32 protein-coding genes and 1 pseudogene (1 of these 33 cut by a window edge) are annotated in these 57,671 nt (G+C 61.6%); 25 read left to right on the top strand and 8 right to left on the bottom strand.

What is annotated here, in order from left to right:
* Positions 1-171: 171 nt before the first annotated feature.
* The 3 genes from H0274_RS15655 to H0274_RS15660 all read left to right on the top strand — a co-directional run bounded on the left by H0274_RS15655 (position 172) and on the right by H0274_RS15660 (position 15,571).
* Complete coding sequence (locus H0274_RS15655) at positions 172-951, top strand: helix-turn-helix transcriptional regulator (RefSeq protein ID WP_226795647.1); 780 nt, start codon at positions 172-174, stop codon at positions 949-951.
* Positions 952-1,294: 343 nt separating this feature from the next.
* Positions 1,295-10,273: an RHS repeat domain-containing protein gene (locus H0274_RS11885; RefSeq protein WP_226795648.1), complete on the top strand. Its 8,979-nt coding sequence runs from the start codon at positions 1,295-1,297 to the stop codon at positions 10,271-10,273.
* A gap of 282 nt (positions 10,274-10,555) precedes the next feature.
* Complete coding sequence (locus H0274_RS15660) at positions 10,556-15,571, top strand: LysM peptidoglycan-binding domain-containing protein (protein ID WP_226795649.1); 5,016 nt, start codon at positions 10,556-10,558, stop codon at positions 15,569-15,571.
* An 18-nt stretch (positions 15,572-15,589) separates the two neighbouring features.
* On the opposite strand, the pseudogene H0274_RS11895 reads toward H0274_RS15660, so the two are convergent.
* From H0274_RS11895 to H0274_RS11905, 3 genes and pseudogenes are all read right to left on the bottom strand, one after another.
* Positions 15,590-15,821: pseudogene (locus H0274_RS11895) on the bottom strand (IS5/IS1182 family transposase); the annotation flags it as partial.
* A gap of 345 nt (positions 15,822-16,166) precedes the next feature.
* On the bottom strand, positions 16,167-18,668 hold the full coding sequence (locus tag H0274_RS11900) for a G8 domain-containing protein (RefSeq protein WP_226795650.1): 2,502 nt from the start codon (positions 18,666-18,668) through the stop codon (positions 16,167-16,169).
* Positions 18,669-18,959: 291 nt separating this feature from the next.
* Positions 18,960-20,204: a neutral/alkaline non-lysosomal ceramidase N-terminal domain-containing protein gene (locus H0274_RS11905; protein WP_226795651.1), complete on the bottom strand. Its 1,245-nt coding sequence runs from the start codon at positions 20,202-20,204 to the stop codon at positions 18,960-18,962.
* 297 nt (positions 20,205-20,501) lie between these two features.
* Here H0274_RS11905 and H0274_RS11910 point away from each other — a divergent pair, with 297 nt between their 5' ends.
* From H0274_RS11910 to H0274_RS11935, 6 genes are all read left to right on the top strand, one after another.
* Positions 20,502-22,631: a TonB-dependent receptor gene (locus tag H0274_RS11910; protein ID WP_226795652.1), complete on the top strand. Its 2,130-nt coding sequence runs from the start codon at positions 20,502-20,504 to the stop codon at positions 22,629-22,631.
* A 709-nt stretch (positions 22,632-23,340) separates the two neighbouring features.
* A complete protein-coding gene (locus H0274_RS11915) occupies positions 23,341-23,814 on the top strand; it encodes a TonB-dependent receptor plug domain-containing protein (protein ID WP_226795653.1) in 474 nt (157 codons plus the stop codon).
* The gene (locus H0274_RS11920) at positions 23,732-26,200 is read left to right on the top strand and encodes a TonB-dependent receptor (protein ID WP_226795654.1); all 2,469 of its coding nucleotides are present in this window, start codon (positions 23,732-23,734) and stop codon (positions 26,198-26,200) included. The genes H0274_RS11915 and H0274_RS11920 overlap by 83 nt, the downstream gene beginning before the upstream one ends.
* Before the next feature lie 77 nt (positions 26,201-26,277).
* Positions 26,278-27,183, top strand: coding sequence for a VOC family protein (locus H0274_RS11925; RefSeq protein WP_226795655.1), 906 nt, complete (start codon positions 26,278-26,280; stop codon positions 27,181-27,183).
* 21 nt (positions 27,184-27,204) lie between these two features.
* Positions 27,205-28,323, top strand: a complete 1,119-nt coding sequence (locus H0274_RS11930) for an FAD-dependent oxidoreductase (protein WP_226795656.1) — start codon at positions 27,205-27,207, stop codon at positions 28,321-28,323.
* A 10-nt stretch (positions 28,324-28,333) separates the two neighbouring features.
* Entirely contained in the window at positions 28,334-29,296 is a 963-nt protein-coding gene (locus H0274_RS11935) for a fumarylacetoacetate hydrolase family protein (RefSeq protein ID WP_226795657.1), read from the top strand.
* A 137-nt stretch (positions 29,297-29,433) separates the two neighbouring features.
* Here the strand turns inward: H0274_RS11935 and H0274_RS11940 are convergent, their stop codons facing one another.
* The gene (locus H0274_RS11940; protein WP_226795658.1) at positions 29,434-30,084 is read right to left on the bottom strand and encodes a TetR/AcrR family transcriptional regulator; all 651 of its coding nucleotides are present in this window, start codon (positions 30,082-30,084) and stop codon (positions 29,434-29,436) included.
* A 111-nt stretch (positions 30,085-30,195) separates the two neighbouring features.
* Here H0274_RS11940 and H0274_RS11945 point away from each other — a divergent pair, with 111 nt between their 5' ends.
* The 5 genes from H0274_RS11945 to H0274_RS11965 all read left to right on the top strand — a co-directional run bounded on the left by H0274_RS11945 (position 30,196) and on the right by H0274_RS11965 (position 36,042).
* Positions 30,196-31,179 (top strand): MBL fold metallo-hydrolase, encoded by a 984-nt coding sequence (locus H0274_RS11945; RefSeq protein WP_226795659.1) that lies wholly within the window; start codon positions 30,196-30,198, stop codon positions 31,177-31,179.
* Entirely contained in the window at positions 31,169-32,470 is a 1,302-nt protein-coding gene (locus H0274_RS11950) for a fumarylacetoacetate hydrolase family protein (RefSeq protein ID WP_226795660.1), read from the top strand. The genes H0274_RS11945 and H0274_RS11950 overlap by 11 nt, the downstream gene beginning before the upstream one ends.
* Positions 32,467-33,516, top strand: a complete 1,050-nt coding sequence (locus H0274_RS11955; protein ID WP_226795661.1) for an amidohydrolase family protein — start codon at positions 32,467-32,469, stop codon at positions 33,514-33,516. The genes H0274_RS11950 and H0274_RS11955 overlap by 4 nt, the downstream gene beginning before the upstream one ends.
* A gap of 781 nt (positions 33,517-34,297) precedes the next feature.
* On the top strand, positions 34,298-35,590 hold the full coding sequence (locus H0274_RS11960) for a flavin-dependent oxidoreductase (RefSeq protein ID WP_226795662.1): 1,293 nt from the start codon (positions 34,298-34,300) through the stop codon (positions 35,588-35,590).
* Entirely contained in the window at positions 35,587-36,042 is a 456-nt protein-coding gene (locus tag H0274_RS11965; RefSeq protein WP_226795663.1) for a DUF3237 domain-containing protein, read from the top strand. The genes H0274_RS11960 and H0274_RS11965 overlap by 4 nt, the downstream gene beginning before the upstream one ends.
* Before the next feature lie 21 nt (positions 36,043-36,063).
* Here H0274_RS11965 and H0274_RS11970 read toward each other — a convergent pair whose 3' ends face one another.
* Positions 36,064-36,960 (bottom strand): TauD/TfdA dioxygenase family protein, encoded by an 897-nt coding sequence (locus H0274_RS11970; RefSeq protein ID WP_226795664.1) that lies wholly within the window; start codon positions 36,958-36,960, stop codon positions 36,064-36,066.
* A 285-nt stretch (positions 36,961-37,245) separates the two neighbouring features.
* On the opposite strand from H0274_RS11970, the gene H0274_RS11975 reads away from it, so the two are divergent.
* The 3 genes from H0274_RS11975 to H0274_RS11985 all read left to right on the top strand — a co-directional run bounded on the left by H0274_RS11975 (position 37,246) and on the right by H0274_RS11985 (position 42,685).
* Entirely contained in the window at positions 37,246-40,251 is a 3,006-nt protein-coding gene (locus tag H0274_RS11975) for a TonB-dependent receptor plug domain-containing protein (protein WP_226795665.1), read from the top strand.
* Between the two features lie 87 nt (positions 40,252-40,338).
* A complete protein-coding gene (locus H0274_RS11980) occupies positions 40,339-41,757 on the top strand; it encodes an MFS transporter (RefSeq protein WP_226795666.1) in 1,419 nt (472 codons plus the stop codon).
* A 121-nt stretch (positions 41,758-41,878) separates the two neighbouring features.
* A complete protein-coding gene (locus H0274_RS11985) occupies positions 41,879-42,685 on the top strand; it encodes a CmcJ/NvfI family oxidoreductase (RefSeq protein ID WP_226795667.1) in 807 nt (268 codons plus the stop codon).
* 44 nt (positions 42,686-42,729) lie between these two features.
* Here the strand turns inward: H0274_RS11985 and H0274_RS11990 are convergent, their stop codons facing one another.
* On the bottom strand, positions 42,730-43,047 hold the full coding sequence (locus tag H0274_RS11990) for a YciI family protein (RefSeq protein ID WP_226795668.1): 318 nt from the start codon (positions 43,045-43,047) through the stop codon (positions 42,730-42,732).
* Positions 43,048-43,128: 81 nt separating this feature from the next.
* On the opposite strand from H0274_RS11990, the gene H0274_RS11995 reads away from it, so the two are divergent.
* The 3 genes from H0274_RS11995 (at position 43,129) to H0274_RS12005 (ending at position 46,660) form a co-directional block, all read left to right on the top strand.
* The gene (locus tag H0274_RS11995; RefSeq protein ID WP_226795669.1) at positions 43,129-44,328 is read left to right on the top strand and encodes an LLM class flavin-dependent oxidoreductase; all 1,200 of its coding nucleotides are present in this window, start codon (positions 43,129-43,131) and stop codon (positions 44,326-44,328) included.
* A gap of 157 nt (positions 44,329-44,485) precedes the next feature.
* The gene (locus H0274_RS12000; RefSeq protein WP_226795670.1) at positions 44,486-45,205 is read left to right on the top strand and encodes an alpha/beta hydrolase; all 720 of its coding nucleotides are present in this window, start codon (positions 44,486-44,488) and stop codon (positions 45,203-45,205) included.
* A gap of 66 nt (positions 45,206-45,271) precedes the next feature.
* On the top strand, positions 45,272-46,660 hold the full coding sequence (locus tag H0274_RS12005; protein ID WP_226795671.1) for a spinster family MFS transporter: 1,389 nt from the start codon (positions 45,272-45,274) through the stop codon (positions 46,658-46,660).
* A gap of 167 nt (positions 46,661-46,827) precedes the next feature.
* Here H0274_RS12005 and H0274_RS12010 read toward each other — a convergent pair whose 3' ends face one another.
* Complete coding sequence (locus H0274_RS12010; protein WP_226795672.1) at positions 46,828-48,249, bottom strand: FadR/GntR family transcriptional regulator; 1,422 nt, start codon at positions 48,247-48,249, stop codon at positions 46,828-46,830.
* A 298-nt stretch (positions 48,250-48,547) separates the two neighbouring features.
* A complete protein-coding gene (locus H0274_RS15665; RefSeq protein ID WP_226795673.1) occupies positions 48,548-49,573 on the bottom strand; it encodes a nuclear transport factor 2 family protein in 1,026 nt (341 codons plus the stop codon).
* Positions 49,574-49,809: 236 nt separating this feature from the next.
* On the opposite strand from H0274_RS15665, the gene H0274_RS12020 reads away from it, so the two are divergent.
* From H0274_RS12020 to H0274_RS12040, 5 genes are all read left to right on the top strand, one after another.
* Entirely contained in the window at positions 49,810-50,826 is a 1,017-nt protein-coding gene (locus H0274_RS12020; protein ID WP_226795674.1) for an alpha/beta hydrolase, read from the top strand.
* A complete protein-coding gene (locus tag H0274_RS12025) occupies positions 50,813-51,889 on the top strand; it encodes an alpha/beta hydrolase (RefSeq protein WP_226795675.1) in 1,077 nt (358 codons plus the stop codon). Before H0274_RS12020 ends, H0274_RS12025 begins: the two co-directional genes overlap by 14 nt.
* 244 nt (positions 51,890-52,133) lie before the next feature.
* On the top strand, positions 52,134-54,371 hold the full coding sequence (locus tag H0274_RS12030; RefSeq protein WP_226795676.1) for a TonB-dependent receptor: 2,238 nt from the start codon (positions 52,134-52,136) through the stop codon (positions 54,369-54,371).
* Between the two features lie 4 nt (positions 54,372-54,375).
* Positions 54,376-56,130, top strand: a complete 1,755-nt coding sequence (locus H0274_RS12035; protein WP_226795677.1) for a tannase/feruloyl esterase family alpha/beta hydrolase — start codon at positions 54,376-54,378, stop codon at positions 56,128-56,130.
* Between the two features lie 280 nt (positions 56,131-56,410).
* A protein-coding gene (locus H0274_RS12040) for an MFS transporter (RefSeq protein WP_226795678.1) crosses the window boundary here: on the top strand, positions 56,411-57,671 show its 5' portion. Its footprint extends 26 nt past the window's final position; the window shows 1,261 of its 1,287 coding nt (coding positions 1-1,261); it begins with the start codon at positions 56,411-56,413; its stop codon lies beyond the right edge, outside the window.

The following is a 57,671-nucleotide window of genomic DNA, read 5'->3' on the forward strand; positions in this document are numbered from 1 at the left end:
CTGAACATAGGATCGGGGTCTGTCCTCTCGGACTGCTACAAGGGCGAGGGTGATCGCTTCTGTCCTCTCTCAAGATGACAGAAGCGGCGACAGCACATGCGAGAATAGCTATCGTGAGCCTATCCGGGCGGCGTCAGATCGCCCGGCAATAACAGAGCAAGGGAACTGGATGTGGCCGAGATAAGGACCATCACCGATTGGCGGATGCCGCCCCCGTTGCAGGGCGCCTATGACAGGCTGCTCAATGCGCTTGGAACAGAGGAATTCGGCTCCACTGTGCGCGATTGCATTCTGTTCACGACAGCCGGGGCCCGCCGGCTTTATTTGTTCGAGGCGCAGGGGCGCGATCAGAGCAGCTTGCAATATCATTTCTGCGAGCCCGGTCTCACCCGGCTGTTACCCGCCTATACCGACCGTTACCTGCGCCTTGATCCGGTATGCGATGCCTATGGCGCCGCGCCGTCGAATGGAGACATGGTGTTATTGCGCGTCCGCCCCCGGGATATTCCTTCGGCCAGCTTTCGCAGGCAGTTTTACGATGAGCCGGGGATCGTCGAACGGGTATCGGTGATTCAGCGCGGCGGCGGGGAATGGCGGGTGATCAATGTGGCGCGCCATTCGCAGAACGGCTGCTTTTCGGATGACGAATTGTCGATGCTGGTCGGCATCGCCTCGCTCGCTTTGCCGATGCTGCCCTTAAACAGGCAGCGCCAGGCATCTGGCTCGCAACTGACAGTTTCGCAGCTGGAAGATCGCTTCGCAGCCCGGTTCGATGATCTCACCTTGCGCGAACGCCAGGTCTGCGCGCGCGCCGCGATCGGAATGAGCGTGGAGGCCACGGCGATCGACCTCGCCATCGCCAAGACCTCGGTGCTGACCTACCGTCGCCGTGCGTACCACCGCCTGCAGGTTACCAGTCCGTTCGAACTGTGCTCTCTCGTGACCCATTAGGGGACCGGCTCGCGCGAACCTCTTGAAATGCGCCCCGTTATTGCCACGCCCTGCACGATCCCATAATTCCCTGGTGAGAGAATTTCTGGGGGGTGTGAAATCGATGCCGACAGCATCGGCGCGCTCGCTGACCTGACCGGCAGCTATCGCTTGCCATTGCTGCTATGCGCGGCCGGACTGACGCTGCCCATCCCGCGGCCTCGTTCGCAATGCTGGCGTCGACCGCCCCGCTCAAATTTGTCCATCGCCCCTAAACTTCCTCCCGCTTCGCCGGATCAGTCTTTCAAGCGGGGTGAGAAATGCGCCTCGCGCTTGGACAGGCTGCTTGCCGGCGAGGGGTGCGATGGTTGCGATTTTTACTGGGCTTGGTGCGGGTTTCACGCGGGGTTCGGGCAATCTTCTGGGGGGAGCGGGGCAACTGGGCTCCGCGCTGCTCGGGCGAAGTGGCGACAGCGTCTCCGTCAACGCGGCGAGTGGCAATCTGCTGATAAGCCATCAGGACGAATTCCTGATCGGTCGGGGGCCTGACGCCACGATCTCCCGGACCTATAATAGTCTGCAGGATGCCGCCGACGGCGACAATGGCGATCACTGGCAACAAAGCACCACGCGCAGGGTCTTCGGCCTGACAGGCACATTGAATGCCGCCGGCAGCACGATCAGCCGACTGACGGCAGACGGTTCGGTGATCGTTTATGGCTGGGATGCGGGCCGGAACGCCTATGTGACCAAGGACGGTGCCGGCGCCTTCGATGTGCTGATCAAATCAGGGGGCGAATGGGTCTGGACCGACGGGGATAGCCAGGCGAAGGAATATTACGAGGGGGCTCAGGCCTCCGGCGAATATCGTATCCGTTCGGCGGCGGATACAGATGGCAATGCGCTGACCTTCACCTATGTCGCGGGCTCTGACAAGCTCGACAAGGTCACCACTGCTGACGGAAGCTGGACCCAATATGGCTGGAGCGGCAATGCGGTCACCGTCGTGGCCACCGGTTATACCGATCTTGCCACGCAGACCGACAAGACGCTCACCCGCGTGCGTTACGGCTATGACGGGCAGGGGCGGCTCGAGAGTGTCACCACCGATCTCACTCCGGGCGACAATTCGGTGGTCGACGCCAATGGCTATGTCACCACCTACACTTACGAGGGTACGACCAATCGTATCGCTTCGATCAGTCAGACGGACGGGGCGCTGCTGGCAGTAACCTATGACGGTGCGGGCCGCGTTCTGACGCTGACGCAGACGGTGGGTTCGGGCGTCACACGGCTTACCACGCTCGCTTATGGGGCCACCTATACGGAAGTCACCGGGCCCGATGGGCAGGTCGCCCGGCTGGATTATGATGGCCAGAACCGCCTCACGCAGCTCACCGCCCCGCCCGCAACGGCTGGCGCCTCCGGGCAGGCCGTGCAGTTCACCTATGATGCCGATGGCAATCTCGACACAGTGACCGACGGCAACGGCAAGGTCACGCGGTATGATTATGATGCGAATGGCAACACCAGGCTGCTCACTGATCCGACCGGCCGCACTGTCACGCGCATCTATGACGAGAACAATCGCCTGATCACCGAGAAGAGCGTCGGTTCGGACGAGAGCGGGGCGAATGTCACCCATTATGCCCAATATGCCTATGATGCCGAAGGACATCTGCGTTTCACGGTCGATGCGGCGGGGCGGGTCACGGAATATCGCTACAGCGCTGCTGGCCAGCTTGTGCGTACGATCTCCTATGCCGAACATTCCCATGCCACCGGGGCGGCCGGGATCAGCAGCGTAGAAATGGAGGCCTGGGTCGCTTCGCTGGCCGATTGCAGCTCGGTGCGAATTGCCGAGAACACCTATGATGCACGCGGCAATCTGGTCCTCAGCCAGGCTTTTGGAATTGCCGATAGTTTGGGCAATCCGCTCACCGGCGAGGGCGTGACTACTGCCCATTATGTTTACGATCAGGCAGGCAATCTGCTGGAAAGCTGGCGTGAGGGCGAGGCGCACGAGACCTTCCTCTATGACGGGATGGGCAGGCTCTATTCCTCGACCGACAGGAATGGAGGGACGACGACCATCACCTTCATCGGCGGCGGCACCACCACGACGGTAACCACTGCGGCGGGGCTGACCACGACATCGGTCTATAACAAGGCGGGCGAATTGATCAGCCTGACCGAGAGCGGGGCAGGCACCACGGCGGGCACTGCAACTTATGAGTATGATGCCGCCGGGCGCCTGCGTGTGATCGCCAATGCCAGCGGACGCTCGAACTACATCTATTACGACAAGGCCGGCCGCAAGGTTGCGACGGCGAACGGGCGGGGTGAAATAACCGAATATCGCTATGACGCAGCCGGTCGTCTCGCCGCGACGATCGCCTATGCCACCGCGCTGGCGGGCGCGAACAAGGCTGCCTTCGAAAACCCGGCCTCGACAGCGGATTTCGCGAGCCTGCGCCCCGCGTCCGGTCTCGCCGATGTGTGGACGTGGACCGTCTATGACGATGCCGGCCGGGTGATCCAGGCGATCGATAATAACGGTGGCGCCCTTACCAACGAATATGACAGTTCCGGGCGGCTGGTGAAGTCCATCGCGTGGTACAACACGCTTTCCGGGGCCCAGCTCAACACGCTCAGGACAGCCTTGCCCGCCGCGCCGGTCTTGCCTGCTGCCCACGCCAGGGATGTGGTCGCGCGCAGCTTCTACAATGCGGCTGGCCAGCAGGTCGGCATGCTTGATGGCGAAGGCCACCTCACCGAGACGATCTACGATTCCGCCGGTCTGGCGGTCGAGACAATCGCCTATGCTACTCCCGCCAAACCCGCCGACCGTGCCAACGGAACCTTCGAAACTCTGCGGGCTTACGTTGCCGGGAGCTCGACGGTCGATCGGGTCAGCTACTCGGTTTACGATGGTCAGGGGCTGGTGCGTTTTGCCATCAATGCGCAAGGCGGGGTCGTCGGGTACAGCTACGATGCCGCCGGACGGCTGGTGAGCGCCACTGCCTATGCTGCCGAACTGGATCTCGGCGCACTTCCCGATCGCAGCTTCGATGCGGTGAAGGCCGCTGTGACGGCCAATGCCGCAGACCGGACAAGCAGGACGGTTTACGATGCTGCCGGGCGCGAAGCCTATATGGTGGATGCCGAAGGCGGGGTGACGGCCTTCTCTTATGATGTGGCAGGGCGCGTCACCAAGGTAGTGGCGTTCGACAATCTCTACAGTTCGGGCGTCACGCTTTCGGCGCTGGACAGTTGGGCGGCGAATTCCGCCCAGGCCAATGATACGGCCAATCGCGTCACCCGCAACTGGTACGATGCGCGCGGTGAAGTGATCTACAGCCTTGATGCCGAGAATTTCGTCACCGGTTACACCTACGATCAGGACGGCCGCGTGCTGTCGACCACGCGCTATGGCGGCCCCAGGGTTACGGTCAGCGATTCAACCACCCTCGGGCAACTCGTGCCGCTGCTCGCTGGAACGCCGACTGCCACTGCCATTACCGTCAGCCAGACGTATGATGACGCGGGCCGCGTGCTCACCACTACGGATGGCGAGGGCTATGTTACCCGCAATACCTATAACGCGCTTGGCCAGCTGACCGATGTCTATGTGGCGGATGGGACGGCGGATCAGGTCCGCACCCATTACGAATATGACGGCGCCGGAAGGGTCAAACGGCAGTTCTTCGCCTATGGCGAGGCCGAGGCAATCTCGGTTCAGTTTACCTATGACGGGCTGGGCAACCAGACCAGCGTAACCGACGCAAACGGCAATACCACCAGCTTCACTTACGACAAGCTGGGCCGGGTGCTGACCTCCACTAACGCCCTGAACGGCGTCACCACTTACGTCTATGACACCTTCGGCAAGGCGGTGAAGGCAACCGATCCGCTCGGCAAGGCAACCTATAGCTATTACGACAATCTCGGGCGGCTCGTCGCCACGCGCGATGCGAACGGCTATGTTACGGTCACGCGCTACAACCGTTTCGACGAGGCGCTGGAAACGGCACGCTTCAGCGTGGCGCTAACCGGCACCGGTGAGACTGGGGTCGCCATCCTCAATCCTGCGGACATGGCTGCTCCCTCGGGCGACCTGCTCGCTCTGTACAATCAGTTGCAGGCGGCAGCCAATGTGCTCGACGCTCCGGCGACCGCAGCGGAAGCGGCGGCCGCACAGGCGCAGGCTGCGGCCGCTGCTGCGCTCGCCTATGCGCAGAACCTTCCCACCGCAGCCGATGTCCAGGCGGCCTATGACGCCGCTGCACAGGCACAGGCCGCGGCCGATGCTGCACAAGCAGCCGCCGACCAGGCCGCAGCCGCTGCCACCGTCGCCACTGCGGCAGTCTCTCCGTTCCAGAACGCCGCGAACGCCTCGCAGGCCAATGCCGACGCACTTCAGGCCGCCGCGGATCAGGCTGCCGCCGTTGCGGCACAGGCGCAGATGGACGCCGATGCGGCCCAGGCTGCTGCGGATGCCGCTCTGGATCATCTCCAGGCGCTTCAGGGGCCCGATCCGGCGGAAGTCCAGGCGGCCTATGACGCCGCCGCCGCGCTGCAGACTGCGGCTGAAAGCCTGCAGGCGTCGGCCGATCAGGAAGCGGCCAGCGCAGCCTCAGCCCAGGCCGCCGCGGTTTCCGCTCAGAATGCAGCAGCGGCCGCGGCGACCACGGCGGCTCAGAAGCAGACGGCTTACGACAATGCCGTTACCGCCGCCGCCAGCGCGCTGGCCGCATATAATACCGCCTCGCAGCAGGCCGCAGATGCCCTGGCCGCAGCCAACGCTGCGACCACGGCCTACAATAATGCGGCTGCGGCCGTCACCAGTCAGCAAACCACCGTCAATAATCTCGCAAACCAGCTTTCGGCCAATGCGGTCAAGCAGGCCTATACCAACCCGATCCCGCCGCTGCAGGCATATTCCAGTTCCCTCCAGGCGACGGTCAATGATCTCCAGGCACAGATCACTGTGGCAACCGCCTCAATGTCATCCCTGCCTCCTGAAGGTCAATATTACTATTATCTTCAGTATATTCAGCCTTTGCTCGACCAGCAGCAGGCCTACAGTTCCGCGAAAAGTGCCGTCGACAACGAGATTGCAAGTTTGCAGACAGGCAATCCTCTGAGTGCCTCTGGCAAATCCTATATAAATACCTACCGCGGTTTCACCGCGCAGCAGATCAGCGACTATCAGACACTTCAGGCAAATTACGATGCCGCCGTAGCGACCTTGGCCACCCGCCAGTCGCAAAAGGCAAGTGCTCAGACTGCGATGAATAATGCGGTGACGCTTTCCAACCAGAAGGCAGCCGCGAAAACCACCGCGCTCAACGCCAAGAATGCCGCTGATGCCGCGGTGGTAACCGCCAACACCGCGTTGCAGACCGCCAACACCGCCGCAACTCAGGCCCAGAACGCCGCCAACGCAGCGCAATCCACGGCCAATGATGCCGCCGCGACTGCCGCTTCCGCACAAGCGGCTGCCGATACGGCGCAGGCCGATGCCGATCAGGCGCTAGCTAATGCGGATCTGCTGGCATCGGGTGGCAATCCTGAAGTCCAGGCCGCCTATGACGTGGCTACGCAGGCCCAGCAGAATGCCACTGCGCTTGATGCTCAGGCCGATGCTGCCGAGACAGTTCGGTCCCAGAAGCAGGCCGACGCCAATTCCGCCGCGGCCGCGGCTGCGGCCGCCGATGCACTGGTCAATGATCTCCAGGGTCAGGTGGCGAATTATAGCGGCGGCGGCGCGGTCAGTTTCGAGGCAGAACGTACGGCGGCCCTTGCAGGGGTGAGCAGCTGGATCAATGCGCGCGGTAATTGGCTCAATAACGCGGATGACATAACAGGAATTCTGGACAACGGGACCAGCGGCCTCCTGTTGTCAGAACTCCGAAATTACGGTTCGGTCTATTCGACAGAAGAAAACTATGTCGACGATCTCAATGGTACATATCGTGCCGCTTATATTAATGAATATTACGCCAATCTGACCTGGCGGGCGAACAATCTTGGTGCTGACCGTTCGGCGGCACTGGCCGACAGGCTTACCTGGCTCGCCGCACGTGAACAGGATCTCAAGAACTGGATAGATGGCTATGCCGGTATTTCAGGTTTGGGTGCCAATCCGACGCAAACGACCAACAAGCTGAAACTGCTGTGGGTGCAGGTGCGTGCTGCCATTTACGACATCACCCACAACACCTACTCGACCGGCTGGCCGACCAACACATCCGCAATCAACAGCTTCTACTCGAGCGGCAGGAACAACACGTCCTTTGTTCCTTCCGGAATATCCGGAACCACTACGCAGACTTCGACCTATCGTGCGGGCATAGTCATCAATGCCTATTTTGATGTCGCAGCAGCAGTTGGTGAACCACTTGGCGGCAGTGATCCGGCTTACGATGCGTTGCTGGCTGATCTTGCCCAGGCCCAGACCGCCGCAATCGCTGCGCATAACGCAAATACCGCCGCACAGGCCGCGCTCACCGCGGCGATTGCCGCGGCTAGCCAGTTGCGCGCCGATGCCGATCAGGCCCAGCTAGATGCTGACGCGGCGCTTGCCTATGCCGATCAGCTGGCGGCGGAATTTGAAACCAGCCCGCAGGAACTGCAAGCCGCACAGGACGCCTATGACGCGGCTCGGGCAGCTGCCGATGCGGTGCAGGCGACGGCGGACCAGGCCGCTGCCGACGCAGTTGCGGCGCAGGGTCTTGCCGATGCGGCCCAGGCCGACGCCGATGCCGATCTGGCCGAGGTCATGGCCGCGCAGGCCACGGCAGATCAGGCGGCTTCCGATGCTGTTGAGGCACAGGAAGATGCCGATGCCGCGCAAGTCGTCGCCGATGCCGCGCTGGCCAGCGCCCAGCAGCTCGACGCTTCGATCGCCGACCCGGCGGCTATAGAGATCGCTTACGCCGCCGCAGCGGAGGCGCGGGCCGATGCCGACGCAGCGCAGGAAGTTGCGGACCAGCTGCGTCACGATGCGAATGTGGCGCAGACGAAGGCCGATGCCGCCTATGCGGCGGCGCAGGCCGGGTCGGCTGACGGAATCCTCGATAATTTCGAGCTTTTCGATCTGTCTCAATTGGGTGCCAAGTCGGCGACCTACAATTCCTATGACAAGCTTGGCCGCGTGACGCAGCGGATCGATGCGGAAGGCTATGTCGAGACTTCGGCTTATGACGCGTTCGGGCAACGGGTCACGTTCAGCCGTTATGAGCTGAGCATTTACGGTTCCTATGGTGGCCAGACCGGCGAGATCCAGGAAGCCTCCGCAAATGTTGCTTCGCTCCAGAAGGCTGCCGATGACCTTGCGGCTCTAGCTGGCACTCGCGCCGCGCAAGCCGCGACCGACCATGCGACCTATCTTTCTCTTGCTAACATCGCCCAATCGCTTCGTGCCACTGCGAATACGAAGCTGAGTACGGCGAACACCCTGCAGCAAGAGGCAAATACAAAGGCGGCCAATCTTGCTCCGCAGATCAATGCGGCTTTCCAGGACTATTTCGTTCAGCTCGCGGCCCTGCTGCCAAACCTGCATCAGAATGCGCTCAACGCTCAGCAGGAAATGGAAACCTGGTATAACAGCCTTACACCGGAGCAATTGGCCAACCCCAATATCGGGCCAGTTGCGCAAGCTTATCAATCCCAGGTCGATCAGGCGTGGGCCGACTACAACGCTGCCAATGCCGTTCTGAACAATCAGGCCAATTACTCGCCTGGGGATTATCTGCCGTCGTTCGGAACTTCTATCACGGCGACTTACGACAGCCTCAACCAGCAGGTTTCTGCTGCTCAAACGGCTGCCAGCAATGCCATGGTGGCCTATGTCACCGCTGACGGGCTTGCCGACAATGCAGAGGCTTCTGCCAGCGCCGCACTGGCCGCTGCCAACCAGTCGCAGGCAGCAGCGAACAGCGCCCAGGCTCAGGCAAATACCGCGCAGAATACTGCCAATGCGGCACTGGCCAACCTGCAGCAATTGCAGGCCGCCCAGTTCAACGGAACGACGCCGCTGCCGTCATTCGCATTGGGCCAGCTCGGTGATGCGGCAACGACCAGTCTTGAATACGACAATCGCGGCAAGCTGACCAGGTCGACCGATGCCGAGGGCTTTTCAGAGCTGCATACCTACGATGCGTTCGGCCGGCAGGTGGCCTCGATCGCCAAGTCCAACACGGCGAACAAGGCCAGCGCAGGTGGCACGACCGGCTACACCTATGACAAGCGCGGGCTTTTGCTGAGCGAAACTCGTCCCGCAAGCTCGGGCAGGACTGAATATGAATATGACGGGCTCGGCAACGTCAGGCGCAAGATAGAAGCGGCGGGTTTCGCCGAGGCGCGCACGACCGATTACGTTTACAACAAGCTCAGCCGGTTGACCCAGACTATCGGCGATGCGCGCACGGTGCTCGATCAGAACGGGCATGTCGCGCTCAACGGGAATTTCTCGCCGACGGAATATGTCGCCTACGATGCCAACGGCAATGTGACGAGAACGGTGGACGCTGCCGGCAATCGCACGGTGTTTTTCTACGATAAACTCAATCGCAAGACTCACGAGATCAACGCGGTTGGTGCCCACACTGTCTATACATATGACTCTAATGGCAATGTGAAGACCATTTCCGTCTATGAAGGGAACGGTACGCAGCCTGCGGATGGCGGGGCTGACACGCTGGCACCTGGACCCGTCGGGAGCGTCCGCCAGACCGGCTTCGAGTATGACAGCTTGGGGCAGATGACCAGCAGCAAGGTCCTGCTGCCGAGCGGTTACAAGACCGGCGTCTGGAACGGCTCCTCATGGAGCAACGCGACCACTACCGAGCTCGTTACCAAGCATGAGTACGATTATCTCGGCAATGTGGTGAAGCTGACCGATCCGGAGAATAACAGCACTTTCAGCTATTATGACGGGTTGGGGCGCAAGATCGCGCAAGTCGACGGAGAAGGTTATCTCACCAGCTGGTCCTACGATGCGGATGGTAATGTGGCGAGCGAGCGGCGTTTCGCAACACGCTTTACCGGGACGCCGGTCAAAACCAGTCCTCCAGTCCTTCTTCCCAATGCTGAAGATCGGGTGACGCTTTACACCTATGACGAGAATGGAAATCGACTGACTGAAAAGCGGCTGGGTGTGGCCGTTTTCAATGGCGTCGATGGCGTTCTGACGGTCGATGCAATGATCCATTATGAATATAACGGGCTCGGCCAGGTCATCAAGAAGACAGAGGCAACCGGCGATGCAACCGGTTACTATTATGATGCTGCCGGTCGGCTGTGGAAAGAACGGCGCCAGCAATTCACCGACTTCTAGGGCAACCAGGTCTCGCCGGAAATTCTCTACGGCTATAATGCGCTGGGGGATCTGGTACAGACGACGCAGGCAGGCCTAGGTGATACCGCTGCACGGGTTACCCAATACACCTATGGAGCGGGCGGCCTGCTCGATACGGTCACCGATGCCGAGGGGAATGTTCACCACTATTTCTATGACGATCGCGGCAATGTAATCCGCGATCAGTATTTCCGCGCCGGATCGGGGGGCGGACAGGGCACGCTTGAAGCGGTACTCAGAAAATATGACGAACTTGGCCGGGTGGTCGAACAGAAGGTCGCGGCATGGATCAATAATGCCTGGCAGCCGGGCGACGTCAGCAGGACCGAATATAACGCCTTCGGTGACCTTGTGCGCAGCGGCATTAACGGAGCGTGGCAGCAGGAAAACAAATATGACGCGGCCGGTCGGATGTGGGCATCCAATTCCGGTGACGGGATCTGGAAATATTTCGGCTATGACAAGAACGGCAACCAGACCATCGCGATTATCAGCGCCGGCGCCGATCTGGGCGGCAAGACCTTCAACCAGGCGAGGGCGCTGATCGGCGATGCCAATGTCAATGCGACCTATACCGTTTATGATGGTCGTAATCTGGCGGTCCGTATCATCGAGGAAGGGCGCGAATATGTGGAGAGCGATACCGGTAATTCGGTTATAGCTGCGCTCACCACCTATCGGACATATAATGCCTTCGGCGATGTCGCGAGCGAGACTAACACCGCTGACGCCAAAATCACCTATATCTACAACACGATGGGGCGGATGATCCGTTCGGAAGGTCCGGCGGTCAAGATCACGCTCGAGAGTGGCGCCACCAAATGGGTAAAGCCTGCCGAGGATTTCTATTACGATGTGGCGGGGCGCCTCGTCGCCAAGCGTGATGCCAATGGCAGCTACGCGGCTGGCGGCGCAAATGCAGCCTCCGCCGTTTCCAAGCTCGCCGACAAAGGCAATCTCACGCGCCTGACCCTGCTCGCAGGAACCGGTTATGGCGGAAGCCAGGCGCTCGTCACTGAAGAAATTCGTGCTGATGGCGGCAGAACGCGTACCGGATATGATATCCATGGCGATGCGCGCGTAGTGAATGTGCTGTTCGACGGGAACGGTTCAAGCTCCGGCGATATCTGGCTTGAGACCGATCAGACTTTCGACAAACTCGGACGCCTCATTGAACGCAGGGAGTTGCGCCAGAAATATTCCGCCGGAACCCAGGCGCTTTATACGACCGACGACTTCTTCGACAGCTATGCATATGATTTGCTGGGGCAGCAGATCAGGCACGGCAATAGCCACTATAGCACCTATGACACGGGAACCGGTCGCTATCTGAACGGCAACATAGAAACGACCGATTACGATCTGCAGGGTCGGGTTGTTTCGACACGGGCCTTCGGCGGCGACGTCACGACCTACGCTTACAGCTGGGATATAGCCATTGCTGCGGGCGGGATCGGTTACACGGCACCGGGCGGCTGGAGCAAGGTCACCACCTATGCCAACTCAAAGACGCTCACTGAAAAGACCGATATCTTTGGCCGGGCTACCTACAAGAAGGATCTGGGCGACCACGAAACCAGCTACACCTATGATCTGGCGGGGCGCCTGACCAAGTCGCAGATCGGATCGACCAGCTACAATTACGAATATTACAACACCGGGCAGGTCCACAAGGCATTCACCACCGCCCCGAACTGGACCTATTACACCAGCGCGAGCGGCAGCGGCAGTACCGCGACGAAACAGGATTTCTCGAGCACAGCCACCCAAAGCGCCGTCTACACCTATGACGAGGCCGGCAATCGGCTGACCGAATATGGCGAGCTCAAGAGTGGCGGCACGACGGTGGTGTGGAAGGATCACACCGCAACCTATGATGCGCTTGGCCGCCTGACTTCCGACACAATGCGACCGACCAGCGTCCAGCCGAAGGCCAGCGTCGTATTCGGCTATGACGCTAACGGCAATGTGATGATGAAGAGCTCCACCTATCGCTACATGAACGCGGAGGGAGGCTTCAATACTGGCGATGTCACACGGACGGCTTGGTATCGCTATGATTCCATGAACCGGGTGGTGATCAATAATGGCGATCTCAGCGGTGGGCAGATCATCCTGGGCACACCGGTGAGCAAGGATTTCGTTGGAGATCCCTCGCAGGCTATAACTTATAACAAGGCAGGCCAGAGAACTTCCGTTTCAAATAATCTATATTATGAACATTATCTCCAGCCCGCTTCCGTGCAGCCTTATGGTGATTTCGGAGGTGGGCTGGTTACTTATACGGCGGCCGAAACAGAGCGATATGAATATGATGGCGCTGGCCGCCTGAGCAAGATCAATGTCGCAGGGCACGCTCTCAGCGAATATGCCTATATGGTGGCCGGCATTGATGCCGCGACACGCAATGAGCCCACGCCCCCGGCTCAGGACTTCGTCGTCTCTACGGGGGAAGTACGCCGTGCGGCTTTCTCATACGATGCGCTCGGTCGGCAAACCGGACAAAACACCTATGGAAGCGATGGGACGACTGTCGTTCACAACGCCAGCACCAATTATAATTCCGAGAACGGCCGGATTGAGGCGACCTTTATTTCGACGAAGAAAGACGATGGTAAAACCTACACTCAGTCGGTCACTAACTATTATGGTTCTGGCTCCAGCTATGCGCTCGGTGCGGTTACCTCTTCCACCGGCAGCAACAGCGTAAACGGTCAGTCTGCAACAAGCTCAACCACTACGAACACGTTCGAATGGTGGGATGGCGCGGTGCAGAAAACCATCCAATATGTTGAAGATAGCAAGAACTGGACGACTACTTTCAATTACAATGGTCTTGGCCAGCTGATCAACGCACACATTGCCGATGGCCAGCCGCGCGACGTCTATTTCACGCTTGATGAGGTCGGCCAGATCATCCGGCGTGACGAGACCAGGTCGAGCAGTGCGCCGGCCGCGCAGACCGGCAGTCCACACGAGCTGTGGTATCGCCTGGGCGACCGGGAGATCGGCTATGTTGGCAATAATGGAGGGACAAACCCGACCCTGCTGACGTCGCTTGCCCAGCAGCAGGCGGCGGGCGGGCCCGGCACGTTCCGCGGCGGATCGACCAACCCCCAGTCAAGCATCGGCTTTGCCCAGGCGCTGGACCCCATCAATCTGCACGAACAAGGCAGCGTTGCAGGAAGCTGGACCGTCAAGGCTGGCGACACACTGCAGTCGATCGCGCAGAAGCTCTATGGCGATGCCTCGCTGTGGTACAAGATCGCCGAGGTCAACGGGCTGTCGAGCGGCAGCAGCCTTATCGCTGGGCAGCAACTCACTCTCCCATCCGGGGTTCTGCGCAACACCTACACGGCGGACAGCTTCCGTCCCTACGATCCAGCGCAGGCGATCGGCGATCTTTCGCCCAGCACACCTAAGCCGCCGAAGAAGAACAATTGCGGGATGTTCGGGCAGATCCTGCTCGCTGCCATTGCGATTGGGATATCGGTTTGGTTGGGGCCGGAGATGATCGGCTTCTTCCAGGGGGCCTTTGCCAGCAGCGTGGTAGGGGGCGTGGTTGGCGGAGTCCTTACGGGTGCGGCAGGTTCTATCGTCAGCCAGACCGTTGGTGTCATCAGTGGAATTCAGGACAGTTTTAGTTGGAAGTCCGTTGGCCTCGCGGCCATCGCGGGCGGCATTGGCGGTGGATTGCAAGGTACGGGCTTGTTCGGAGAAACGGTCGGCAAGAGCTTTACGCCCGGCAAGATCGGCATCCAAAGCGGGCTTGTGGATGCCGCGGTCCGCGGTGCCGCGCAAAACGCGATCACTCAGGGCATCGCTGTGGCGACACGCCTGCAGAGCAACTTCGATTGGGCCGGGGTCGCGGCTGGCGGAGTCGGTGCCGGGGTTGGCCACTGGGTGGGTGGAGGGCTCCCGTCTCTCCGGGACAACGCCAGTCTCAGCAATATCGGGCGCCAATTTGGAACAAGCGCTGCAACCCAATTGGCGAGCGCTGCTACACGCTCAGCCATTAAGGGAGAAAGCTTCGCCGACAATTTCGTAGCCGCGCTGCCCGATGTGATCGGTGGCACTCTTGGGAGTCTCGTTGCTAGCGAGATCGCTGGACGTGGCCATGCGGATATTGTCGAATCGATTGATCCACCGACCGTGCAGCCCCCAGCCAATATCAATGGCGGGCAGGTTAGCAAAAATGGCTACATAGTAGTTACGCCAAGGCGTTCCAGTATCTTTGATTATGTCGATTATTTTCCTCAGATCACAGCCATATTGATTTCGTTTGATATACAACGGGGCGGGATAGAATACGCAGCAAATCGACAGCATCAGCGGATCGTCCGGAATCTTGCAGATCAGTATAAGGCAACAATTTCCTCTGGGTTGCTTCCGCAGGGACCATTGACCGCCGATGGCCTAACCCCGCAACCGGTGGGCAGCATGGAAGTCGCTGCATCACTGATTGAACTGAGGGGGTGGCGTGCGCGAGCTTATGAGATCTACAAAGGCGGATACGTGGAGAATGGCATCCATACGTCCTATAGTGAGAGCTATTACAAAGACATTGTAAGGGGCTACGATCTGAACGAAGCTCTCATTCACCGGTGGAATTCCATCGCCGATGATGAGGTAAACAAGCTGTTGTTCGTAGCCGTTGGTGCTCCCGCCCTGGTAGCGGGAAGCGCTGTTGCGGCTCCAGCTGCAGGGGCATATGCGGTGTCCTTGGGCGGCGGAGGCATGGCCTATTATGGTACGAGCTTTGCCGTTGGTAGCTTGACGAGCGGTGGGTTCGAATACGCCAAGAACGAGGTATTCGGGCTTGAGCATACAACGGGCGGCTATGTCGGCTCCATGCTGAGCGGTGGAATCGGCGGGACTGGATTGAAGGTCTTGGGTGCTGGTGGGACTCCAGCTTTAGTGAATGACACTCTTACAGGCGGTGTATTATCTGGCGGTGGAGAGGCATTTGGTCAATACATTAATCTGAAGCTAGGTAATATATCAAATATAGATGAAGAGAGTATCGTTATCTCATCATTTATTGGTGCCGCGAGCTCTGGAGGCGTGGGTGACGTGCGGATCAATGGATTGAATGCTGGCAGAAACAGCAGCCTCTCAATTTACAAGGGCCTGCAAACTCGGATGAGCAACGGCAGCATCAGCCAGTTCGGGATGCGTTACGGCATTATGGGCGGCATTGCTGAGGGAATTAAGGGGGTGGGCCAAGGCGCAGCTGATTCGATTTATTCTGGCATCTATGAGGACGCTAACAGATGAGTTGGCCGCCTCGTGCCGCTGGAACTCGGTTACTTCGTCCGATAGCGAGTAGAGCGCCGAAGCATCAGGATCTTGAGCATAAGAACCGGGGCGAACGGTGCCTGGCCGCCCTTGCCGCGAACACTACGACGAAGCGCCTGCGCCCACGGTCCGTGGAAAGACTTAGAGGTCCACAACCCCCGGTAATGGCGCCAGCGGATCACCCGCACTCAGAGCCCGAAAGATCAAAGAAGCCGGGCTGTCCTGCCATCACTGCCTCCGCTCATCGCGAATGCCGGTGAATCACGCCAAGCGGCCGTCAGACGGCAGCTTTTCCAAGTGTCCGGCTGTCGCAACACTGGGTGCCGATGGCGATCGGATCACCGCGGAGATGGAGTCCCTCCTCCTCCTTACGCTGCGCGCGATTATGACATTCATCTGGGCAAGAAGACCAGACGTTCCAGTACGCCGATCGTCCGTTTTTCTTTCCCCGCATCGGCAGATCCGGCCTCCCCTTGTCTTGCTCCGTAAGAGTTCTGGAAAGGACAACCCAGCCGGAAAAACGGGCGCCGGAGAGAATGCCGGCGCCGTTTGTAAATGGCATTGCGGAACCGATTTACCTGCTCACGTCTAGGCGGGCTCCCGCTGCGAAAGCGCCACCGGGGCCGGGGCCCACCGTGCTGACACCGGCACCTGGCGTGCCGACAGTCACGCTCTTACCGGCAGCGTTGTCGACGACGAGCTTGGCCCACAGCGTGCCGTTCTCGCTGAAATAGGCCGTTTCACCAGCCTCGCGCAGCGCAGCGAGGCTGGATTTTTGCACACCTCCGGTGGCAGTGCCGAAGCCGGGAAGTTCGAAAATGACCCAGGAGCCATCATCCATTTCCGCAAGGGACAGGGAGAGGTCCTTCTTGCCAGTCTCAACTCTGACTTCGGCTCCGCTGCGGATCGTGGTCTGGCCGGTATATTCCCACCGCCTGCCGTTGCGGCTAAGCATGACCGGTTCGGCAATCGGGCCACTGCCGAAGCCGAAATTGCCGCCCACGCTGAAGTGACCGAAGTCGCCCCGACATACGGCAGCGCCCCAGGCCGGCCTGATCTGGCAGGCTTCTTCGTCCGACGCGATCCCGTTGTCGAGGACGATGTAGGAATTCGGGATGCCGCCGACCGAGCCGTCCTTGTCATGGATCGCAGCGCCCCTCCAGGCATTGGCGCGTCCAAAATCGGAGGACCATTTGCGCACGACTGGTGGGAAATCGACCGGCCTGGAATTGATGAATTTCGCGCCCTCGATGGAGTTCTCGGAGCTCATCCCGAAGCTGGTATACATCAGGTAGGAGAGCGCGCCTGCACTGCGCGTGTCGTTGGGCTCGAAGTTCACGAAGGTGGTATTTTCCACATCGTGGCGGAGATCGTAATATTCATAGCCGCGGATCGGATAATCCGGGATGTCGTTCGGCATGCTGCGCCCATAAGCGATTTCCTCGGGAGTACGCGGGTTGCCGATATTGTCGGTTTCACCCACGAACAGTGAATCGACGACCTTTGACGTGTAGGGGGCGCGGCCAACTGCGGAAGCCGCATGGGTGAAGCCGATCGCATTGTCGGCCACCTTCAAATTCTTGAAAAGGTGCAGTTCACCACGGCCCCACACGGCGCCATGGCGGTTCTTGTAGCCTGTGAAATTCTCGAAAACCGAGCCTTTGGGCGGGCTCTTCGGGTCATTCGGATCGGTGAAGGCAAAATGGTAGTTGCTGCCGCCCACGCTGAACGTGCCATCGGGTTTCGGGCCGCGATCGAACATGAAGCCATCGAAGTTCGAGTGGGCGGTATTGCCGGAAAACTCCCGCATGGCCGTTCGCCGAGGCCAGATCTTTTCCGCGCCCTCCTTGCCCTCGTGTGCGCCCGTCGGATGCTCCGGCAGGGCGAACCAGAAGCCCGTCTGTTCGGACCCTGCAGCCACATTGTCGCGGTAGATATTGTCAGGATTCGTGATCCAGAAGGTGGAGGCTGTATTGTCCGACGGGATCAGCACATCCTTGGAGCGCTGGCCGGCCGTTCCAGAGGTCGTTCCGCCCGGTCCCAGATTGGTAGGAATACAGGGCTGGGTGGGATGACACTTGGTCATGATTCCCAGATTGTGAACGAACTGATTGCCCGTCTCCACTGCGTCTTCAAGGAAGAAGCAATGGCCCACGGTGTTGAAGGTCACATTGTTTTCGATCTGCAGGTTGTTGGTGCCATGCACCGTCACGCAGCGGCTGTAAGTGTCGTGGATTGAAGAGTTGCGGACATACTGTCCCTGGCCTTCACCGATGATGTGCCAGTGGATCGGATAGCGGGCCAGATGCAGATGCTGCCCCATGCGATTGAGCTCAACCCCTGAGACATACATCTTTGATCCGGCCATCGCCATGATGTGGCCGCCGAAATAGGAGCTGGCTGCATCATCCGAGGCCTGAATGCGGATGTTGCGCGTCAGCAGGCCGACTTCGCCCCGCTCGTCGACGCCGAAGGTGATCTCGCCGAAATGCATGTAATCCAGCGGCTTATCGAGCGTGATGGCATTGCCCTTGATGGCGGTAATGGTGCGCCGCTCTGCCTGTTTGGAATCGAAATCGGTTGAGGCGAGAACAATCTCGTCGCCTTTGCGCCATCCATTCGCATCCAGCACCTCGATCGTGGCGCTGCCGGCCTTCGCCGTCTTCGCCAGCTTGGTCCAGGTGTGCTTACGATCGCCATGCAGGTTCAGGGTGCCGGCCATCATCATGATGCCCCGGTCCCCCATGGTGTTGATGTCTTCGTTGGGGATATTGTCGGTCAGCGTAATCGTGGCCTTGCGGGTGAAGGGCCTGGCCTCGGTGCCGACTTCCAGTTCGCCGCCCGCCAGCAGGATCCACTCGCTCTTCAGCTCAAGGTCGTCATTCGCGAAGCTGAGCTTGCCGTCGATCGTCAGGCTGCGTAGTGCGGGAGGGCTGACATCGAGAATAATCTCCCGGTCCCGGCCGATCCGCACGGCATCGCCTTCGCCCGGCACCTTTCCATCGGGCCACGACGCGGGATCGGACCAACGCGATTGCTTGACTGTGGAAGCCGGTGCCTGCGCAGGCATATCCATATGTGCATGAGCTTCCTGAGCGCTGACCTGTGCCCCCATGCCGAGCAAAAGGGAAACGGGAAGGCAAAAGGCAGGAAGAAGCAAGCGAAGCCGCGCGCGCATGATTGGTATCCCCTCAATCGGGACTATCTGCCCCGCTTTTGTATTTGGCATGATTTTGCAAAGAATAGACCGCTTTGCCAAGCCAACATACGGGCGAGACGGGATTCATTTGTAATTTATTGTAACAGCTTGCCTCTTCGGAGCCTCGCCGCCCCTGTGGCGAGGGTCAGATAACACAAGGATAGGCGATCACCGGCCGCCCGTTTCGTCAACAAGATCAAGCAAGCCTTCCACGATCGCGGTTTCAGCACATCCCGGCTTAAGCCGCGACGAAACGACTTCGAACGTATTGTAGCCGAAGGCTGCATCGTTGGGGATGTAGCCACTTCCTGCCATTCCGTTGGTCAGAGTGGTCATCATGGTGTGCTTGTAGGGGGACTCGTGCTTGAAACGTTGGGCGATCGTGGTGAACACCTCGGCATTGACCCCGCCAATCACCGTGTCACCGATCCTCAGGATGCTCAGTCCGATATTTACCGGATCGGCATCTTCGTAAGTGCCGGGATACCCCGCGCGCCCCTGATCCAGCCGTTTGCGTCCGGGGCAGGTGACCGTCTTGTTGGCGCCGGCGATACGGGCCTCAGTCACAGGCCGCTCCAGCCCCGCGCGTGACACGTGGAGGACTTCTTCACCCAGCATCTGCCCCATGGAGAGAATTATCCGCTTCTGCTGCTCCATCAGAAGAGCCACGCGGGGATTGTTGCGGTCCAGGCCCTGCCCGCCGGGCGGCATGGCATTGCTGATGTCTTCTCCCCGCCTGGCGTAGTCCTTGATCCGGATATCCCGCAGTTCATAAGTCTGGTTGAAATAGATCGGGTTCTGGTCGCCCGCTGCGCCGTTCGAATAAACGGCAACGGCGCCATTCCCGAGCGATTCCTCGATATAGGTCGAAGCAGCTCCGGGTATGTCCGCACTGACGAGATCGAGAGTGCCGGTAATCACGGCATGAACGGCGTAATTGTAATAGATCGCAATGGGTTCGCCGGTCAGGGTTTCGAAACGGACCACGGCAACGGTTTTGTCTGAAGCCCCGTCATAATTGGGACCTTCCCACCAGCGGTGGGTTTCGGGGTCGATCATGTTGCGGTTGACGTTGATGTAGGAAACGCCCGTGCCATAGGCCATTCGCGCGGGCTTCAGGGATTTTGCGGCGTCACGGATCGCGGCAAGGATCTTATCCTCATAACCGGCTGCAGGAACCCAGGGCACGCTGTGGGTGTGGGTCGCGGTAAGCAGGAGCTGGGCCTGGGGGATCTTCAGTTCGCGCTCTGCACGGGCGCTGACATTTTTCCAGAGTTCGGTTGGGATAGCGCCCGCATCTATCGTGACCATCGCTGCCCGGGTGGTGCCGTCATCCACCACGATTGCACGTGCGTAAACACGATCGAGAACACCGCGGAAATTGGCTGGCAGTTCGCTTTGCGAAGGCGTCACGTCGACCTTCGCCGCTCCCGCGCGAAGAGATGCCGCCTGTGCTTGGCCGGCCAGTGGGGCTGCCAGAAGGGCAGCGAGAACCAATAATATCCGCCGGAGCGCGCCAGTCCTGCCCATATTCTCATCTCCCGTTTATGATGCAATCGATTGCTTGATTTCCTATATTGCCGATCTCCCCGGCGCAACTCTGCACAATCGATTGCGGGCTAGGAAATACGCCATTCGTGAATTCTCTTGGCAGCCGTTGAATGACAATCTATGCAATCGATTGAAAAAAGGTGTAAGGGGAGAGAAATCATGACGCGTTTGCGGCATTCAGCAGCATTTGTAGCTTTGGCCACCGGCCTCCTGACGGGGACTGCCCATGCGCAGGATTCGGCCGGAGAGGCTTCGGCCACCCCATCGAAAGCCGGGGAAGAAGATGCCTCTGTAGAGGATGCAATCCTTGTTACGGCTCAGAAGGGTGGTGCCCAGGCACTGCAAGCGGTGCCCATGGCGATTCAGGCTTTCAGCGGTGAAGAGCTGAAAGAACGGAATATCACTACTATTGGCGATCTGGTTTCCAGTGTCCCTGGCGCATTCGAAGGCTTTCGCCAGTCGAACGGTTCGCGTTTCTACAACCTGCGCGGTTCCGTTACCCAGAATGGCGATTCGCCGATCGGCTATTATCTCGATGATACGCCATTCATCGTGACCAATTTCGGTATTGCCCCGCCAGTTCGCTTTCTGGACATGGAGCGGGTTGAAGTGCTGCGCGGTCCGCAAGGCACGCTTTACGGGCAAGGTTCGTCGGGCGGTGTCTTCATTTTCCATACCCGCGATCCCAATCTCAATGAGGTCGAATATGCTTTCGAGGCCGAGTCCTCGAAGACGGTCGGTGCCGACAGCCTGAACTACGGCGCGGCCGGTGCCGTCTCCGTGCCTCTCATCAAAGACCGCCTGGCCGTTCGTGTAAGCGGTGGATCGTCGCGAGATGCAGGATGGGCCGATGCCTATTTTGGCCCCTATGACGGCACTCCGGATCAGAAGGGGGTCAACTCCGCCAAGAATGATGACATTCGCGTCGTGGCGCTTTTCCGGCCGTGGGATAATGTCAGCATTCGCGCGCAGTACTGGAACTTCCAGCCGCGCCAGAACTTCACCGGCTTCACGGCTTCGGTCAAACCGCCATATTTTCAGAATACCGCCGGTCAGGATGGCTATTCCAACGGCGATTTCACCCTTTGGAGCCTTACGGCAACGGCGGACTTCGACGGGTTCTCCGTAACCAGCGCGACAAGCCATCTCGAAGGGGTTTTCGGGATCAACATCCCGCTTTCGCCCTCCGGTTCTTTCTCAAGCCAGTTTCTGCCCAAAATGTTCGCGCAGGAAGTTCGCGTAAACTCGACCACCGATGGTCCCTTGCACTGGGTTGTGGGCGGTTCCTATCAGGACGGGCAGGGGCCGCAGGTGAATGCCCTGGTTCTGCCGGGTGTGCTGATCAACGCCGACAACAATACGATCACCAAGAACTACGCGTTCTTCGGAGAGGTCAGCTACGATCTGTTCGATGGCAAGCTGGTTCCGCTCGTGGGCCTGCGCACTTATCATGATGATCGTTCTTTTGCGGACGATAACGGTTCTGTGCCGACCAAGGAAAATGTCGAAACCTGGCGTCTGAACCTGTCCTATCTGCCGAATGATGACCTGACGATGTTCATCTCGGCCGCCACTGGCTTCCGTCCCGGGATCGTCCAGTCACGCGTACAGGTCGAGTCTCTGGAACTGGCCGGTGTTCCTGCGGTAGTGGCGCTCAGCCCGGAATCTTCGAGGAACTATGAGTTCGGCCTCAAGTGGCGCAGCCCAAGCCGGGCGCTGACCCTTGGCTTGAACCTTTACCAGCTTGAATACACCAATCTGCAGACCTCGGTGACGGGCGGGATCGATGGGGTGAATGGCTTTGCCAACTTTGGCGATGCAACCACGCGGGGCATCGATCTGGAAGTACATTGGCGTACGCCTGTCGAGGGGCTGAATCTGGGTTTTGTCGGCAATATCAACGATAGCAAGTACGACACGGTCAACCAGGTAATCGCGGAAACGCAGCCTCTGCTGCGCCCGGGTGCGCGACTGCTCAACACGCTCGCGAATAATTATCGCGTGGACGTGAATTATAACCGGGAGATCGCGAGAGGATTCGATGGATTTGGCAACCTGTCGCTCAGCCATAGTGGCGATCGCCTGCAGGCCAGTGGCATCACAGCGGAGCCGTATAACATTCTTAGCCTCACGATGGGTGTTCGTCACAAGGGCTGGGAGCTTGCCTTCGTTGCAAATAACCTGACCGACGAGCGCGGCCCGACCTTTGTCGGTACCACCGGCCCATTGTCGGGTTCCGGGCCGACCCCTCGGACCCTGGGCCTGCGCCTCCGCGTAACCTCCTGGTAAGCCGGGCAGGTGGATCAGGCGACCGCCCTGCGCCTTCCCGGCGCCGGGCGGTCGGGCGGGGCGTGGAACCGCGATGATGGGAAGGCAGGGGCCAAGCGTGAGCGCCCTTGGCGGGGCGGCATCGCCGAGAACGGCCATGCTCGCCGGTCTGTCGCAGGCTTAAGCCCTTGTTACGCGTAACGGTAACGCGAAGTTACTGCAATTAACCTTCCCCACCCCGAAATAGACCCTAGGCATCCAGCCCTCCGGTTCGCTTGTGTCGTAGGCCGGTGCTTCTGCATGGGGCCAAAGAGGAATGGTGCACGGGTCTCTCGTGCAGATGCCGTGCTGCTTTCATCGCCGGGCGAGGAGCGGCCTTTGCTTCATATCGGAATGGAGGCCCGCGTCAGCGGGTCGATCACAGACGGCCTTTGGGGAGCAGTCATGGGGAATGAGGAACCGGACCGGATGGTCCGGCTGCCGGCTGCAAATGCCTTCACTGGGATACCAGCGTCGCATTTACGGGATTTGGCCTGAGCCAGATTCAGACTTTCAGGCCAACCCGCTGAAAATAGAAAACAACCCGAGGCCCTGCGTCGGATGCCCATAAGCACGAGGGATCAAGACCAATAATTGTAAACTGCTCCTCGGAACATCTTTCAGTGCACTTGCTTTCGTTCACGCCGTTCCGGCGCTCGCTCAAGAGGTTGATGAGGACAGGAATATCATCGTGACCGCGACGAGCGGTAGCGCGCTGCTCGAACAGGGCCCGACTGGAAGCCGGTTGGGCATCACCCCGCTGGAAACACCCGCAACGGTCAATGCTATTGATGGCGACGTGCTCCGGGCGCGCGGCGATTTCGACTTTATCGATGCCTTGACCCGGGCCCCGGGCGTTACGTCGGCGGCCACTCCCGGAAATGGAGGCACGGCTCTGGTTGTTCGGGGCTTTGCAGGACAGGCTGCGCCGCAAACGACCGAAGCCTCGCTAAGCAAGTGGCACCTGTCTGGACGGGATGCCCCGACAGGGGCGGTTCCGGGGATGTGTGTTTTATTCTTGAGTGCAGGAATAAAAATTCCTAGCAGTGAGAATAATAACAAAACGTCCCGGGAGATGATTCATGTCCACAAGGTTTTTCCTGACTGTTTCGGCTGTGGCCGTGCTGGCGGCAGCTCCGCTGGGTGCGGCCCGCGCGGCGGATGAGGCGGGGAGCTCGCCTTCCGATCAGGGCGGCGGCATTACGGATATCGTCGTCACTGCGCAGCATGTGGAGGAGAGCGCCCAGCGCGCGGCGATTGCGATCGATGTGGTCAGTGCCGAGGAACTGGTCCGTCAGGCAGTGAGCCGGCCGGAAGATCTTTCCAAGATCGTTCCCGCGCTGTCGATCACCAACAATGGTGGGCCCTATTCGGTGTTCTTCGTGCGCGGGGTCGGTAATTCCACGCTCAATGCCTATTCCGATCCGGGCATCGCGTTCAATTATGATGGGGTCTATATCGGACGTCCTTCCTCCACGAGCGGGACTTTCTACGATCTGGAGCGGGTGGAGGTTCTCAAAGGCCCGCAGGGCACTCTGTATGGGCGCAATGCCACGGGCGGTGCCATCAATGTCATTCCCCGGCGTCCGCAGATTGGGGAGACTTCGGCGGAATTCATCGCCAGCTATGGAAATTACAACGCCCTCAGCGCGCAAGGCGCGGTCAATCTGGGGGTCAGCGATTCCGCGGCCGTGCGCCTGTCGGGCAATTACGTCAGCCACGATCCCTATCTGGATGATGGCACGGGCGATCTCGACGAGTTCGGCCTGAGGGCGCAGCTTGCCCTCGAGCTTTCGCCTGCCGCGGATCTGCGCATCGCGGCGGATTATGCCCATCAGGGCGGGGTGGGTTCCTTCTCGACCTATCTCGGCAGCGCCACGCCCAACTTCAGCATGTCCGGTTTCACCGGCTATACATTCAACCCCACTGATTTCGGCCCGAAGAACGGCATCCTCAGCCCGGAATCCCAGGCATGGGCAGGTTCGCTGTTCGTCCGGCAGGCCGGTCGCGCCGGGCGCTTCACCAGCGGGGTTCCCTATAATGACAACGATTACTGGGGCATCAGCGCCGAACTGAATGTCGATGTCGGTGCAGGCACGCTGAGTGTCCTGCCCGCCTATCGCGAGGCCGATCTCGACAATCTCTTCACCGCCGGGATGAACGGGGCGAAGACGCGCGAGAAGGACAAGCAGACCAGCCTCGAAGTCCGTTATGCCGGCAATATCGGCGACAAGGCCGATATCGTGGTGGGCGGCTATTATTTCAGCGAGCGGATCAAGACCAACACCTATTTCTCGCAATTCACGCTGGTTCCCTATCAGGATTTCGAGACGGGGACCGATTCCTACGCAGCCTTCGGCAAGCTGACCTACGAGCTTGCGCCCGGCTTCAAGCTGACCGCTGCCGGTCGCTACACCTGGGACAAGAAGAAGTTCGACGGCGTGTCGGACGTCTATATCCTGTTCTGCGGCAATCCGGGCGCCAATCCGCCGAACCTCTGCCCGACCCTGCCGTTCATCCCGCTGGTGGACAGTGCGGCTGAGTTGCGCGATTTTTACGCGGATGCGGGCATCCCGGTAGTCAACGTGCCGCTTTACGTGCTGCCGCCGATGGCAGGGGGATCGCAGACAGCGCCCTTCGTGCTCAATGCGCCGCTGACGATCAGCGACCAGAAGCTCGATAATGAGAAGTTCACCTACCGACTGGCTGCGGAATATGAATTCTCGCCCACCAGCATGGTCTATGCCAGCTATGAAACGGGTTATCATTCGGGCGGTTTTGCCTTTGCCAAGGGGCTGGAAACCTACGACCCCGAAACGCTCGACGCCTGGACCATCGGCACCAAGAACCGCTTCGCGAACAATACGGTGCAGCTGAACATCGAGGGCTTCTACTGGAAATATCACGATCAGCAGATCAGCCAGTTCGGCTATGATCTGGGCACGCCGCCGACCACGGTATTCCTCACCCGGAATATCGGCCAGGCGACGATGTACGGCTTCGACGCCGATCTTCAGTGGCTGGCGACGCCGAACACGATGCTGGGGGCGAACATCCAGTACCTCCACAGCAATTACGACAGCTTCACCTATTACGTGCCCAATCAGGGGCCGCCGCCGCCCACCACTTGTGGCACCTCGCCCACTTCGCAGGTGATCAACGGCAGCACGGTGAGCCTCTATGAAGTGGATTGCTCCGGCAAGTCGGCGCTCAATTCGCCGAAATGGTCGATCAACCTGTTTGGCGAGCAGACCATCCCGGTGGGCGATGATTACAAATTCGTAGTGCAGGCCAATGGGCGCTATCGCTCGGCGGCGGAAATCGACGGCAGCTTCAATCCCTATCTCAAGCCCGGTGAGAGCGTCGTGGCCAATGCCTCGGTCGCGTTCGGGCCGGAGGACGATAAATGGTCGGTCACGGCTTTCGTCAACAATATCGGTAATGACCGGCGGCTCTCCACTGTCTCGATGGTCACTAACGTCAATGCCTTCATCGGCACTTTCGAGCCGCCGCGGACCTATGGTGTGCGCGTGGCGATGAAGCTGCCCTGAGGCGCTCTGTTGCATATTCTTCCGGGCGGGAATATCGCCGTCCCGCCCGGATATCCCTTCAAGAGGAATAGTACCCGATGACGAGTGTCACCGATCTTCAATATGTCGCCCTCGCAGTGCCCGATCTCGCGGCGGAGCGGGAGTTCTTCGGCAAGACATGGGGCTTGCTGGAAGTCGCGGAGGAAGACGGCAAGGTCTATTTCGCGGCGGAAGGCCGGCCGCATCCCTATGTCATCCGCCTGCGTCAGGATGCCGAGCGCAAGACCGATCTGGTCGGCTTTTCGGCTGCCTCCCGCGAGGATGTCGATGCCCTGTTCGCGCAAGTGACGGCAGCGGGCGCGAAGATCATTTCCGAACCGGGCGAAATGCAGGGCATTGCCGGCGATTACGGCTTCCGCTTCTTCGATCCGGATGGGCGCGCGATGGAAGTGCTGACGGGCGGCACCCTGCGCGAGGCGCGTGTGCTGGAAAAGGGCGAGGCGATCCCGGTGGGCATCAGCCATGTCGTGTTCCACTCGCCTAATCATGCGGCGCTGGTGGAATTCTATGAAAAGGCGCTGGGCTTCCGCCTGTCTGACTGGATCGGCGATTTCATGGCCTTCCTGCGCTGCAATTCCGCCCATCATCGGGTGGCGATCCTGCCGGGGCCGCCTGCGCTCAACCATATCGCCTTCGATGTGAGTTCGGTGGACGAACTGATGCGCGGGCTGGCGCGGATGCATGAGAGCGGGATCAAGCTCAGCTGGGGTCCGGGCCGCCACACGGCGGGGGACAATACCTTCTGCTACTTCGTTTCGCCCAATGAGAATGTGGTCGAATTCACTTCGGATCTCGAGGAAGTGGACGAGGCCAGCTGGGTGCCCACCACTTACGCGCCGGGGCCGAAGACGATCGACCAGTGGGGCACCGGGCGGATCATCACCGGCAATGTGCCGCATGCCGAAATGTCGCCCGACAAGGGCCTGTGGCAGGTTCCGGCCTGAGCCGGCTCTGAGGATAGCGATATGATCGAGACGGCACTGATTGCTGGCGGCGGCGTTGGCGGCATGAGCGCGGCGCTCGCGCTGGCGCGGCTTGGCGTGAAGGTGGAACTGGCGGATGCCGATCCGCATTGGCGGGCCTATGGCGCGGGGATCAGCGTGACGGGCCTGTCGCTCCGCGCGTTCGACGATCTCGGCATATTGGATGAAATCCGCGCGAAGGGCTTCGTCGGCGCGGGCATCCGCCTGCGCACTGTGGCAGGGGATGTCCTGATGGAAACCCCGCCCGTGCCCGAGGATGCGCCGCCTGTCGCTCGCAGCGGCGGTATCATGCGCACCGTGCTGCACGAGATTCTGCAGGACAAGGTCCGCGCCGCAGGCGTCACCGTGACTCTGGGCGCGGAGATGACCCACTTCGAGCAGGATGGCACGGGCGTGACCGCGAGCTTCCCCGACGGGCGGAATGCGCGTTACGATCTGGTGGTGGCAGCGGACGGGATTTTCTCCAAGACCCGCGCGGCCTTGTTCCCGGACAGTGCGAAGCCGCAATTTACCGGGCAGGGTTGCTGGCGGATCGTGGCCGATCGCCCGGCAAGCCTCGACCGGCCGGAGATGTTCCTCGGCGGGTCGGTGAAGCTGGGCTTCAATCCCGTTTCGCGCGACAAGATGTATGCCTTCATCCTGGAGCATGTGCCCCATAATCCGTGGTTCGCGCCTGAAGAACAGCTTGGCCATGTGGCGCAGCTGCTGGCGCCCTTCGGGGCCTATGTGCCGGATGTCCGGGCAGGGCTGGGCGAAGGCTCGCTGGTGAATTACCGCCCGCTGGAATGGCAGTTGCTTCCCGCGCCCTGGCACAAAGGCCGGATCGTGATGATCGGCGATGCCGTTCACGCCACTACGCCGCATATGGCATCAGGCGCGGGCATGGCGGCAGAAGATGGCCTCGTGCTGGCCGAAGAGCTGGCCGCGCATGACGATGTGGAACAGGCGCTGGCGGCCTTTACCGCCCGCCGCTTCGAACGGGCGCGGCTGGTGGTCGAAAACTCGGTGCGCATCGGCGAGATCGAGATGGCCGGCGGCGATCAGCGCGATGCCAATGCCATGCTTGGCCAAACCATGCACAAGCTGCAGCAACCCTATTGAGGCGCTTTCGATGACTTACGGCCTGGCAAGAGTAACAGTGGACGGAACGCCGCAGGCGGTGCTGGTGCGCGACGGGCGCTTCCTGCCGCTCTCGACCTGGGGGGAGGCGCGGCACCTGCCCGCCCTGCTGGAGGATTGGGAGAGGGCCCGCGCCAAGCTGGCGCAATGGGCGGCGGACGATGCCGCCTTCGCCAGTGCGCCACTGCTGGACGAGGCCGAGGTCCATGCGCCTTACCGTCCCGGCCAGGTGTTCTGCACCGGGGCGAATTACAAGAAGCATGTGGTTGGCCTGATCATGGGTGATCCCTCCATGCGCACCCCGGAATATGAGCAGATGCCGCCGGAGGAATTGAAGGCGCGGGTGGAAGCCATGATGGACGAACGGGCCAAGGCGCTGCCCTTCGTCTTCCTCAAGCTGCCTTCCTGCGTGGTCGGCCCGCAGGATGAAGTGGTGCTGCCCTATGATGTCGAGAAACCCGATTGGGAGCTGGAACTGGGCGTCGTGATCGGCAAGCGGGCGCATCGCATCTCGCCCGAAGAGGCAATGGATTATGTCGCCGGTTTCGCCGTGGTGAACGATGTCACCGCGCGCGAGCTGATCTTCCGGCGCGATGGCTCGGCCATCGGGGCGGACTGGCTTTCGGGCAAGAGCTTCCCGACGTTCCTGCCCTTCGGCCCCATGATCGTGCCCAAGGAACAGGTCGCCGATCCCTACGCCCTGAACATCAAGCTGTCGGTCAACGGCAAGACCTATCAGGACGAGAGCACCTCCGACATGATGGTCTCCATCGAACGGCAGGTGGCCTATCTGGCCAGCCGCGTGGTGCTGGAACCGGGCGACCTGATCTGCACCGGATCGCCATACGGCAATGGTTCCGCCTTCGGCGTGTTCCTGAAGCCGGGGGATGTGATGGAAGGGACGATCACCGGGCTGGGCACGCAGCGCAACCCCTGCGTGGCGGAGGCGCGATAAGAGATACTTGTGGGCTTATATCCGTCATCCTGAACTCGTTTCAGGATCCATTTTGCCTGATCGAGCGACATCACGTGGGGAGCGATGGATGCTGAAACGAGTTCAGCATGACGATAGGGGGCGGTGTATGCTTGGGACTATGGTCCCCGCCGCGCCAGCCCTTCCGTCAGCAGGCGGATGACGAAGGCTTCATATTGCCGCTCAAGCTCTTTCATATCCGTGTCTTCGGGCACGAGCAGCTTGATCAGCGGTTCGCCCGAAGCGAAGAAATCGCTGATGCCGATCACGGCCAGATGCATGAAGAGCGGGTCGAAGGAATTCAGGCTGCCTTCGCTATCCAGTTCCTGGATGCGCTGATAGGCTGACAGGGGATTGCGGTTCCATTCGCGCATCTTGTCGCGGACTTCGGGGGAGCTTGCCGAGTCCAGTTCCTCGATCATCAGGCGCTGCATATGCTTGGCTGAACGAGTGAAGCGGAAGGTGTTGCGGATCATCTCGGCCAGCAGGTCTGCCGGGTCGCCTTCATCGGGCAGCGGACGGTTCGCCTCCGCGCCGATCTGCTTGGCCACTTCGAACAGCAAATTCTCGCGATTGCCGAAATAATAGCGGACCAGTGCCGGATCGGCATTGGCGCGGCGGGCCACGGCGGTGACGGTAATATGCGCGGGCGGAAGTTCCTGCAAAAGCTCGCGTGCCGCGGAAATCAGCGCTTCCCGGCCCACCCCGCTGTTCTCTGCATTCGGCCGCCCCTTGCCGCGCCGTTCCGGCTTTTGTCGCCCCTTGGTCATGATGTGCCTGCTACGCCGAAAGTACGATATTTGACAGTGGATTGCCGTCAAAAAATATTCTTGATGAGGGGAATTTAGCCTGTAGGGTCAGCCGCAGGGAGAAGGAACACGATGGCTAACTGGCCTTTCCGCCAAGGTGTGCACGATATTGGCAATGGTGTGTATGGCTATGTCCAGCCCGATGGGACATGGGGCTGGTCCAATGCCGGGCTGGTGACTTCCGCGGGGGAAACCCTGCTGGTCGATACGCTGATGAGCGTGCCGCTGACGCGGGACATGCTGGCGGCTTTCGCCAAGGTTCCCGGCGGGGACAGGATCGGCAGGCTGGTGAACACCCATGCCAATCCCGACCATTATTTCGGCAATGGCGTGGTCGAAGGGGCGGAGATCATCGCCACCTCCACCGCGCGCGAGGAAATGGAAGGCTTCGATCCCAAGGCGCTGGCCGGGCTCGCCACAAACTGGCAGGCCATGGGGGAAATGGGCGAGTTCCTTTATGAAACCATGGGCCGCAAGTTCGACTTCAGCGGGGTGGACGAACTCACCCTGCCGACAACCACCTTCGAGCAGAAGCTGACCCTGGAGGTGGGTGACAAGACGGTAGAGCTGACCGATCTCGGCCCCGCCCATACGCTGTCCGATACGATTGCCTGGGTGAAGGAGGATCGCTGCGTCTTCACGGGCGATCTGCTGTTCAATGAAGGCCATCCGATCATCTGGGCAGGCCCGCTCTCCAACTGGATTGCCGCCTGCGATTTCATCATCGCGCTCGATCCCGAAGTGGTGGTGCCGGGCCATGGGCCGATCACCGATGTCACTGCCGTGCGCAACATGAAGCTCTATTTCGAGCATCTGCGCGATGAAGCGCGCGGGCGGTTCGAGGCGGGGATGGGCTGGCGCGAAGCCGCGCGCGACATTCCGGTGAAGGAGTACGCGCATTGGACCGATCCGGAGCGGGTCGTAGCCAATGTCTATTCGCTCTATCGCCAGTGGGATCCGGACCTGCCGGAAGCCCCGCCGCCGGTATTGTTTGCGGAGATGAACCATTACCGCAAGGAACACGATGAGAAATGCGGGTGCGGCCATGCCCATTGAACTGCCCATTGAACTGAACGCCACTCACGATCCGGCCCGCCGGAGCTGGCTGGACAGCGCCAATATTCCGGGCACGGATTTCCCCATCCAGAACCTGCCCTTCGGCGTGTTCGATGATGGAAAAGGCGCGCGCGGCGGCGTGGCGCTGGGCGACAGCATCATCGACATCGCCGCGCTTCTGGAAGCGGGCGCGCTCACCGGGCCGGCCGCGAAGCTCGCCGCTGCCGACGATCTGCTGGGGCTGTTCGCCCTGCCACGGGCGGAAGTTTCCGCCCTGCGCGCCGCCCTATCGGAACTCTATCGCGAGGGCGGGGCGGGGGATCGCGCAGCCGCGCAGGCCGCGCTTGTGCCCATGGCCTCGGCCCGGATGCTGATGCCGGCCAAGCCTGCCGCCTTCACCGATTTCTGCACTTCGGCAGACCATATATTGCGCATGGCGGCCAATGGCGGGAAGACACCGATGCCGGCATGGGCGACGCTGCCCGTGGCCTATAATGGCCGGGCCAGTTCCGTGGCGGTCAGCGGCACTCCGGTGATCCGCCCGGTGGGGCAGATCGTGCCGCGCGGGGCGGATGCCATGGTCGTCGCGCCGGAGCCGATGCTGGATTTCGAGCTGGAATTCGGCGCCTGGCTGGGCGGCCCGGCCAATGCGCTGGGCGAGACTTTGGACATGGCCCGCGCGGACGAGTTGCTGTTCGGCTGCTGCCTGGTCAATGACTGGTCGGCCCGCGCGATCCAGTTTTACGAGATGCTGCTGGGCCCCCATCTGGGCAAGAGCTTCCTCACCACCATTTCGCCCTGGGTCGTCACCATGGAGGCGCTGGCGCCGTTCCGCGTGCCGGGCCGTGGCCGCTCGGGCGAGGAGCCCGCGCTGCCTGCCTATCTCGACGATCCCTTTGATCGTCAGGCGGGCGGGCTGAATGTGGAGCTGACCGCGGAAATCGATACTGGCGCCGGTCCGCAGACCATCGTGCGCACCAATGTGCGGGAACTGTTCTGGACCCTGGCGCAGATGGTGGCGCATCAGGCATCGGGCGGGGCGCCGCTGGAAACGGGCGATCTGATCGCCACCGGCACAGTCTCGGGCGCGGCGGAAGAGGCGCGGGCCTGCCTCGTTGAAATTACCAGGCTCGGGAAGGAGCCGCTTATGCTGCCGGATGGGACGAAACGCGTAATGTTGGAAGATGGCGATACTCTCAGCCTGCGCGGCCGGGCCGTGGCGGAAGGCTATGTCTCGATCGGCTTCGGCCCGTGCAGCGGCACCATAGTTCCCGCAAAGGTGCAGGCATGAGCGGCGAGATCACGACCTGCGGGGATCGCAAGCCTATCCCCGTAACGGCGCGGGGCAAGCATCTGGTGGTGGATATTCACTGCCACCTCGGCATTCCGGCCGCCGATGCGCTGGTGCAGGCGAAATATCCCGGGCCGCCGCCGGGCATCAACGATTTCACCAGCGCCAAGACGATGGAAGTCAACCGCGGGCAATTCGCCAGCATGGGCCGCACGCTCAACACGCTGGACACGCGGCTGGCCGATATGGACCGGCTGGGTATCGATGTGCAGGCCCTCTCCCCGAGTCCGGGCCAATATTTCTATTTCACCGATCCCGAGACGGGCCGCGATGCGGCGCGCGCGGTGAATGACGGCATGGCGCAGGCCGTGGCCCAGCATCCTGACCGGCTGGTAGGCATGGGCACGGTGCCGCTCCAGAATGTCGAGATGGCGATTGCCGAAATGCGCCGCTGCGTGGCGGAGCTGGACCTCAGGGGGATCGAGATCAGCTCCAACGTCAACGGCACGGATTTCCACGCGCAGGAATTGCGGCCCTTCTGGGCTGCGGCGGAAGAACTGGGCGTGCTGATCTTCATTCACCCGCTGGGCTTCACGGAAGGCAAGCGGCTGAGCGAATATTACTTCAACAACCTGATCGGCAATCCGCTGGAATCCACGCTGGCCGTCGGGCACCTGATCTTCGGCGGCGTGCTGGATGCCTATCCCGGCCTGAAAATCTGCGTGGCCCATGGCGGGGGATATATCCCCGGCTATTGGGGCCGGATGGATCACGGCTGGCGCGCGCGGGGCGATTGTTCGGAACATTGCCGTCACGAACCTTCCAGCTATCTGCGCAAGCTGTGGCTCGATACTCTGGTATTCGATCAGGACCAGCTCGACAGCCTGGTGCGGACCCATGGCGCCGACAAGCTCTGCCTCGGCACGGATTACCCCTTCGATATGTCGGAGCCCGATCCCGTCGGCTTCCATTCCCGCCTGTCGGAGGATGACAAGGCGCGGATTCTGGGGCTCAATGCGGCGGAATTACTGGGGCTGGTGGTTTAATAGGACCACCCTCTTTTCATCCTTCCCGCCCTTCGACAGGCTCAGGATAAACTGCCGCAAAGGGGCAGGCGGGAATCCAGTGGCAACCTCTGAAGCTGGGTCCCCGCCTGCGCGGGGATGACGAAGTGTAAGGCAGCGCGCCTCCGATAGACACGCCTCACCCTCCGCTGGCGAATGCGGAGTAACGCCGGGGGAGAAACCAGTCGGACGGGTCCGGGCCGGTGTTCGGGGCGCCCGCAGGGGAGCCCGGTGACGCGGTTTGATCTGCGAATGGCTGGTGGAGTGCCGCGAAGAACTCACCTGCTCGGCCCTGACCTGCACGAGCGGGGGCAGCGAAGGGCTCGCAAGTGAGCCGCCCCCGGCGTAACCCGCGCAGCCCTTTGCCGTGACATTCGGCGAAAGGACCGGCGCCTGTGCCGGTGAAAGGTGCGGACGCTTCCGTGAAAGGCAGCAGAGGCGTTGCTATCCGCCTCACCTGCCCGGCTCACCCGAAACGCCGGCCCGGAAACGGAGGAACCAGGAACGAAGCGCAAAGCGCCCCCGACCCGCCGCTGGAGCCAGTTGGTAGCTGGCGGATGGCCATATAGCCAATATGGTTATAATTGTCAAGATGGAGAACCGTATTTACTTAGTTCGTCATTCCCGCGCAGGCGGGAATGACGAGGGGTGGGGCATTGGTGCGAATACCCCCAGCCATTGCCATGGGGGTTCCGGGGGGATAGACCGCAGCGCCGTGCCTTTCAGGCGCGGATTCTATAGCCTAATGGAAGAACGGGGCAGGATGCCGAAAGATACCGTGTTGATCGCCGGAGGCGGCATCGGGGGCCTGACACTTGCATTGACGCTTCACCAGATCGGGGTGAAGTGCATCGTGTTCGAGAGCGTGCGGGAGCTGAAGCCGCTGGGGGTGGGCATCAATTTGCAGCCCAATGCCGTGCGCGAGCTGGACGATCTCGGCATCGGCGAAAGCGAGCTTGACCGGGTGGGCATTCCCGCGCGCGAATGGGCGCTAGTGGGCTTGAACGGCAAGGAAATCTATTCCGAGCCGCGCGGCAAGCTGGCTGGATATAACTGGCACCAATATGCGGTTCACCGCGGCGAGTTCCACCTGATGCTCTACCGCAAGGTGATCGAGCGGCTGGGCGAAGGTTCGGTGAAGCTCGGCCACAAGGTGACCGGTTATCGCAAGCAGGCCGATGGCTCCGTCACCGCGCTGGTGACCACGGCGGCGGGCGAGAGCCTTGAATATAACGGCGCGCTGCTGTTCGGCGCGGACGGCATCCATTCTTCCGTGCGGGCGCAGATGCATCCCGGCCAGCCTCCGATCCACTGGGGCGGCACGATCATGTGGCGCGGCACGGCGCGCGGCGTGCCGATCCGCACCGGATCATCCTTCGTCGGCCTGGGCACCAGTCGCCACCGCGTGGTGGTCTATCCGATTTCCCATCCTGACGAGCAGGGCATGGCGGACATCAACTGGATCGCCGAACAGACCTATGACACCGATCACGATTGGACCAAGTCCGGCTGGTTCCGCCCGGTGGAGCTTTCGGAATTCGCGCATCAGTTCGATGGCTTCGTCTATGACTGGCTCGATCTGCCGGCTCTGCTGGCCAAATCCGATGTCGCCTATGAAAATCCGATGATCGACCGCGATCCCCTGCCCAGCTGGGTGGATGGGCCGGTGGCGCTGATGGGCGATGCAGCCCATCCGATGTATCCCACCGGTTCCAACGGCGCGTCGCAGGCGATCATCGATGCGCGGGTGATCGGCAGGATGATGCTGGAGCATGGCGTGACCCCGGGCGCGCTCGATGCTTTTGATGCGGAAATGTGCGGCCCCATCGGCCAGGTGGCGATGCGCAATCGCGGCGCGGGGCCCTTCGGCCTGCTTGGCATCGTGGAAGACCGCTGCGGCGGCCAGTTCGAGAATATCGACGACATCATTTCGGCCGAGGAACGCAGCGCCTTCATGCTGGCCTATCAGCAGGCCGCCGGTTTCGCCAAGGATCGGCTCAATGCCGCCGGGCGGACCATTCCCGAAGGCGCGCAGGTGGGCAAAGTCCTGGCATGAAGCCGGGGCTGGACCATGTTTTCGACCTGACGGTCGAATTGGCACGCCCGCATGAGATGGGCGAATGCCCCGGCGGTGTGCGGCGGGTGATCCCCATCGTGGGGGGAAGCGCGGATGGCCCGCTGGTGCGGGGCCGCATTCTGGAGGTGGGGGCTGACTGGCAGACCGTGCTGGCCGGCGGCATCGCGGATCTCGATGCGCGCTATGCCATCGAGACCGATGACGGCGCGGTGATCGAAGTGGTCAGCCAGGGCGTGCGGCATGCCCCGCCGGAAGTCGCCGCGCGAATGGCGGCGGGCGAAAAGGTGGACCCTTCCGAATATTACATGCGCACCTTCATTCGCCTGGAAAGCGGCCATGCGGCCTATGACTGGGTGAACCGTTCGCTGTTCCTTGCCATGGGCGGCAAGGTTGGCGCGACCGTGCGCCTGTCGATCTATCGGGTGGCCTGAGGCAGAGCCGGGGCCGGCCGATCAGCCGGTCAATCCCGCTTCCGCATCGGCCTTCGATGCCGCGATGGTGGAGATTTCCGGGCCATATTCGTTGATCGTGGTGCGGCGCATGTCGCGCTTGTAGCGATAGCGTTCAAAGGGCGTGGCGCTGTGCATGGTGCAGCGATTGTCCCAGATCACCATGTCGCCGGGCTGCCATTTGTGGGAATAGATATATTTGTCCTGCGTGGCGAAGGCATAGAGCTCGTCCAGCAGGTCGAGCGCTTCCTGTTCTTCCCAGCCGACCACGCCCACGCCGTGCCAGCCCATATAAAGCGCCTTGCGGCCCGACACGGATTCTCGCACCAGCGGATGGGCCATGCGGGGGAAGTTCTTGCGCAGGGCCTCGTCCCCGAATTCCACCCCGTTGCGTTGCAGGGCGCGGAACAGGTCGTGCTCCACTTTCAGGTTCGCTACCCTGTCCTTCATCTCCTGCGGCAGATCCTCATAGACTGCGCGCGTATCGATATAGTCCGTGTTCGCGCCTTCGGGCGGGACGACATAGGCCAGCAGCAGCGACCATTTGGTGGGCAGTGAATTGAACGGGCTGTCCGTGTGGAACAGTTCGAAATCGGTCGGCTGCGCGCCATCGGGATTGGGCGGGCGGATTTCGCCATCGGCCGTCAGATTGCCGATGTCGTACAGCTCCGGCGCGATCCGCTTGCCGCCGGGCGGGGGCAGTTCCAGCGGGCCGAACGTGCGGCTGAAGCGGATGTGGTCCTCGTCGCTCAGGCTGGCGCCGCGCACCACGCAGACGGCATATTGCGCCATCGCATCTTCCACGAAGTCGATCGCCTCCTGAGACAGCGGAACCGATGTGTCGAGGCCGGTGATCTCGCCCACGAAACGCGGGTGGAGCTGCTTTACCTGCATGGTCATTTTCGCCTTCTCATCCTCGTCCGGCACAGGGCCGGCGCTATCCCTTTTTGCCCGTTCTGCCGGGGGCGCATGGTCTAAAATAGTGGCGTCTTTTGCGCGGTGGGCAAGCCCTGGCCCCATTGGCAATGGGATAATTGACGGCACTATTTTCACCATGCGCGAAGGGCGCACATTCCCACCACGCAGAAAAGCAGGCGCGAAAAAGCGCCGGTGGCAGCGCGCCGGAAGGCGCGGTGCAAAGAGGAAAGACAAGGCCGCACAGGCCAGTCCGGGGGAGGCCCAAAGATGTCTGTTACCACGAAAAGTGAATCGCATTTTGGACGCAGCGTGCGCGTTCTGGCCCTGCTGAGCGGCGCCGCCGTTCTAGGGCTGTCGGTCCCGGCCTTCGCGCAGGAAGCCGATGCCGAGGCGGATGCATCCCAGTCCGGCAGCAATACGATCATCGTCACCGGCACGCGCATTCAGGGCGTCGCCCCGGTCGGCTCGGACCTCGTCCAGCTCGGCACGGAGGATATTCTCGCCACGGGCCTCACCAGCACGGCGGATGTGCTCAACACGGTCCCTTCGATCCTCCAGATCGGCGGCGGCAATGCCTATACGGGCGGCCAGTCCCAGCAGGGCAGCACGCTCAGCTCGTTCAATTTCAACAAGTCGCCCAATATTCGCGGCTTCGGCTATGGCGCCACGCTCAGCCTGATGAACGGGCACCGCGTGCCCTATGAAGGCGGCAATATGAACGCCTTTGATGGCGACAATCTGCCTGCGCAGATCCTCCAGCGGATCGATGTGGTGGAAGATGGCGGTTCGGCGCTTTACGGTGCGGATGCCATTGCCGGCACGGTGAACTATATCCTGCGCAAGCCGGAGGATACGCTGGAAGTCTATGCGGGCTACGGCACCAATGAGGGCGATCAGAATTCCTATTACATCACCGGCGTGGGCGGTGTGCGCTGGGGTGAAGGCACCGCGCTGGAAGGCGGGATCATCGTGTCCTACCAGCATTCGGACCAGGACATGTTCATGGCCTCCAAACGGCCGGATCTCTATAATGACGATCTCTCGCCCTATGGCGGCCAGCCTTCGCCGATCTACGCCTCGCCCGGCAATATCTTCGTCGGCGGCAAATATTACGCCATTCCCGCCGGGCAGAATGGCGAGAAGCTGACTCTGGCAGATCTCGGCAATCCGGCCAGCCCCAACCGCCAGAACACCTGGACCAATATCGGCGTCATCCCCGAGATGCAGGCCGATCGCGTTGCCGTGAATTTCGAACAGAACCTCACGGACTGGCTGCGGGTGTTCGGGGATGGCTATTATGTGAAGCGCCACGTCCTGCTCAACGGCCCGGCTTCTCCCACGGCCAACCGGGCGCTGACCTTCCCGATGGGCATGCTGCCCAAGGTGCCGAACACCAATCCCTACAGCCCGTGCAACCCCAGCCATTATGCAGGCGGGATCGTGACGGGCCCGGCCGAACTGGTGGCGGCCTGCGGTGCGGGCTATCTCGAAGTGGCCTATAGCACCGTCTACGATGTCGGGCCGCCGCAGCGGACCGGCAATACGGAAGGCTATACCTACGGCGGCGGTGCGGAGTTCACTCTGCCCTTCGACTGGACAGTGACGCTGACCGCCTATGCCGGCACGCAGGACGAGGATGCCACTGCCACGCAGCTGGGCGGCACGACCTTGCCGATTGGGCTCGGCAGCTTCAACTTCTTCTGCGATTCCAGCAAATTCGACTGCACGGACGATGCCACCGCCAAGGCCATGCTGGCCACCACGATCACGCTGCAGAACCATACTCGCTATGAGATGGAAGATTATGCCGTGAACGCCAGCGGCACGCTCTTCGCGCTTCCCGGCGGGGATCTGAAGGCGGCCATCGGCGCAGAATATTACAAGGGCAGCCTGCTTAACGAGAATAATTTCGGCACCAATCGCCTCAATCGGCGCGATGTGAAATCGGTCTATGGCGAATTGTATGTGCCGCTCGTCAGTTCCGACATGGGCGTGTCTTTCATCGACAAGCTCGAACTGACGGCGGCCCTGCGGTATGACGATTACAGCGATGCGGGCGGCACTACCAATCCCCGTTTCGGGATCAACTGGTGGCCGACGGATAGCCTGAAGCTGTTCGGTAGCTACGGCACTTCGTTCCATGCCCCCGGATTGGGCGATAACGATCCCTATTCGCAGACCAGCGCGCTCTCCACGATCGTGTCGGGTGGCCAGATCTCGCCTTCGATCTGCGCGGCCTGTCAGGTGCCGGGCCTGGCCCAGGCGGCGATTTACCAGACCATCGGCGGCGCCAATGGCAATCTCAAGCCCGAAACCTCCGAAACCTATTCCTTCGGCGCGCAGTGGCAGCCCAGCAGCGTGCCGGGCCTGACCGCCTCGGTGAAATACTGGCATACGACCTACGAAGGCCAGATCAACGCGCCAGCCTATAATGTGGGCACCATCTCGGCGATCAATCGCGGGATCTACAATTCGCAGATCATCTATAATCCGGCGATCTTCCCCGCACTGGCGGCGAACAATCCGATTGCCTTCTTCGGCAACACGGCCACGCTCGACCCGACGAAGCCGGGCTGCTCTGCCGCCATCGGGCAGCAGGCGAATACGCAGGCCGTTTACGATGCGATGATCCAGTGCTTCAATTCGGGCGGGGAGCGCGGCGGTCTGTTCGGCGTCGCCACCACTCCCGACAAGGCGCTGGCGCTGGTCAATGGCCGCCGCATCAATGCCGGGACCACCGCTGCCGACGGGCTGGATTTCACCGCCAATTACAGCTTCGACAGCGGCATCGGCCAATGGGACATCGGCGGCCTTGCCACTTATGTCCTTCACTGGAAGGTTGCCCCTATCGACGGTGCGCCGCTGACGGATCAGGTGAACGTCTTCGGCTATCCGCAGCAGTTCCGCGCGCGCGGCTATGCCCGCTGGGGCAAGGATACCGGGATCGGCCGCATCAGCGCCGGGGCCTATGTGAATTACGCCAATTCCTATGAGATGGACCCCGGCCAGCTGCCGGTTGGCGTATCGGCCTCTTACGCGAAGATCGATTCCAACACGACCGTGGACCTGACACTGGGCCTCGATACCGGCGATCAGGGATCGTGGCTGGCCAATGACTTCACCCTGATGCTCAGCGTGCAGAATGTCTTCAACACCGATCCGCCGCTGGTGGTGAACCAGGCCGGTCTTGCAGGCAGCGCGCTGCGATTCGACCCGACCTTCGCCAGCCCGCTGGGCCGCGTGATCCAGGTCCAGATCGGCAAGAAGTTCTGACGATCCTCCCAGCCTCTGCCGGGCGCCCGGAATCGGCGCCCGGCAGAGGCCTTTTTATAGACGATATATGGAACAGGGAGTGGCCGGATGGCCGATGTCGCAGTCGAGCAGGCAGGTGTTGCGGGCCGGGCAGGGGGCGCAGCAGTGACTATTGCCGAACATGCGGGCAGCCGCTCCATGCCCTCCATCGGGCAGGCCTATTTCGCCGCCGGCGTGCTGGCGGTCGCACAGATGTGCGCCACGCTGAACAATGGCGTCACGACCTTGCTGGTGGAAGCGATCAAGCGCGACCTTCAACTCACCGACATGCAGATGGGCTATCTGCTGGGCTTTGCGGGTGTGGTCTTCTACGCGCTGATCGGCATCCCGGCGGCGCGGCTCGCGGATCGCTATAATCGCAAATGGCTGCTCGCCGGTTCGATCATGGTCTGGAGCGCGGCTACGGCAGTCTGCGGGTTTGCGGGCAATTTCTGGCAGTTCTTCGCCGCGCGTTTCGGCATCGGGGCGGGGGAATCGATCAACGGCCCGCTATCCTATTCGCTGCTGGCCGATTATTTCCCGCCCAACAAGCTGCCGCGCGGCATTGCGATCTACAATGTCGGGTTGCAGGGGGGCGGGGCGCTGTCGCTGTTGCTGGGCGCTTTCCTGATCCAGCTTTTCGCAAGGACACCGGTGATGAAAGTGCCGCTGCTCGGCACGGTGAGCGACTGGCAGATGGTGTTCATCATCACCGGCCTGATCGGCCTGCCGGTGACGCTGTTGGTAATGAGCATTTCCGAACCGCCGCGCCGCTCGGCCCGGCTTTCGACGGTAATGGGAATGGAGGCGAAGGACGCCAGCCTGATGGAGGTGCTGGCCTATCTGCTGCGCAACTGGCGCCTTTACGGGCCGATGTTCCTGGGCCTTTCGCTCACTTCGATCCACATGATGGGCATGGGCAACTGGATCGCGGCCTTCTTCGCCCGGACCTATGGCTGGGAGCCGTCCACCTTCGGTTCCTATTCCGGGCTCCTCACGCTGGTACTGGCGGGCCCCGCCCTGATGGGCGCGATCTGGGTGAACGAGTTGTTTCACAAGCGCGGCCATGCCGACACCAACATGCGCGTAATGGCCATGGGGATCACGGCGGCGGCCCCCTTCATGATCGCGGCGCCGATGATGCCTTCGCCCTGGCTGGCGCTGATCTTCAACGCCATCGGCCCGGCCTTCATGCTGGTGGCCGCGCCATCGCTGAACACGGCGTTGCAGATCGTCACGCCCAACGAAATGCGCGGGCGGGTGACCGCGATCTATCTGTTCATCATGCTGGCGGCGGGCGGCAGCATCGGGCCCACATTGTTCGCCTTCCTGACGGAGCATGTTTTCGGCGATCCGGCGCTGCTGCGCTATTCGATCCTGACTTCGGCCGTGCTGACCTTCCCCACCAGCGCGCTGGTCTATTGGCTGGGCGTGAAGGCCTATCGCGAACGTATCCTGGCGATGCGGGCTGCGGGGCAGGCCGTCTGACCGGGGCGTTTGCCGCACCCGGCCAATGTCGGCACTATTTTCAGGCGGCCGTGCCCAGCACTGTCGGACACAAGAAAATCCGGAAGCCGGGCGGCCTTTCCGGAGGTGATGGAGAGAGCCAGTGGACCATGCGGCTGCGAGTGACACGCTCGATCGCGAATATATCGATACTTTCGTGCGCTATTCCGACCGTACGGCGGATGGCGGCTATATCGAGCGCAACGGGCAATATTCCTTCGGCATGGAGGATCATGATTTCCGTGTGCGCAATGCCCGGCTGGCAAACATCGCCTTCGCAACGCATGGCTTCACGCTGGTGAAGCACCCGGTCGATGTCGATTTTGCCGACAAGGAAGATTTCGAGCGCCGCTATTATCCCGAGGTGGAGCGGCTGGTGAAGGAGATGACCGGCGCCAGCGACGCCTTTGCCTTCATGGGCATTCTGCGGGGCGGCGAGGGCGATCTGGGTGGCGGTCCGGCGCTGAGCGCCCATGTCGATTTCAACGAACAGGCAGTGCGCGACTGGGCGGCACGCATGCGTCCTGAATGGGGCGATATTTCCGGCAAGCGCCTGATGAATGTGAATGTCTGGCGCGGCACGAAGCCGGTCGCCAACAGTCCGCTGGCAGTGTGCGATGCGCGCAGCGTGGAAAAGGGGGACTTCATGCTCGTCCGCCTGGGCAAGACGGATGACCCGGTGACGCCCAAGACGCCGGGCGGCCTGAACATGGCCTATAATCCCAAGCACGAGTGGTATTATTATCCGGACATGCAGCCGGATGAGGCGCTGGTTTTCCGCCTGTTCGACACGGCCGATCCGCTCTGGCACATGAGCGGCCATACCGCGATCGTCGATCCCACTTCGCCGCCGGACGCGCCCAAGCGCGAGAGCTTTGAAGTGCGCACTATCGCCCTGTTCGATCAATGACGGCCTTGGCCGCCATTGACCGGAACGGGTATGCGGGGTGGCCCTCAGTCATCCCTGGGCCGGGGTGCCTGCGGCGCGCCGATGCGGAAGCCGACTTCCTCCACCCGCACGAGCCTGGCGTGGCCATCCTGCTGCCACGGGTCCTGCGCCATGCGCTGGCGCACTTCCTCTTCACTGTCGGCCCAGAAGATGAACAATACATCGGTGCTGGGCTCCATAAGTCCGGCCATGGCGATGAAGTTGTCCGCTTCCAGCCCGGCGACAAAGGCGGCGTGATCGGCAAATCCATCCTGTTCGTGCGCTTCGCGGGAATGATCCCAGGCTTCGGTCCTCTTCACGATGGCGGCAAACGTCTTTTTCATTTCATAGCTCCTGCCTCTGGGAATAGGTAAATTTGATAATTCCTGTTCTTAATAAGGCAAGTAATTATTGGGAGAAATATTATGCAGGTATTCATCTTTGACTGGCTTGCCTATGGGGAGAACATTGACAAGTTCCGCGTCAATGGTGAACTGCCGCGTCTGGGTGCCAAGCATTTCAATCCGCAGGTGGCTGTCGATACTTATACCGAGCATCTGGACGCCTGGGTCGAGATGGAAAAGCAGGGTTTTGATGGCCTTGCGATCAATGAACATCACGCCACGCCCTATGGCCTGGGCAATTCGCCGAACCTGATCGCCGCCGCCATCGCGCGGCTGACCCAGCGGATGAAGATCCTGATCTATGCCAATCTGCTGCCGATCCACGAGCCGCTGCGTCTGGCGGAAGAACTGGCGATGCTGGATTGCCTTTCCAATGGCCGCCTGATCAACGGCGTGGGCCGGGGCGCGCCGCGCGAATACAAGATTTTCAACGTGCCGCTGGATGAATCGCGCAGCCGGTTCGAGGAAGCTTACGAGGTGATGCGCAAGGCATGGACGGAGGATCGCTTCGACTTTGCCGGCAAGCACTTCAACTACAATGACGTGTCGATCTGGCCGCGCCCGGTGCAGAAGCCCTATCCGCCGCTGTGGGTGCCGCTGACCGGATCGAAGGAAACCATCGAATGGGCCGCCCGCAACGATGCCGCGATCACGCCGGGCGTCTTCCCCGGCCAGATGCGGCAGGATACTTTGCGCTACTTCCAGAAATGCTCGGCCGAGCATGGCCATAAGGTCACGCCGCAGAAGATCAGCATCATGGTCGATTGCTATGTCGCGGATTCCAAGGCCCAGGCCATCGAGGAATATGGCCCCTATCTGATGTATCTCTTCAACACGCTGCTGATCTACGATCAGGTGTTCCAGAAGGATGTGGCCAAGACCAAATATTACAGCTCCACCGCCTTCGAGCATCTGCGTGAAGGCACCAAGGGCACGCTGGCGCAGGACGATTCCATCTTCAACGAATGGACCATGGAATCCGTTCGCGCCGCCGCAGAGCACATGCCCATCGGCACGGCGGATGAAGTGGTGGAACGGATCATCGCCGAATGTAACGAGGCAGGCGCAGATAACGTCCTGCTGGTCTGCAACCGCGGGCCCATGCCGAAGGAGATGTTCCTCAACCAGATCCGCCGCATCGGCAGCGAAGTGCTCCCCCGCCTCCAGGCGCACAAGGTCACGGCCGTCCCCTTCGCGGAAGAGGCGCTGAGCGCGGCCTGATCCCTTCCGGCCCCATTGTTCCCGCTTGGGGCGGGGCCGGAATTGAGAGCACTATTTTCAACGGGTCCGCGATTCATATGGACCTGAAGGCGCACCCGGAACCCGGCGGTAATCGCTGCATGGCCCCCGGATGAAGCGCGATAAGGGAGAAGGAATAATGGCACGAAAGCGCGCAACGATCGTCATCGTCCCGGGCGCCTGGGTGGGCGGCTGGCGCTGGCGCACTGTCGCGGACGATCTGCGCGATCGCGGGCATTATGTGTTCACGCCCACGCTGACGGGGCTGGGCGAACGCGCGCATCTGACCAGCCCGGCGGTGAACCTGTCGCTCCATGCGCAGGACATCGCCAATGTCATCAAATATGAGCAGCTGGAGAATATCCTGCTGGTCGGCCATTCCTACGGGGGGATGCCCGTGTCCGTGGCGACTGAACTGGTGCCGGAAGGAATCATCCAGTCGATCCTCTATCTCGATGCCTTCTATCCCGAAGACGGCCAGAGCCTGAACGATCTGGTCCCCGGCCCGCCGCACCTGCCGCCGGAGGGTGAGGAATATCTGGTCCCGCCGCCCCGGATGAATGCAGTGGGCTTCAACGCCCATATGACGCCGGAAGCACGCGCGGCCTATGAGGAGCGGCGCACCCCGCAATCGGTCTATTGCTTCAGCGAGAAGGCCCGCCTTTCCGGCGCGCGCGAGCTGATTGCGCAGAAGACCTATGTGATTGCCACCGGCTATCAGAACGACACCTTCGGCCCCGTCGCGGCGAAGCTGCGCGAGCGACCGGACTGGCGCGTGGAGGAAATGCCCTTCACGCATGATCTTCAGCATGTGGCAGCAAAAGAGACTGCGGATATGATCGAATCCGCACTGCCCTGAGGCAGGCCTATCTGGAAAGAACAGAGCCCCGCGCGGCAGCGGGGCCATATCGGGGGAAGAAATCGGATGGCGAAGGACAACGGGGAGCACCCGTTACTTTCCGGCGGCTACAAGCGGTGGCTGGTTTTCGTGCTGCTGCTGGTCAGCATCTTCAACTTTGCCGACCGGGCCATCCTTGCGGTGCTGGCCCAGCCGATAAAGGAAGATCTGCACCTTACCGATACGGATCTCGGCCTGTTGCAGGGGCTGGGTTTCGCCATCCTCTATTCGATCCTCGGCATTCCGCTGGGCATGATGGCGGAACGCGTCACGCGCACCCGGCTGCTCGCCGCCTGTGTTGCCGCATGGTCCGCCATGACCGTCGCCTGCGGCTTCGCCACCAATTTCGCGACCATGCTGCTGGGCCGGATCGGCGTGGGCATTGGCGAGGCGGGGGCGCAGCCGATCACCAATTCGCTGGTGTCCGACCATTTCCAGCCAAGCCGCCGCGCCTCCATCTTCTCGCTGATCCTGCTCGGCTCTCCGCTGGGCTTCCTCCTCGGGCAATCCTTCGGCGGGATCGTGGCGAGCGAATGGGGCTGGCGGGCGGCCTTCTACATGATGGGGCTACCGGGGCTGCTGGTGGCGCTGCTGGTGGCCATCACCCTGCGCGAGCCGCCGCGCGGCCTGGCCGATGGGACGGCGCGGGCGGTGGCGGAGCCTGCACCATCGCTGATGGATGTGCTGCGTTATCTGTTCGGCAAGCCGACCTTCCGGCACCTGCTGGCCGGTTTCGTGATTGCCAGCTTCACCATGAACGCCATCGCCAATTTCGTGCTGCCCTTCTATCTGCGCGGCTTCGCCGTGCCGCTGGCGACCATGGGTGTGATGTTCGGGGTGGTCAGCTTCTTCTCCAACGGGCTGGGCATGTTGCTGGGCGGCTTCGGCTTCGATGCGCTGGGCAAGCGCGATCTGCGCTGGGCTCTGTGGGGCCCGGCCATCGCCATGCTGGTGTGTATCCCGATCTATTTCGGCGCCTTCATGAGCCATGCGATCTATATCTCGCTGGCCTTCATCTTCTTCGGAAATCTCACCCTGGCGACCTTCATGGCCCCCTCCATGGCGGCGATGCAGAATATGGCGGGGCCAAGGATGCGGGCCACCACATCTGCCATCACCGCGCTGGTCATCGGCATCCTCGGCGCGGGGCTGGGGCCGACGGTAACGGGCATATTGAGCGACAAGTTTGCGGTGGGCCTGTTCAAGGGCACCGATTTCCTCGCGAGCTGCCCCGGCGGCCGCGGCATGGACGGCATGGGCACTGCGCTGGACGCGGCATGTCTCGTGGCATCGAGCGATGGCCTGCGCTACGCGCTGATCAGCGTGCTGGGCATATTCGCCTGGGCCGCGCTGCATTATGTGCTGGCTGCCCGCACTTTTGAGCGGGATCTCTACGCTCGGCCGAGCGGGGAATAGGGGGCAGGCAGGCTCTACCGGTCCCTCCACCCCGTTCGTCCTGAGCTTGTCGAAGGACGCGCGCCAGCGCCTGCACAATAAGGGCGCGTGGGGCTGACGGTTTCCCGTGTCCTTCGACAAGCTCAGGACGAACGGGTGATGGAGGTAAGGAGGAAGGCCGAGCCGGATTAAATCGGCCGGCTGCGGCTCATTTCCAGCATGACGCGCGCAGCCTCTTCCTTCATGCGCGCGAGGTCCATGCCCGTGCCGGATCCCGCCTGATCGAGCAGTTGCCGCATCAGGCGGAAATAGCTGGCCTGCAATGTCACCGGCAGGCGCTCGGCCAGGAAGGGGTGGAAGCGCGCCTCATAGGCGGCGAGGCAGCGCGAAAAGAGGTCGATCACCGGATTGTCCGCCACGCGCGATACGAAGTGAACGAAATTGAGCAGGTCAAAGCGTTCCAGCACGTCGCCTTGTTCAACCCGCAACAGCAGCTCTTCCAGCTTCGCCCGCTGTTCCGCATCGGCGCGGCTGACGGCCAGTGCGGGCATGAAGCAATTGAGCTGGAACAGGATCGTCCCGGCAGAGCGGACATCCATCTGCTGCCCGATGAGATAGGCCAGAAGCAGGCGGATCGTGCCGGTCATGCGGCTGTTGCGGACAACCAGCCCGTTGCCGCGTCCCCGGCGGCATTCCACCAGCCCGCTATCCTGCAACAGGCGGATTGCCTGCCGCAGGGTGAGCCGGCTGACGCTGAAGCGTTCGCACAGATCCCATTCGGAACCGAGCCGCTGGCCGGCCCGGCCATTCTGCATGATGTCGCTCGCCAGCCGACGCGCCACCAGCGCTGCCAGAGTGCGTTCGTCGCTGGTCCGGGCGGTTTCTTCCACATGCGGCTCGGCCACATTGTCGGGCTGGCGCAGCAGCCGGAACAGATCGCCGTGCAGCCTGCCGAATGTGGCCGCCGCACCATCGCCATCGCCCTGGGCCAGCGCGCGGCGCAGTTCTGCCGTGGCGAGTTGAACGCTGGCGGGATAATCGCTGGCTTCGGGATTGCCGGCCGCAAAATCCATCGTCAGGGCATTGAGGCATTTGACGAAGGGCATCACCGCCGGTTCGCGCGTCAGCCGCGCCAACTCGCTGCGCAGGGCGAGATGGCCGTGAATATCGTCCGCATCGGTAGCCAGTTCGAGCCTGCCCAGCGCCATCGAGCCGGGCCGGGCCTGCGCCGCCAGCCGCACGATCATCAGGTCCACCGCTTCGCGCGCGTCCAGCAGTTGCGACAGGGTGATCCCCACGGCGCGGAAATGGTCCGCCAGTTCCTCCCCGATGGCGTCCACTTGCGGCATCTTCACGATGAAACCGCCGCTCGGGCCGGGCCTCAGGCTGCCAAGGCCGCGCCGTTCCAGCAGGCCGATCGCCTCGCGGATTACTGCCCGGCCCACGCTATAGCGCTTGGCAAGATCGCGCAGGCTGCCAAGTGCGTCGCCCGGCGGCGGCCTGAGGGATGCAATGTCGTCTTCTATGCGGCGAGCCAGAATCTCCGCCATTCTTGCCGCTGTTTCGCCCTCCCGTGTGGAGGCGGTGTAGATGCGTTCGGCGGCGTTCATCCGTATCTCGCCGCAGATGGTGCCATTGCTGCCACGTTCATGCGCTCCAGCCGGAGAGGCCGGGCATCGGAGACCATGCTCGCCCAGCCGATCATGAAAACGGTATTTGCGCCCAGGCTGACATCCGGAGGCATCCTCTTGCGAAAACCCGATATGATACGCCTGATCGGTCGATAAGTTCCGGTTTTTGCCCGAATATCGCGCCCTGTGCGGCCGATGATTGCCGGGGGCGGGTGCGATTTTTCCAGTGTGGGCACAGGCGTGGAAGAGGCAAGGCGGGATGGGCTGCGCATTGCCATCAATCGCCATATTTCGGCTGCGGCGTGCCCGGTTTGATCGCGCAGTTCCAATGCTCGGCGATCTTGCCGTCCGCGATGCGGAACATGTCGAACCAGGTGGTGGTATAGGTCTCCCCCGGTCGTGCAGGATGGGGATGCTCCCTTGCCGTGACGAGCACCACCAGATCGCCTTGAGCCACCATGGCAACGACAGGGTCTTGCAGATAGGGCTGAGCCGGTGGAACTGCCCGAACCTCTGCGGCCAGCCGGGCGCCCGCCGCTGCATCAGGATCATGCTCGATGAAGTCCGGCGCAAAATAGGTGCCGGTCAGGTGCCTCTTGTCGGCATTGGGGAACTGGCGCCATGCGTCGAACACCAGCCTTTTGTTGGCGGCGAGCCTTGGATCCGCATCCTCCAGCAGTTTGAGCTGCGCGGGGCCGGACAGGCCAGTCACCCGTTGGGGGCCGCCCTGATCCGGCGGCAATACATTCGCGCCGGGGGCATCCTGCACGGAATGCCAGTGTTCGGCCAGCCGCCGGTCTTCCACGCGGAACAGGTTGAAGTGGACGGTGGAGTAGCTTCCCTGGCCGCTCGGCTCCGGCAGTTCTTCGCGCAGGGCCATCACCACCAGATCGCCTTCACCCAGGATCGTCACCAGCGAAGGAGAGACGACTGCCGGAATATCCCGGCGCGGGATGGCGGAAAAGATCGCCTTGAATGCCGCGCGGCCGGTGGGGAGGATCGGGCTGTGCTGGATATAGAATTCCTGCAGCATCGTGTCGGCTAGTTCGACATGGCCTGCATTGACGATGCTGCGCCACATATCGAACACCAGCCGCTTGTTGGCGGCAAGGACGGGGTTCTCATCCTCCAGCAGGGCGAGGGGGGCGGGATGAGCGGTCACCTCTCCCGGACGCATTGGCGAGGGTTGCGGCGCCAGCGATTCCCCGCCCGGCCGGGCAGGCGCGGCTTCCAGCCCTGTCGTTCCGCATGCAAGAAGTTGCACGCAGGCCGCAGCCGCACTGACGCGCAATGCCCTGATCACGCCGATCCTTCCCCTTTTGCTCCCTTGTTACCGGAGCTTTTCAAGGTGACCATAAGGGCAATCGCGATGCTAAAATAGGCCTATCGTTTCATTGGCGGGGCTAAATTCGCTTTGCTCTTGCAATCGATTGTGATGTTTGTCAGCCTTCGGGTAATTCGCCGGCCTGCATTCAAGGGCGTGCGTGAGGAGGACAGCCGCCCGGGGGCACTAGCGCGGGCAGGCGACGGGGAGAGATAATGGCAGGATTTGCGGCATTGGAACGGCGCACTCTGTTGCTCGCATCGGCGGGCCTGTTGGCGCTGGCAGGGGCAAAGCCCGCATTTGCCCAGCGGGCAAGCGCGGAGACGATGAGCCGCTGGGCAACGGCCCCGTCGATCCCGCTCTGGCCCGGCCAGCCACCTGCGGGCGGCTTCGTGCCAAACCCGCCGCCAGCTGACGCAATCGCGAATTTCATCACCAATGTGGCCATGCCCGAATTGCGGGTATTCCGCCCGGATCGGCCCAACGGGCGCGCTGTCCTGTCGATACCGGGCGGGGCTTACACTTTTGTATCCATCGCCAATGAAGGTGTCGATCTGGCGCAAGTGCTGACGGCGCGGGGATATACGGTGTTCGTGCTGGTCTATCGCCTGCCGGGTGAGGGCTGGCATCATCGGGAAGATGTGCCGTTGCAGGATGCCCAGCGCGCGGTGCGGCTGATCCGCAGCCGGGCCGCCCAGTTCGGCATCGGGCCTGACAGTCTGCATATTATCGGTTTTTCAGCCGGGGGCCATCTGGCCGCCTCGCTCGCCACGGGTTTCGCGGAAAGGGTCTATGATCCGGTGGATGGCGCTGACGCCCTGAGCGCCCAGCCTTCCACGGTAGGGCTGATTTACCCGGTGATCGGGCATGAGCCGGGCGTGGGCCATGCGGAAAGCTCGCTGCGGCTGCTGGGAGAGAATCCTTCGCCCGCGCTGGTAGCGAAGCGTTCGCCCGATCTTCATGTCGGCCCGGACACGCCGCCCACCTTCCTGATGCATGCGCTGGATGATCCGGCAGTGCCGGTGGAGAATAGCCTGCGCATGCTCAAGGCGCTGCGCGGCGCTGGGCGACCGGTGGAGGCGCATCTGTTCGAGGAAGGCGGGCATGGCTTTGGCCTGGGCCGGCCCGATCTGCCCGTCAGCCAATGGAGCGAACTCTACACACGCTGGCTGGAGCGGCACGAAGCCAAGAAACTGATAGCACCAAGGGGAGAAGGACATGATGGACATTAATCGACGGGACTTCGTCCGCCTGGCAGGGTTGGCCGCCGGTGCGGGGATCGTGCTGCAAGGGGGGCTTGCCCTGGCCGCTGGCGGGGATCCCCATGCCGCTGCATTGGCGCATGTCGATCCGGAACTGCGGCCCGCTGCGAAGCAGATTCTGGCCATGACGAGCCAGATGGGCGGCATCGATGCCCAGCATCTTGCCCAACTTCGCGCGAATACGCCGGCGGCTCCCCGGCTGCCGGACATTCCCGTGCGCGAGGTGCGCGTACCGGCGAGCGGCAGTCTGCCCGAAGTGACCGTCTATGTGGTAAACCAGCGTGACGGGGAGAAGCGACCGGGCATCCTTCATACCCATGGCGGCGGCTATATTCTGGGGTCCGCCAAATCGGAGGCACGCCATCTGCAGGAGACGGCGCGGCAGCTGGATTGCGTGATCGTGAGCGTCGAATACCGGCTGGCGCCCGAAGCGCGCTATTCCGCTTCGATGGAGGACAATTACGCCGGTCTGCTCTGGCTGTATCGCAATGCCGACATGCTGGGCGTCGATCACAGCAAGATCGCGCTGATGGGCGAAAGCGCCGGGGGCGGGCACGCGGCCTTGCTGGCGATTACCGCGCGGGACCGGGGCGAGGTGCCATTGGTGCTGCAGGCGCTGATCTATCCCATGCTGGATGACCGGACGGGCAGCACTCGCCAGCTTCCGCCCTATATCGGCGTGGTAGGCTGGGATGCCCCGGCCAATCGCTTCGGCTGGGAGAGCTTCCTGGGCGTCGAGCCGGGCTCGAACAGCGTCCCGGCGGTAGGCGTGCCTGCGCGGCTGGAGAATCTCGCCGGCTTGGCTCCTGCCTTCATCGGTGTGGGCGGGGTGGACCTGTTTGTCAGCGAAGACATCGAATATGCCCGGCGGCTGACCGAGGCCGGAGTGCCGACCGAATTGCTGGTGGTTCCCGGGGCGTTCCATGGTTTTGACCAGGTCGCATCGGATACCGGGCCTGCCCGCAAATTCACGGCTGCCAAGTTTGCCGCCCTTCGTCGGGCATTTGGAATGCAACCCATTGCAACGGGCTGATTTAACGAAAATCTCTGCATATCGACGGCGGTCCGGCAATGATTGTCGGGCCGTTGGCATGTCTGTGAACGATTGAAGCGCGCCTCATCCAAAGCGGATAATATTAGCCCGCTAATAAATAGCTGAAGACTATAAGTAATTTCCGGGAGACGTCTGGCGTCGCTGTATTGCAATCGATTGAAATTTTGCTTATCGACTTCACCCAGAACGAGCACGTGATGCTCGCACCACAAGGGAGGATGTTATGAGGACCAGAGATTTGGTGCGTCTGTCGGCTGCCGCACTGGCGATGGGCGCGAGCATGGCTGCCCCGGCCTGGGGGCAGGTGGCAACGTCACGCGAGGGCGAGAAAGCGGCTCCCCCGGACATCATCGTTACGGCTCAGCGCCGCGAGGAAAATTTGCAGGATGTGCCGATTGCGGCCACCGCGATCACGGGCGATCAGCTGGAAGACAAGGCCGTGCGCACGCTGGCCGATCTCCAGTTCGCCGCGCCTTCCGTCTCGATTACCGATCAGGGGCTGACTCAGTCGGTCAATCTGCGCGGCATCGGCATTGCCAGCGGATCGCCCGCAGTCGCCAATGGCGTGGCCACCTATATCGACGGTATTTTCCAGCCGCCGATCCTCACTTCCTCCAGCTTCTACGACATTGCCTCGATCGAAGTGCTGCGCGGGCCGCAAGGCACGCTGGTGGGCTCCAATTCCACGGGCGGGGCGATCTTCATCAATACCCAGAACCCCAGCACGGACCGGGTGAAAGGCTATGCCAAGGGATATTACGGCAGCTACAATGCCGTGGGTGCCGAGGGGGCCCTGAACCTGCCCGTCAGCGATATTCTGGCCGTGCGCGTGGCGGGCACCACCCGCTGGCGCGACAGCTATTATACCGACATCGGCCCGTTCCATAATACGCCCGACAGTCTGGACGAGCAGGCCGGGCGCATCGGCGTGCTGTTCCAGCCGGACAATTTCCGCGCGCTCGCCAAGGTCGAATGGATCGACAAGAATACGGGCGGATATGCCTATAGGCCCATCGAAGGCACGGATTTCGACGGGGACAGGCAGGACGATTTCCGCGAGCTGACCTATAACGCCCCGACGCTCAATCACGAGCGGGCGTTCAATTCCAGCCTCGAACTGCGTTACGAGCTGGAGGGCGGCATCGTACTCCGCTCGCTCACCGGTTACACCAACAAGCGGATCAACAATCTGTACGATTCCGACGGTGCCTTCACCAATGTCGATACCAGCACCCCGCCAGACGGCATCCCGGATGTGTTCGCATCGCAGGTGCAGGACCAGTTCGTGCGGGAGCGGGAATGGACGCAGGAAGTCAACATCATCTCGCCCACCGATGGCAGGTTCAACTGGATCCTCGGTGGCTATTACCAGAAGAACAAGATCGATGTGATCATCGACGGTCGTTCCGGCGACATCGTGGGCGATCCCACCAAGATCCGCAATTATCAGGACAAGCTGACGCTCGGCGTGTTCGCCCAGCTTGGCTACAAGATCATGCCCAATCTGGAACTGCAGGTCGGCGCGCGTTATTCGCACTACAAGGTGGACAGCACGGGCTATGTGAATATCGGTTCGGAAGGGCCGGTCTTCGGGCCTGACGGGCTGAACGTGGCCGATCTGGCGGGCAGCCATGAGGATGGGCGCATGACCGGCAAGGTCGCGCTCAACTGGAACGTCAATGACGACCACCTGCTCTATGTCTTCGCGGCAAGAGGCTACAAGCCTGGCGGCGCGAACAATGCGACATCCGAATTCGGGCCTGAAACCGTGATGGATTACGAATTCGGCTGGAAGGGGGCCTTCCTGGATAATCACATCCGCACCCAGCTGGGCGCCTTCTACATGGATTACAGCGATTTCCAGTTCGACGCGCTGGACATCACCACCGGGCAGAGCGGCGTCACCAACATTGCCAGCGCCAATATCAAGGGCCTGGAATTCCAGATGCAGGCCAAGATCGACGGGCTGAGCGTGGATGGCGGCGTGGCCTATGTCGATTCCTCGCTGGACGAGATCACTCTGGTGGACGTGCGCAACCTCCCGCCCGCGCCTGTGCGACTGCCTCAGTGCCTGCCCTCTTCGCCACCGGGCACCTGTTTCGATTACACGGATTATATCGGCGTTGGCGGCGGCGGGCCCAACCTGTTCTCGCCCAAATGGTCCTACAATGTCGGCATTCAGTACGAAGCATGGGTGAAGGAGGATGTCTCGATCATGCCGCGCCTTAACTATGCCTATGTCGGGCCGCGCTGGACCAATCTGTTCTACAACCCCCAACTCGATTATCTCGAAGGCCGTGGGCTGCTTTCTGCCCAGGTCACGCTCCGGTACAAGGATTGGGAGCTTGAAGGCTACGCCACCAATCTGACCAATAAGAAATATGTCAGCGGCCAATCGGGCAATAATGAATTCTATGGCGCGCCCAGGGAATTCGGTGTTCGCGCTTCGGTGAGGTTCTAGAACAATGCAGACACGCCATGCGGCCGGTCTTTCGGTAATCGCAATCCTCCTTTCCTCCTGTGTCGGCGCTTCGGCGCCGGGCAGGACGGAAGTGGCAAATGCGGGATCGCCGCAAAGGTGCGAGGCTTTGGGCAAGTCGCTGGCGGTGAAATGGCCGCTGTCGGACACAAGGGTGGCGACGGCGGTCTATCACGAGGCAGGCGTTGCTCCTTCGCCTCCGGGCCCTCCGGGCATGGCCTTCCCGCCAGTGCAATTGCCCGCGCATTGCGAGCTGACCGGCGTGATGCAGGAACGCAAGGGCGTGGACGGGCAGGATTATGCCATCCGTTTCCATCTGCGCCTGCCGGACCAGTGGAACGGCCGCTTCTTCATGCAGGGCGGCGGCGGCACCAATGGCGAGTTGGGCGATGCCGTGGGGCGGCTGCAGGGCGGGGCCGATCCTGCGCTGGCGCAAGGCTATGCCGTGCTTTCGCAGGATTCCGGGCATGACAATGCGCGCAACAGTGTGGCGGAGCGCAATGGCGCCTCGGCCTTCGGGTTCGATCCGCAGGCGCGAGCCGATTATGGCGGGGACTCGCTGGAGAAAACCGCCTCTGCCGCCAAGGCCGCCATCGGTAGCTATTATGGGGCAAAGCCGCGCTACAGCTATTTCGTGGGCTGTTCCAAGGGCGGACAGGAAGGCATGGCGCTGGCCCAGCAATATCCCGATCTGTTCGACGGGATCGTGGCCGGCGCACCGGGCTTTTCCCTTCCGCGCGCAGCCATTGCAGAGGCGTGGAATACGCAGGCCTTCGCTTCGGTGGCAAAGGAGCGGGGGGAGCCGGTGACGATTGTCTCCATCGCGCGCAGTTTCTCCATGGCTGACCTGCAATTGGTCAGTCAGACCGTGGCGGGCGTCTGCGATGCGAATGACGGAATGGCCGACGGGATTGTGGGCGATTTCCGCAAATGCACTTCCGCCCGCGTCGTTCCGGCCCTGAAGGCTCGCCAGTGCAAGGCGGGCAAGCAGGACGGGTGCCTGTCCGCAGGCCAGATTGCCGCGCTGGAGCAGGTCCATGGCGGCGCGCGGTCAAGCGATGGCAAGCAGATCTATCCCGGTTTCCCGTGGGATGCGGGCTGGGGGGACATGGGCTGGCGCATCTGGATGGCAGGCATGCCCGATGGTTCCAGCCCAGCGATCAACATCGCCATGGGCATGCCTTCGCTGGCGTCGGTATTCAGCACTCCGCCGCGCGCCCTGGGCGCCAGTCCCGAGGCCTATCTGGCCTATGCGCTGAACTATGATTTCGATCGCGATCCGGCGGGGATCGATCTGGTCCAATCGCCCTTCGCGCGTTCGGCCTGGCAGGACATCTCCGCCCGGTCGAGCAATCTGGACGGGTTCCGTGCGCGCGGGGGCAAGCTGATTGTGCCGCACGGCGTTTCCGATCCGGTCTTTTCGGTGAACGATACGCTTGCGTGGTGGGAAGAGGCGAATGCCCGCTATTCGGGTTCGGCTGCCTCCTTCGCGCGGGTGTTCCCGGTGCCGGGGATGGGCCATTGCCAGGGTGGACCGGCGACCGACCAGTTCGATGCCTTCGGTGCTGTGGTGCGTTGGGTGGAACAGGGTGAGGCCCCGGACAGGATCGAGGCGCGCGCTGGCCCCATGTCGCCATGGCCGGGCAAGCAGGGCGTGCTCTGCCCCTATCCGATGGTTGCGCGGCCGGTTGGCGATCGCGGGAAGGATGGCGGAGCCGCCGCGATGGAGTGCCGTCTCTGAATACCTGTCCCGGGGCCCTCCCAGACCCGGGCAGGTTGACCAGCGGGGCGGGCGAGGATGGAAGGAACCTCGTCCGCCTCTTTCGCAGGCAAGTTTTGCGGGTAAATTTGCAATCGATTGCCAAGCCCCGCTGCCATGCTAGAAACCTGCGTTCATGGCAGGCGACGCAGATCGTCCATGGGCTTGTACGGATAAGAATAGGGCAGAGGGACGGGATAATGCGGCACAGGCCCGGCCTGTGTCAGCTGCTCATCCCGCGCCAGGGCAAAATGGAGAGCAGATGATGACAGCGGCAAGCCAGAACCCGTCGGACAAGTCCGCGCGTTTTCTCAAGCTGTTGATCTTCATGATGTTCGCCACCTTTGCGATGACGACGGATTCGGTCGGCACGATCATTCCCGATGTGATCCGCGAATTCCGGCTGGGCATGACGGCGGCCGGATCTTTCCATTACGCATCCATGTCGGGCATCGGCATCGCGGCGATCCTGCTGGGCTTCCTGGCTGATCGGATCGGACGCAGGGGATCGATCCTAATGGGGCTGGTGCTGTTCTGCGTAACCTCTGCCCTGTTCGCGGCAGGGAACAGTTTCGGGCTGTTCGTGGTGTTGCTGTTTGTTTCGGGGCTGGGGATCGGCATCTTCAAGGCGGGCGCGCTGGCTCTGATCGGAGACATTTCGGCCTCCACGCGAGAGCATGCAGCCAACATGAATCTGGTGGAGGCCTTCTTCGCGGTCGGGGCAATCGTGGGGCCGGCGTTGGTCAGCCTGTTGCTGGAGAACGGAACGAGCTGGAAATGGCTCTATCTGATTGCCGCCGCCCTGTGCGGTCTGCTGATCCTGGGAACGATCCTGGCGCCTTTTCCCCGCCCGCAGACGAGCGATGAAGAAAAGGCGGACCCACGGGACGCGGCGCGTATGCTGGGGGATCCCTATGCCCTGTTCTTTGCCCTGATGCTCATGCTTTATGTGGCGGCGGAAGCGGCGATCTATGTCTGGGCCCCCACCTATTTCGCCGGATATGACGGCCCCAATGCGGCGCTGGCGGCCTTCGTTGTGGCGATATTCTTCGCCTTGCGGGCGGTGGGCCGCTTCCTTGGCGCGTGGCTGCTCGCCCGCATGGACTGGACCATGGTGCTGGCGATCTGCAGTTGCGCAATGGCTGTGTTGTTCTGGATCGCTACAGCGGGGGGGCGGCCGGTCGCGGTCTTTGCCTTGCCTGCCACGGGCCTGTTCATGTCCGTACTTTATCCGACGATCAATTCCACCGGCATAAGCTGCTTCGAAAAGAGCCGCCACGGTTCCATTGCGGGCTTCCTGCTGTTCTTCACTTGCGTTGGTGCGGTAGCTGCCCCGCTGGCGATGGGGGCGGTGGGTGACCTGATGGGCACGAGCGACTACAGCATGGCGCTGGGTGGTGCATTTGCGACATTGCTGGCGATCCTCTGCCTGTGGAATCTCTTCCGCCAGCCTGTCGCTGATCGGCTCGCGCGCCGTAACGAACAGGACTATGGTGGCGGCGCCCCGGTTCCTGCACCGCCCC

This window comes from Fulverythrobacter ferritrahens, from assembly GCF_020539485.1.
Classification (GTDB): Bacteria; Pseudomonadota; Alphaproteobacteria; order Sphingomonadales; family Sphingomonadaceae; genus Andeanibacterium; species Andeanibacterium ferritrahens.

Bases quoted from the DNA above. Each gene is read 5' to 3' on its own strand.
- H0274_RS11885 (WP_226795648.1), top strand. From the start codon at position 1,295: ATGGTTGCGATTTTTACTGGGCTTGGTGCGGGTTTCACGCGGGGTTCG.
- H0274_RS11930 (WP_226795656.1), top strand. From the start codon at position 27,205: ATGATCGAGACGGCACTGATTGCTGGCGGCGGCGTTGGCGGCATGAGC.
- H0274_RS11945 (WP_226795659.1), top strand. From the start codon at position 30,196: ATGGCTAACTGGCCTTTCCGCCAAGGTGTGCACGATATTGGCAATGGT.
- H0274_RS11950 (WP_226795660.1), top strand. From the start codon at position 31,169: ATGCCCATTGAACTGCCCATTGAACTGAACGCCACTCACGATCCGGCC.
- H0274_RS12005 (WP_226795671.1), top strand. From the start codon at position 45,272: ATGGCGAAGGACAACGGGGAGCACCCGTTACTTTCCGGCGGCTACAAG.
- H0274_RS11900 (WP_226795650.1), bottom strand. From the start codon at position 18,668: ATGGATATGCCTGCGCAGGCACCGGCTTCCACAGTCAAGCAATCGCGT.
- H0274_RS11955 (WP_226795661.1), top strand. From the start codon at position 32,467: ATGAGCGGCGAGATCACGACCTGCGGGGATCGCAAGCCTATCCCCGTA.
- H0274_RS11925 (WP_226795655.1), top strand. From the start codon at position 26,278: ATGACGAGTGTCACCGATCTTCAATATGTCGCCCTCGCAGTGCCCGAT.
- H0274_RS12010 (WP_226795672.1), bottom strand. From the start codon at position 48,249: ATGAACGCCGCCGAACGCATCTACACCGCCTCCACACGGGAGGGCGAA.
- H0274_RS11910 (WP_226795652.1), top strand. From the start codon at position 20,502: ATGACGCGTTTGCGGCATTCAGCAGCATTTGTAGCTTTGGCCACCGGC.
- H0274_RS11980 (WP_226795666.1), top strand. From the start codon at position 40,339: ATGGCCGATGTCGCAGTCGAGCAGGCAGGTGTTGCGGGCCGGGCAGGG.
- H0274_RS11940 (WP_226795658.1), bottom strand. From the start codon at position 30,084: ATGACCAAGGGGCGACAAAAGCCGGAACGGCGCGGCAAGGGGCGGCCG.
- H0274_RS11960 (WP_226795662.1), top strand. From the start codon at position 34,298: ATGCCGAAAGATACCGTGTTGATCGCCGGAGGCGGCATCGGGGGCCTG.
- H0274_RS11975 (WP_226795665.1), top strand. From the start codon at position 37,246: ATGTCTGTTACCACGAAAAGTGAATCGCATTTTGGACGCAGCGTGCGC.
- H0274_RS12030 (WP_226795676.1), top strand. From the start codon at position 52,134: ATGAGGACCAGAGATTTGGTGCGTCTGTCGGCTGCCGCACTGGCGATG.
- H0274_RS11990 (WP_226795668.1), bottom strand. From the start codon at position 43,047: ATGAAAAAGACGTTTGCCGCCATCGTGAAGAGGACCGAAGCCTGGGAT.
- H0274_RS11920 (WP_226795654.1), top strand. From the start codon at position 23,732: ATGTCCACAAGGTTTTTCCTGACTGTTTCGGCTGTGGCCGTGCTGGCG.
- H0274_RS12000 (WP_226795670.1), top strand. From the start codon at position 44,486: ATGGCACGAAAGCGCGCAACGATCGTCATCGTCCCGGGCGCCTGGGTG.
- H0274_RS11965 (WP_226795663.1), top strand. From the start codon at position 35,587: ATGAAGCCGGGGCTGGACCATGTTTTCGACCTGACGGTCGAATTGGCA.
- H0274_RS12025 (WP_226795675.1), top strand. From the start codon at position 50,813: ATGATGGACATTAATCGACGGGACTTCGTCCGCCTGGCAGGGTTGGCC.
- H0274_RS11935 (WP_226795657.1), top strand. From the start codon at position 28,334: ATGACTTACGGCCTGGCAAGAGTAACAGTGGACGGAACGCCGCAGGCG.
- H0274_RS12035 (WP_226795677.1), top strand. From the start codon at position 54,376: ATGCAGACACGCCATGCGGCCGGTCTTTCGGTAATCGCAATCCTCCTT.
- H0274_RS11995 (WP_226795669.1), top strand. From the start codon at position 43,129: ATGCAGGTATTCATCTTTGACTGGCTTGCCTATGGGGAGAACATTGAC.
- H0274_RS12020 (WP_226795674.1), top strand. From the start codon at position 49,810: ATGGCAGGATTTGCGGCATTGGAACGGCGCACTCTGTTGCTCGCATCG.
- H0274_RS11970 (WP_226795664.1), bottom strand. From the start codon at position 36,960: ATGACCATGCAGGTAAAGCAGCTCCACCCGCGTTTCGTGGGCGAGATC.